This is a genomic window from Pseudomonas sp. BF-RE-22 (assembly GCF_019956155.1).
GTDB classification, from domain to species: domain Bacteria; phylum Pseudomonadota; class Gammaproteobacteria; order Pseudomonadales; family Pseudomonadaceae; genus Aquipseudomonas; species Aquipseudomonas migulae.
In genome coordinates this window covers 1-56,084 of record NZ_JAHBDD010000005.1, presented here as the reverse complement: position 1 = coordinate 56,084, position 56,084 = coordinate 1, and the positions used below count along the sequence as shown (strand labels likewise).

General features: G+C 59.1%; 55 protein-coding genes and 1 pseudogene (1 of these 56 running past the window's edge). 35 read left to right on the top strand and 21 right to left on the bottom strand.

The window, feature by feature from the left end; genetic code table 11:
* Together KGA82_RS03650 and KGA82_RS03645 are read right to left on the bottom strand one after the other, a co-directional pair.
* Positions 1-122, bottom strand: the 5' portion of a protein-coding gene (locus KGA82_RS03650) for an EscU/YscU/HrcU family type III secretion system export apparatus switch protein (RefSeq protein ID WP_008026830.1). Its footprint begins 208 nt before the window's first position; the window shows 122 of its 330 coding nt (coding positions 1-122); the start codon lies at positions 120-122; its stop codon lies off the left edge, out of view.
* On the bottom strand, positions 119-1,693 hold the full coding sequence (locus KGA82_RS03645) for a flagellar hook-length control protein FliK (RefSeq protein WP_223449632.1): 1,575 nt from the start codon (positions 1,691-1,693) through the stop codon (positions 119-121). The genes KGA82_RS03650 and KGA82_RS03645 overlap by 4 nt, the downstream gene beginning before the upstream one ends.
* A 196-nt stretch (positions 1,694-1,889) precedes the next feature.
* Here KGA82_RS03645 and ccmA point away from each other — a divergent pair, with 196 nt between their 5' ends.
* The 10 genes from ccmA to KGA82_RS03595 all read left to right on the top strand — a co-directional run bounded on the left by ccmA (position 1,890) and on the right by KGA82_RS03595 (position 9,258).
* The gene (gene ccmA / locus KGA82_RS03640) at positions 1,890-2,525 is read left to right on the top strand and encodes a cytochrome c biogenesis heme-transporting ATPase CcmA (RefSeq protein WP_008026825.1); all 636 of its coding nucleotides are present in this window, start codon (positions 1,890-1,892) and stop codon (positions 2,523-2,525) included.
* Positions 2,522-3,190, top strand: coding sequence for a heme exporter protein CcmB (gene ccmB, locus KGA82_RS03635; protein ID WP_008026823.1), 669 nt, complete (start codon positions 2,522-2,524; stop codon positions 3,188-3,190). Before ccmA ends, ccmB begins: the two co-directional genes overlap by 4 nt.
* 78 nt (positions 3,191-3,268) lie before the next feature.
* The gene (locus tag KGA82_RS03630; RefSeq protein ID WP_223449631.1) at positions 3,269-4,024 is read left to right on the top strand and encodes a heme ABC transporter permease; all 756 of its coding nucleotides are present in this window, start codon (positions 3,269-3,271) and stop codon (positions 4,022-4,024) included.
* On the top strand, positions 4,021-4,197 hold the full coding sequence (gene ccmD, locus KGA82_RS03625) for a heme exporter protein CcmD (protein ID WP_008026820.1): 177 nt from the start codon (positions 4,021-4,023) through the stop codon (positions 4,195-4,197). The genes KGA82_RS03630 and ccmD overlap by 4 nt, the downstream gene beginning before the upstream one ends.
* The gene (ccmE, locus tag KGA82_RS03620; protein ID WP_008026817.1) at positions 4,194-4,649 is read left to right on the top strand and encodes a cytochrome c maturation protein CcmE; all 456 of its coding nucleotides are present in this window, start codon (positions 4,194-4,196) and stop codon (positions 4,647-4,649) included. Before ccmD ends, ccmE begins: the two co-directional genes overlap by 4 nt.
* 3 nt (positions 4,650-4,652) lie before the next feature.
* Positions 4,653-6,641, top strand: a complete 1,989-nt coding sequence (locus tag KGA82_RS03615) for a heme lyase CcmF/NrfE family subunit (RefSeq protein WP_207285363.1) — start codon at positions 4,653-4,655, stop codon at positions 6,639-6,641.
* On the top strand, positions 6,638-7,174 hold the full coding sequence (locus KGA82_RS03610; protein ID WP_008039840.1) for a DsbE family thiol:disulfide interchange protein: 537 nt from the start codon (positions 6,638-6,640) through the stop codon (positions 7,172-7,174). The genes KGA82_RS03615 and KGA82_RS03610 overlap by 4 nt, the downstream gene beginning before the upstream one ends.
* Complete coding sequence (locus KGA82_RS03605; RefSeq protein WP_192419640.1) at positions 7,171-7,644, top strand: cytochrome c-type biogenesis protein; 474 nt, start codon at positions 7,171-7,173, stop codon at positions 7,642-7,644. Before KGA82_RS03610 ends, KGA82_RS03605 begins: the two co-directional genes overlap by 4 nt.
* Positions 7,637-8,839 carry a c-type cytochrome biogenesis protein CcmI gene (ccmI, locus tag KGA82_RS03600; RefSeq protein WP_223449630.1) on the top strand — a complete coding sequence of 401 codons (1,203 nt, stop codon included), beginning with the start codon at positions 7,637-7,639 and terminating at the stop codon, positions 8,837-8,839. Before KGA82_RS03605 ends, ccmI begins: the two co-directional genes overlap by 8 nt.
* A 14-nt stretch (positions 8,840-8,853) precedes the next feature.
* Positions 8,854-9,258 (top strand): hypothetical protein, encoded by a 405-nt coding sequence (locus KGA82_RS03595; protein WP_008039842.1) that lies wholly within the window; start codon positions 8,854-8,856, stop codon positions 9,256-9,258.
* Between the two features lie 56 nt (positions 9,259-9,314).
* Here KGA82_RS03595 and KGA82_RS03590 read toward each other — a convergent pair whose 3' ends face one another.
* The 4 genes and pseudogenes from KGA82_RS03590 to KGA82_RS03575 form a co-directional block, all read right to left on the bottom strand.
* On the bottom strand, positions 9,315-9,890 hold the full coding sequence (locus tag KGA82_RS03590) for a PIN domain-containing protein (RefSeq protein WP_032832516.1): 576 nt from the start codon (positions 9,888-9,890) through the stop codon (positions 9,315-9,317).
* Complete coding sequence (locus KGA82_RS03585; protein ID WP_223449629.1) at positions 9,887-10,354, bottom strand: helix-turn-helix domain-containing protein; 468 nt, start codon at positions 10,352-10,354, stop codon at positions 9,887-9,889. Before KGA82_RS03585 ends, KGA82_RS03590 begins: the two co-directional genes overlap by 4 nt.
* Before the next feature lie 81 nt (positions 10,355-10,435).
* Positions 10,436-10,705, bottom strand: a pseudogene (locus tag KGA82_RS03580) (LysR substrate-binding domain-containing protein); the annotation flags it as partial.
* Positions 10,706-10,744: 39 nt separating this feature from the next.
* Entirely contained in the window at positions 10,745-11,464 is a 720-nt protein-coding gene (locus KGA82_RS03575; protein WP_223449628.1) for an SDR family oxidoreductase, read from the bottom strand.
* Between the two features lie 281 nt (positions 11,465-11,745).
* Here KGA82_RS03575 and KGA82_RS03570 point away from each other — a divergent pair, with 281 nt between their 5' ends.
* Positions 11,746-11,958 carry a type II toxin-antitoxin system HicA family toxin gene (locus KGA82_RS03570; protein ID WP_081501757.1) on the top strand — a complete coding sequence of 71 codons (213 nt, stop codon included), beginning with the start codon at positions 11,746-11,748 and terminating at the stop codon, positions 11,956-11,958.
* Positions 11,958-12,362 carry a type II toxin-antitoxin system HicB family antitoxin gene (locus tag KGA82_RS03565; RefSeq protein WP_192226071.1) on the top strand — a complete coding sequence of 135 codons (405 nt, stop codon included), beginning with the start codon at positions 11,958-11,960 and terminating at the stop codon, positions 12,360-12,362. The genes KGA82_RS03570 and KGA82_RS03565 overlap by 1 nt, the downstream gene beginning before the upstream one ends.
* A 98-nt stretch (positions 12,363-12,460) precedes the next feature.
* On the opposite strand, the gene KGA82_RS03560 is transcribed toward KGA82_RS03565, so the two are convergent.
* Positions 12,461-13,666 (bottom strand): MFS transporter, encoded by a 1,206-nt coding sequence (locus KGA82_RS03560; protein WP_223449627.1) that lies wholly within the window; start codon positions 13,664-13,666, stop codon positions 12,461-12,463.
* A gap of 214 nt (positions 13,667-13,880) precedes the next feature.
* Between KGA82_RS03560 and KGA82_RS03555 the strand changes: the two genes are divergently transcribed.
* A complete protein-coding gene (locus tag KGA82_RS03555; RefSeq protein ID WP_192226075.1) occupies positions 13,881-14,498 on the top strand; it encodes a hypothetical protein in 618 nt (205 codons plus the stop codon).
* Positions 14,499-14,676: 178 nt separating this feature from the next.
* Here the strand turns inward: KGA82_RS03555 and KGA82_RS03550 are convergent, their stop codons facing one another.
* The 8 genes from KGA82_RS03550 to gcl form a co-directional block, all read right to left on the bottom strand.
* A complete protein-coding gene (locus KGA82_RS03550; RefSeq protein ID WP_008039863.1) occupies positions 14,677-15,672 on the bottom strand; it encodes a sulfate ABC transporter substrate-binding protein in 996 nt (331 codons plus the stop codon).
* A 93-nt stretch (positions 15,673-15,765) separates the two neighbouring features.
* On the bottom strand, positions 15,766-16,590 hold the full coding sequence (locus KGA82_RS03545) for an ion transporter (protein ID WP_008039865.1): 825 nt from the start codon (positions 16,588-16,590) through the stop codon (positions 15,766-15,768).
* A gap of 21 nt (positions 16,591-16,611) precedes the next feature.
* Positions 16,612-17,526, bottom strand: a complete 915-nt coding sequence (locus KGA82_RS03540; protein WP_207285357.1) for an urea transporter — start codon at positions 17,524-17,526, stop codon at positions 16,612-16,614.
* A gap of 152 nt (positions 17,527-17,678) precedes the next feature.
* Positions 17,679-19,094: a pyruvate kinase gene (gene pyk, locus KGA82_RS03535; RefSeq protein ID WP_008026782.1), complete on the bottom strand. Its 1,416-nt coding sequence runs from the start codon at positions 19,092-19,094 to the stop codon at positions 17,679-17,681.
* Complete coding sequence (locus tag KGA82_RS03530) at positions 19,084-20,364, bottom strand: glycerate kinase (RefSeq protein WP_223449626.1); 1,281 nt, start codon at positions 20,362-20,364, stop codon at positions 19,084-19,086. The genes pyk and KGA82_RS03530 overlap by 11 nt, the downstream gene beginning before the upstream one ends.
* Before the next feature lie 149 nt (positions 20,365-20,513).
* Entirely contained in the window at positions 20,514-21,407 is an 894-nt protein-coding gene (locus KGA82_RS03525; protein ID WP_223449625.1) for a 2-hydroxy-3-oxopropionate reductase, read from the bottom strand.
* A 147-nt stretch (positions 21,408-21,554) separates the two neighbouring features.
* On the bottom strand, positions 21,555-22,337 hold the full coding sequence (hyi, locus tag KGA82_RS03520) for a hydroxypyruvate isomerase (RefSeq protein ID WP_008026777.1): 783 nt from the start codon (positions 22,335-22,337) through the stop codon (positions 21,555-21,557).
* A gap of 141 nt (positions 22,338-22,478) precedes the next feature.
* Positions 22,479-24,254 carry a glyoxylate carboligase gene (gcl, locus tag KGA82_RS03515; RefSeq protein WP_008026775.1) on the bottom strand — a complete coding sequence of 592 codons (1,776 nt, stop codon included), beginning with the start codon at positions 24,252-24,254 and terminating at the stop codon, positions 22,479-22,481.
* Between the two features lie 267 nt (positions 24,255-24,521).
* Between gcl and KGA82_RS03510 the strand changes: the two genes are divergently transcribed.
* Positions 24,522-24,962, top strand: a complete 441-nt coding sequence (locus KGA82_RS03510; protein ID WP_008039877.1) for a GlcG/HbpS family heme-binding protein — start codon at positions 24,522-24,524, stop codon at positions 24,960-24,962.
* Positions 24,963-25,159: 197 nt separating this feature from the next.
* Positions 25,160-25,618: an REP-associated tyrosine transposase gene (locus KGA82_RS03505; protein WP_223449624.1), complete on the top strand. Its 459-nt coding sequence runs from the start codon at positions 25,160-25,162 to the stop codon at positions 25,616-25,618.
* A 110-nt stretch (positions 25,619-25,728) separates the two neighbouring features.
* Here KGA82_RS03505 and KGA82_RS03500 read toward each other — a convergent pair whose 3' ends face one another.
* Positions 25,729-26,337: a TetR/AcrR family transcriptional regulator gene (locus tag KGA82_RS03500; RefSeq protein ID WP_223449623.1), complete on the bottom strand. Its 609-nt coding sequence runs from the start codon at positions 26,335-26,337 to the stop codon at positions 25,729-25,731.
* Positions 26,338-26,471: 134 nt separating this feature from the next.
* Between KGA82_RS03500 and KGA82_RS03495 the strand changes: the two genes are divergently transcribed.
* Positions 26,472-27,386, top strand: a complete 915-nt coding sequence (locus KGA82_RS03495; protein WP_223449622.1) for a DUF808 domain-containing protein — start codon at positions 26,472-26,474, stop codon at positions 27,384-27,386.
* Positions 27,387-27,570: 184 nt separating this feature from the next.
* Here KGA82_RS03495 and KGA82_RS03490 read toward each other — a convergent pair whose 3' ends face one another.
* A complete protein-coding gene (locus KGA82_RS03490; protein WP_223449621.1) occupies positions 27,571-28,359 on the bottom strand; it encodes a VacJ family lipoprotein in 789 nt (262 codons plus the stop codon).
* The gene (locus KGA82_RS03485; protein ID WP_223449620.1) at positions 28,352-29,650 is read right to left on the bottom strand and encodes a serine/threonine protein kinase; all 1,299 of its coding nucleotides are present in this window, start codon (positions 29,648-29,650) and stop codon (positions 28,352-28,354) included. The genes KGA82_RS03490 and KGA82_RS03485 overlap by 8 nt, the downstream gene beginning before the upstream one ends.
* A gap of 225 nt (positions 29,651-29,875) precedes the next feature.
* Between KGA82_RS03485 and KGA82_RS03480 the strand changes: the two genes are divergently transcribed.
* Positions 29,876-30,244: a hypothetical protein gene (locus tag KGA82_RS03480; protein WP_223436685.1), complete on the top strand. Its 369-nt coding sequence runs from the start codon at positions 29,876-29,878 to the stop codon at positions 30,242-30,244.
* A 109-nt stretch (positions 30,245-30,353) separates the two neighbouring features.
* Here the strand turns inward: KGA82_RS03480 and KGA82_RS03475 are convergent, their stop codons facing one another.
* Positions 30,354-31,949 (bottom strand): beta (1-6) glucans synthase, encoded by a 1,596-nt coding sequence (locus tag KGA82_RS03475; RefSeq protein ID WP_223449619.1) that lies wholly within the window; start codon positions 31,947-31,949, stop codon positions 30,354-30,356.
* Between the two features lie 301 nt (positions 31,950-32,250).
* Between KGA82_RS03475 and KGA82_RS03470 the strand changes: the two genes are divergently transcribed.
* From KGA82_RS03470 to KGA82_RS03460, 3 genes are all read left to right on the top strand, one after another.
* A complete protein-coding gene (locus KGA82_RS03470; protein WP_008039894.1) occupies positions 32,251-33,102 on the top strand; it encodes a glycine betaine ABC transporter substrate-binding protein in 852 nt (283 codons plus the stop codon).
* Between the two features lie 271 nt (positions 33,103-33,373).
* Entirely contained in the window at positions 33,374-33,685 is a 312-nt protein-coding gene (locus tag KGA82_RS03465; protein ID WP_008026759.1) for a DUF485 domain-containing protein, read from the top strand.
* A complete protein-coding gene (locus tag KGA82_RS03460) occupies positions 33,682-35,340 on the top strand; it encodes a cation acetate symporter (protein ID WP_008026758.1) in 1,659 nt (552 codons plus the stop codon). Before KGA82_RS03465 ends, KGA82_RS03460 begins: the two co-directional genes overlap by 4 nt.
* 1,140 nt (positions 35,341-36,480) lie before the next feature.
* Here the strand turns inward: KGA82_RS03460 and gltA are convergent.
* Positions 36,481-37,770, bottom strand: a complete 1,290-nt coding sequence (gene gltA, locus KGA82_RS03455) for a citrate synthase (RefSeq protein ID WP_008032658.1) — start codon at positions 37,768-37,770, stop codon at positions 36,481-36,483.
* Between the two features lie 364 nt (positions 37,771-38,134).
* Here gltA and sdhC point away from each other — a divergent pair, with 364 nt between their 5' ends.
* The 12 genes from sdhC to KGA82_RS03395 all read left to right on the top strand — a co-directional run bounded on the left by sdhC (position 38,135) and on the right by KGA82_RS03395 (position 52,609).
* Positions 38,135-38,509, top strand: coding sequence for a succinate dehydrogenase, cytochrome b556 subunit (sdhC, locus tag KGA82_RS03450; protein ID WP_017127965.1), 375 nt, complete (start codon positions 38,135-38,137; stop codon positions 38,507-38,509).
* Positions 38,503-38,871 carry a succinate dehydrogenase, hydrophobic membrane anchor protein gene (gene sdhD, locus KGA82_RS03445; protein ID WP_008032661.1) on the top strand — a complete coding sequence of 123 codons (369 nt, stop codon included), beginning with the start codon at positions 38,503-38,505 and terminating at the stop codon, positions 38,869-38,871. The genes sdhC and sdhD overlap by 7 nt, the downstream gene beginning before the upstream one ends.
* Positions 38,872-38,874: 3 nt before the next feature.
* Positions 38,875-40,650, top strand: coding sequence for a succinate dehydrogenase flavoprotein subunit (gene sdhA, locus KGA82_RS03440; protein ID WP_008032662.1), 1,776 nt, complete (start codon positions 38,875-38,877; stop codon positions 40,648-40,650).
* Positions 40,651-40,661: 11 nt separating this feature from the next.
* Positions 40,662-41,366 carry a succinate dehydrogenase iron-sulfur subunit gene (locus KGA82_RS03435; RefSeq protein ID WP_008032664.1) on the top strand — a complete coding sequence of 235 codons (705 nt, stop codon included), beginning with the start codon at positions 40,662-40,664 and terminating at the stop codon, positions 41,364-41,366.
* Positions 41,367-41,625: 259 nt separating this feature from the next.
* Positions 41,626-44,457 (top strand): 2-oxoglutarate dehydrogenase E1 component, encoded by a 2,832-nt coding sequence (locus KGA82_RS03430; protein ID WP_008032666.1) that lies wholly within the window; start codon positions 41,626-41,628, stop codon positions 44,455-44,457.
* Positions 44,458-44,499: 42 nt separating this feature from the next.
* Positions 44,500-45,723, top strand: coding sequence for a 2-oxoglutarate dehydrogenase complex dihydrolipoyllysine-residue succinyltransferase (gene odhB / locus KGA82_RS03425; protein ID WP_192226099.1), 1,224 nt, complete (start codon positions 44,500-44,502; stop codon positions 45,721-45,723).
* A 108-nt stretch (positions 45,724-45,831) separates the two neighbouring features.
* The gene (gene lpdA / locus KGA82_RS03420) at positions 45,832-47,268 is read left to right on the top strand and encodes a dihydrolipoyl dehydrogenase (RefSeq protein ID WP_008032670.1); all 1,437 of its coding nucleotides are present in this window, start codon (positions 45,832-45,834) and stop codon (positions 47,266-47,268) included.
* A gap of 196 nt (positions 47,269-47,464) precedes the next feature.
* Positions 47,465-48,631 carry an ADP-forming succinate--CoA ligase subunit beta gene (gene sucC, locus KGA82_RS03415; RefSeq protein WP_007898980.1) on the top strand — a complete coding sequence of 389 codons (1,167 nt, stop codon included), beginning with the start codon at positions 47,465-47,467 and terminating at the stop codon, positions 48,629-48,631.
* Positions 48,631-49,512 carry a succinate--CoA ligase subunit alpha gene (gene sucD, locus KGA82_RS03410; protein WP_008032672.1) on the top strand — a complete coding sequence of 294 codons (882 nt, stop codon included), beginning with the start codon at positions 48,631-48,633 and terminating at the stop codon, positions 49,510-49,512. The genes sucC and sucD overlap by 1 nt, the downstream gene beginning before the upstream one ends.
* A 395-nt stretch (positions 49,513-49,907) precedes the next feature.
* Positions 49,908-51,221 (top strand): branched-chain amino acid transport system II carrier protein, encoded by a 1,314-nt coding sequence (gene brnQ / locus KGA82_RS03405; RefSeq protein WP_008032674.1) that lies wholly within the window; start codon positions 49,908-49,910, stop codon positions 51,219-51,221.
* 249 nt (positions 51,222-51,470) lie between these two features.
* Complete coding sequence (locus tag KGA82_RS03400; protein ID WP_008032675.1) at positions 51,471-52,208, top strand: DUF599 domain-containing protein; 738 nt, start codon at positions 51,471-51,473, stop codon at positions 52,206-52,208.
* On the top strand, positions 52,208-52,609 hold the full coding sequence (locus KGA82_RS03395; protein ID WP_008039237.1) for an MAPEG family protein: 402 nt from the start codon (positions 52,208-52,210) through the stop codon (positions 52,607-52,609). Before KGA82_RS03400 ends, KGA82_RS03395 begins: the two co-directional genes overlap by 1 nt.
* 67 nt (positions 52,610-52,676) lie before the next feature.
* Here the strand turns inward: KGA82_RS03395 and KGA82_RS03390 are convergent, their stop codons facing one another.
* Positions 52,677-52,910, bottom strand: a complete 234-nt coding sequence (locus KGA82_RS03390; protein ID WP_008039236.1) for a hypothetical protein — start codon at positions 52,908-52,910, stop codon at positions 52,677-52,679.
* A gap of 158 nt (positions 52,911-53,068) precedes the next feature.
* Here KGA82_RS03390 and KGA82_RS03385 point away from each other — a divergent pair, with 158 nt between their 5' ends.
* From KGA82_RS03385 to htpG, 3 genes are all read left to right on the top strand, one after another.
* On the top strand, positions 53,069-53,545 hold the full coding sequence (locus tag KGA82_RS03385; RefSeq protein ID WP_008032683.1) for a PaaI family thioesterase: 477 nt from the start codon (positions 53,069-53,071) through the stop codon (positions 53,543-53,545).
* Positions 53,542-53,994 (top strand): PaaI family thioesterase, encoded by a 453-nt coding sequence (locus KGA82_RS03380; RefSeq protein ID WP_008032685.1) that lies wholly within the window; start codon positions 53,542-53,544, stop codon positions 53,992-53,994. Before KGA82_RS03385 ends, KGA82_RS03380 begins: the two co-directional genes overlap by 4 nt.
* An 81-nt stretch (positions 53,995-54,075) precedes the next feature.
* The gene (gene htpG / locus KGA82_RS03375) at positions 54,076-55,980 is read left to right on the top strand and encodes a molecular chaperone HtpG (RefSeq protein ID WP_223449618.1); all 1,905 of its coding nucleotides are present in this window, start codon (positions 54,076-54,078) and stop codon (positions 55,978-55,980) included.
* Positions 55,981-56,084: the final 104 nt, after the last annotated feature.

Sequence of the window (56,084 nt, the reverse complement as noted above, 5' to 3'; positions counted from 1 at the left end):
TCGCGGGCAATCTTGAGGATTTCTTCCGCCAGTTCTTCGTCGCCCTTGGCCGTGAGGGTAGGGGCGTGGGTGCCGTCGTATTTGAGGGCGATGGCCTGGCGTGGAGTATCGGGATTTCTCATGCGGTTTCGTCGACCCAGCGTTGTTCCAGACGGGTTTGAGGGCCTTGCGGCGGTGTGCCAAGGTGGCAATCGAGATCGCCGACATTCAGGCCAGATGCCAGCAAGCGTTCGCGCAGCCCGACAAGATTGCTCTCGATCAGACTCGCGGTGTACGGCCGCTCGGCCCACAGCTGGCTGGACAGACTGCCGTTGATCAACTGCGCCTGAATCTGCAGCGGCCCCAACGGCTCCATGTCGAACGCCAACTCGACGCGCCACAGTTGTTGCTTGGGCTCGCGTTCGTCACGGCGTTCATTGGGTTGTTCTTTCTCCGGTGCTTCCTCGCGCTGGAACTTGACCTGCAACGGCACGATGTCCTGCATATTGCGCATCGGGATTTCCAGCTGCCAGGTGCTCATCAGTCGACCGTCGTCTGTGATGCCGGTTTGCTCCAGGCTCGACAGTTGATGGCTTTGCAGGCGTGAAACCGCCGCTGCCGCCAGACGCAGCAAGTGCTCCAGATCACCTTCGCCGTCTGCGCTCTGCAGGAAGCGTTCCGGCAAAGGAAAGCTGGTCGGCTGCGGTTTGGCGCTGACCTGGCCGAGCATGCCCAGGGCGCTACGCACAAAGCTAGGCATGGTCTGGGCCAGCGTGTTGGCAGCGATGATCGCATTGAGATTGGTGTTGGCCGGCAACCCCGGTGTCAGTTGCGCGATCAACTTCAGCAAATCACCTTTCATGTCCGGTGCCAGCGTCGGATTCGTCCCGGCGAGCAGTTTCGCCTCAAGGAACAGCCCGCTATTGGCCAGCGCCTGGGCCAGGCCTTTTGGCGTGCTGAGTTGCTGCACGTCCGGCAGGCCGGCGAGCAACTTGTCCACGGCGGCCCGCAGGTCGCTGGACGTCTGATTCGAGGCTGGCAGGTTTTGCAGCAGTTTCAGTAATCCGTCCAGCGAGCCCTGGCGGCTCTGTTGGCTGACCAGTTGTTGGGTGACGGCTAGTTGTTCCTGGCGGCTGCTCAACGGGACGAATTTCAGGGTCTGGGTGTCTTGCACCAGCGCGCTCAGCAAGGTGCCGATGCGCAGCGGCGTCGGGCTGTCGATGTTCAGGGTGCTGCCGCTCAACGCCGTGTTGAGCAGGCTCACCATCGAACGAAACACCGTCGGCTGGCCCGGCACTTGCGGCAGCACCTGGGAGGTCAGCACTTTGCCTTGCAGCAGGGTGCCCACCGGCAGTTGTGTGGTGTCGATGCGGGTGAGGGTGGCGACGCTGGAGGCAATGGCTTGTTGCACCGTCACGGCGAGGTTGCCGGCCGATGGCTGGGTAATTGCCAGGTTCGTGCCCTGTGGCAACGGTTGGCTGCTGGTGGCCTGAACCGTGGTCTGGCGGCCGCTTTCAAGGGTGACCTTGAGCAGCAGTTGAAAGGACTGATCCGCCTGCTTCAGCGACAGCACTTCGGCTTTGGCAGTCTGCCCGACGGTAATCAGGCCCTCCATCGGCGTCAGCAGCTTGAGCAGTTCGCCACTCACCACCTGCGGTCGCGACGTCGCGGGCGTGGTCGGTGGTAGCGGGAGGATGTTCATTTCGCCTGTCATACGCGGTCACAACCTGAGGAAATTGCCCTCTTTAGAGTGGGGCATGGCATGTATAATGCCGCCCGTCTTTCACAGAGTGGCGAAAACATTGCATTTGTTTGACGCAGCTCTCTAGAACAGGCCGCCAATGCATCTATGCTGCATCTCTTTAGCGGCCGTTCCGCCGCCGACTTGAACCGTAAAGGCCCGTGATCTCTTGACCAGTCCTGTCCTGCAAACCGTTGCCCTTGCTTGTGAGCGAGACCTTCGACTGCTCTTCGAAAATCTCGAATTGAGACTGGCCAGTGGCGAAATGTTGCAAATCAGCGGCCCCAACGGCAGTGGAAAAACCAGCCTTTTGCGTTTGCTTTCGGGGCTGATGCAACCGACCGCCGGTCAAGTGCTGCTCAATGGCCAGCCGCTGAACGAACAACGCAGCGAACTGGCGCGCAATCTGCTGTGGATCGGTCATGCCGCGGGCATCAAGGATCTGCTGACCCCCGAAGAAAACCTCAGCTGGCTCTGCGCGCTGCATCAACCGGCCTCCCATGAAGCCATTTGGGCAGCGCTTGCTGCTGTCGGACTGCGCGGTTTCGAAGATGTTCCGTGCCACACCCTGTCCGCCGGTCAGCAGCGCCGCGTGGCCCTGGCGCGGTTGTATCTGGACAGCCCGCCGCTGTGGATCCTCGACGAGCCGTTCACCGCGCTCGACAAGCAAGGCGTGGCGCAACTCGAAGAACACCTGGCCGCGCACTGTGAACGCGGCGGCATGGTGGTACTGACCACGCACCACACGCTGAGTCGAATGCCGACCGGCTATCGCGACATTGATCTGGGGAATTGGGCCGTATGAGTGTTTTCGGCCTGTTGGTCGCCCGTGAGGCTCGCTTGTTGTTCCGTCGTCCGGCGGAGTTGGCCAATCCGTTGGTGTTCTTCGCGATCGTGGTTTCGCTGTTCCCGTTGGCGGTCGGTCCCGAGTCTCAATTGTTGCAAACCTTGTCTCCGGGACTGGTCTGGGTGGCAGCCCTTTTATCGGTTTTGCTCTCGCTGGACGGGCTTTTCCGCAGTGATTTCGAAGACGGTTCCCTTGAGCAGTGGGTCCTTTCGCCGCACCCCCTGCCTCTTCTGGTTTTGGCCAAGGTACTGGCACACTGGGCCTTCTCTGGTCTGGCACTGGTTTTGCTCGCTCCACTGCTGGCGTTGATGCTCGGTTTACCCACCGCCTGTCTGCCCGTGTTGCTGCTTTCCCTGTTGCTGGGTACACCGGTGCTGAGCCTGCTCGGTGCGGTGGGCGCGGCCCTGACGGTAGGCTTGAAGCGGGGCGGCTTGTTGCTGGCGCTGCTGATTCTGCCGTTGTACATCCCGGTATTGATTCTCGGCAGTGGCGCCTTGCAGGCGGCATTGCAGGGCATGCCGGCGATCGGTTATCTCCTGTGGCTTGGTAGCCTGACCGCCCTGGCGATAACCCTGACACCTTTTGCAATAGCTGCTGGCCTGAAGATCAGCGTCGGCGAATAATGAGGTCTGGTTAAATTTTAACCAGTAAAGACCCTAGGCTGCTCGTGATGGCGAGCAGCAACCGTGATGGAAACAGTAATGAACTGGACCTGGTTTCATAAGCTCGGCTCACCCAAATGGTTTTATGGCATCAGCGGCAAACTGCTGCCGTGGCTGAGCATCGGAGCGTTGCTGCTGATCAGCATTGGTGTCGTTTGGGGCCTGGCCTTCGCGCCGCCGGACTACCAGCAAGGCAACAGCTTTCGCATCATCTATATCCACGTTCCCGCCGCCATGCTGGCGCAGTCGGTCTACGTGATGCTGGCGGTGTGCGGCATCGTCGGGCTGGTGTGGAAAATGAAACTGGCCGACGTCGCCCTGCAATGCTCGGCGCCCATCGGTGCCTGGATGACCGCCGTGGCGCTGGTCACCGGCGCGATCTGGGGCAAGCCGACCTGGGGTTCGTGGTGGGTCTGGGATGCACGACTTACGTCCATGTTGATTCTGCTGTTTCTGTACTTCGGTCTCATTGCGCTGGGCAACGCCATCAGCAATCGTGACAGCGCGGCCAAGGCCTGCGCGGTGCTGGCGATTGTCGGCGTGATCAACATCCCGATCATCAAATACTCGGTGGAGTGGTGGAACACCCTGCACCAGGGCGCGACCTTCACCCTCACCGAAAAACCGGCGATGCCGGTCGAAATGTGGCTGCCATTGCTGCTGACGGTGCTGGGTTTCTACTGTTTCTTCGGCGCGGTTTTACTGCTGCGCATGCGCCTTGAAGTGCTCAAGCGCGAGGCCCGCGCCAGTTGGGTGAAAGCCGAAGTGCAGAACAGCCTGGAGGCCGCTCGATGACTTTTGCTTCATTCGGCGACTTCCTCGCCATGGGCCATCACGGCCTGTATGTCTGGTCAGCCTACGGCATCAGCCTGGCAGTGCTGGCCCTCAACGTGGCGGCGCCGATCCTGGCCCGCAAGCGGTATCTGCAACAAGAGGCGCGTCGTCTGCGCCGGGAGAACGGCAAGTGAATCCGCTGCGCAAAAAGCGTCTTATCATCATTCTCGCGATCCTGGTCGGTGTCGGCGCTGCCGTCGGTCTGGCCCTGAGCGCCCTGCAGCAGAACATCAATCTGTTTTACACCCCGACGCAAATCGCCAACGGCGAAGCGCCGCAAGACACGCGTATCCGTGCGGGCGGCATGGTCGAGAAGGGGTCGCTGCAACGCTCCGGCGATTCGCTGGACGTGAAATTCATCGTTACCGACTTCAACAAGTCCGTGACCATCAGTTACCGCGGCATCCTCCCGGACCTGTTCCGCGAAGGGCAGGGCATCGTTGCGCTGGGCAAACTGAACGCCGACGGCGTGGTGGTGGCTGACGAAGTGCTGGCCAAGCACGATGAGAAGTACATGCCGCCAGAAGTGACCAAGGCTTTGAAAGACAGTGGTCAATCTGCTCCAACGCCCGCGAAGGAGGGTTGATCGATGACGTCTGGAATCTTTATTCCTGAACTCGGCCATCTGGCCATGATTCTGGCGCTGTGTTTCGCGCTGGTTCAGGCCGTGGTGCCGTTGCTCGGTGCCTGGCGCGGTGATCGTTTGTGGATGAGCCTGGCCCAGCCGGCCGCCTGGGGGCAGTTCGCGTTTCTGCTGTTCGCTTTCGGTTGCCTGACCTACGCATTCATGGCCGACGACTTCTCCGTCGCCTACGTCGCCAGCAACTCCAACAGCGCCTTGCCGTGGTACTACAAGTTCAGTGCAGTGTGGGGCGCGCATGAAGGTTCGTTGCTGTTGTGGGCATTGATCCTCGGCGGCTGGACCTTCGCCGTGTCGGTGTTCTCCCGGCAGTTGCCGCAAGTCATGCTGGCGCGGGTGCTGGCGGTGATGGGCATGATCAGCACCGGTTTCCTGATGTTCCTGATCCTTACCTCCAACCCGTTCGCACGGATCCTGCCGCAGATTCCGGCGGACGGTCGTGACCTCAACCCGCTGCTGCAAGACATCGGCCTGATCGTTCACCCGCCGATGCTGTACATGGGCTATGTCGGTTTCTCCGTGGCCTTCGCGTTCGCCATCGCGGCATTGCTCGGCGGTCGACTCGATGCGGCGTGGGCGCGTTGGTCGCGTCCATGGACCATCGTCGCCTGGGCCTTCCTCGGCATCGGCATCACCCTCGGTTCGTGGTGGGCTTACTACGAACTCGGCTGGGGCGGCTGGTGGTTCTGGGACCCGGTGGAAAACGCCTCCTTCATGCCTTGGCTGGTGGGCACTGCGCTGATCCACTCGTTGGCGGTCACAGAAAAACGTGGCGTGTTCAAGAGCTGGACCGTGTTGCTGGCCATCGCTGCGTTCTCGTTGAGCTTGCTGGGTACGTTCCTGGTGCGTTCCGGCGTGCTGACCTCGGTTCACGCCTTTGCCTCCGATCCGGAGCGCGGCGTGTTCATCCTGATTTTCCTGCTGTTCGTGGTGGGCGGTTCGCTGACGCTGTTTGCCCTGCGCGCGCCGGTGGTGAAGAGCCATGTCGGCTTCAACCTCTGGTCTCGCGAAACCTTGCTGCTGGGCAACAACCTGGTGCTGGTGGTAGCGGCGTCGATGATCCTGCTGGGCACCTTGTACCCGCTGATTCTCGATGCAATGACCGGCGCCAAGCTGTCGGTCGGCCCGCCGTATTTCAACGCGCTGTTCATTCCGTTGATGGCGTTGCTGATGGTGGTGATGGCGGTTGGCATGCTGGTGCGCTGGAAAGACACTCCGGTCAAATGGCTGATGAGCATGTTGACCCCGGTGTTGCTCGGCAGCGCCGCGCTGGCCGTGGTGGCTGGCGTCGCTTATGGCGATTTCAACTGGGCAGTGATCGCGACGTTCATGCTGGCCGCCTGGGTGTTGCTGGCCGGTATCCGCGACATCTTCGACAAGACCCGCCACAAAGGCCTGATCAAAGGCCTGCCGACCCTGACTCGCAGCTATTGGGGCATGCAGCTTGCGCATTTGGGTATCGCCGTGTGCGCGCTCGGTGTCGTGCTGTCGAGCCAGAACAGCGCCGAACGTGACCTGCGCCTGGCACCGGGCGAGTCCATGGACCTGGGCGGCTATCAGTTCGTGTTCGAAGGCGCCAAGCACTTTGAAGGCCCGAACTTCACCTCCGACAAAGGCACCGTACGGGTGATCCGCGACGGCAAGGAAATCAGTGTGTTGCACCCGGAAAAACGCCTGTACACCGTGCAGAACTCGGTGATGACCGAAGCCGGGATCGACGCCGGGTTCACCCGCGACCTCTATGTCGCACTCGGCGAACCGCTGGGTGATGGCGCCTGGGCCGTGCGCGTGCACGTCAAACCGTTCGTGCGCTGGATCTGGTTCGGCGGTCTGCTGACCGGTTTGGGCGGGCTGCTGGCGGCGCTGGATCGTCGTTATCGGGTCAAGGTGAAAAGCCGCGTGCGTGAAGCATTGGGCATGACGGGAGCGACTGCATGAGACGTTGGTTGATGCTGTTGCCGCTGGCGGTTTTTCTGGTGGTGGCTGTTTTCCTTTATCGCGGGCTCTATCTGGACCCGGCCGAGCTGCCTTCGGCAATGATCGGCAAGCCGTTCCCGGAGTTTTCCCTGCCCGCGGTGCAGGGTGACAAGACCCTGACCAAGGCAGATATTCTCGGTAAACCGGCGCTGGTCAACGTGTGGGGCACCTGGTGCATTTCCTGCCGGGTCGAGCACCCGGTGTTGAACAAACTGGCCGAGAAGGGCGTGGTGATCTACGGCATCAACTACAAGGACATCAATGCGGATGCCTTGAAGTGGCTGGTGGAGTTCCACAACCCGTATCAACTGGACATCCGTGACGACGAAGGCACGCTGGGCTTGAACCTCGGCGTATACGGCGCTCCGGAAACCTTCTTCATCGACGCCAAGGGCATCATCCGCGACAAATTCGTCGGCGTGATCGACGAGCAGGTCTGGCGCGAAAAACTGGCGGCCAAGTATCAGGCGCTGGTGGACGAGGCCAAGCCATGAAGCGCTGGATAGCTGCCGCTGTATTGGGTTTGAGCATGGCCGGCGTGGCGCACGCGGCCATCGACACCTATGAGTTCGCCAAAGAAGCTGATCGCGAGCGTTTTCGCGAGCTGACCAAAGAGCTGCGTTGCCCCAAGTGCCAGAATCAGGACATCGCCGATTCCAACGCACCGATCGCCGCCGACCTGCGCAAAGAGATTTTCCGCATGCTGGGCGAGGGCAAGGACAATCAGCAGATCATCGATTTCATGGTCGATCGCTATGGTGATTTCGTCCGCTACAAACCCGCACTCAACGCCAAGACTGCCTTGCTCTGGTTCGGCCCCGCCGGCCTGCTGCTGGGTGGTTTTGTGATCATCGCCGTGATCGTCCGCCGCCGTCGCGTCCAACGCGCTGATGCCAAGGATGAGCTTTCTGCCGAGGAGCGCGAGCGCCTCGATCAACTGTTGGATAAAACCAAGAATGATTGATTTCTGGCTCGCTGCAGGTCTGCTGCTTCTGGTTGCCCTGAGTTTTCTGCTGATCCCCGTTCTGCGTGGCCGTCGCGCCCAGCTGGAAGAGGATCGTACTGCCCTGAACGTCGCGCTGTATCAAGAGCGCGTGGCTGAGTTGCAAACCGAGCAGGAAGAGGGCGTGCTCAACGCTGCGCAACTGGAAACCGGTCGCGCCGAAGCTGCTCGTGAGTTGCTCGCCGACACCGAAGGCGCCGATGCACCGCGCGCGGCACGTCTGGGCAAACCGTTGCCATTGCTGGCGGCGATTCTGGTGCCGGTGTTGGGGCTTGGGCTCTACCTGCATTTCGGCGCCAGCGACAAGGTCGAACTGACCCGCGAATTCTCCCAGGCACCGCAGTCGATGGAAGAGATGACCCGCCGTCTGGAACGCGCCGTCGCCGCTCAACCGGATTCGGCCGAAGGCCTGTACTTCCTGGGTCGTACCTATATGGCGCAGGATCGTCCCGCCGACGCGGCGAAGATCTTCGAGCGCACGGTGAACCTGGCCGGTCGTCAGCCGGAACTGCTCGGCCAATGGGCGCAAGCCCAGTACTTCGCCGATGGCAAGAAGTGGTCGGACAAGGTTCAGGCCCTCACCGACGAAGCGCTGAAAGCCGATCCGAAGGAAGTCACCAGCCTTGGCCTGCTCGGTATCGCCGCGTTTGAAAGCGCGCATTATCAGGACGCCATCGATTACTGGAATCGCCTGTTGGTGCAACTGCCACCGGAAGACGGCTCCCGCGCCGCGCTGCAAGGCGGTATTGCCCGGGCTACCGAGAAACTCGAAGCCAGCGGCGGCAAGGTTGCCCAGGCGCCTGCGCCCAAGGTTGCAGCGCTGCTCAAGGTCAGCGTCGATCTGGCGCCAGAGCTCAAGGCCAAGGTTCAGCCGGGTGACAGCGTGTTCATTTTCGCCCGCGCCACCTCGGGGCCTCCCGCACCATTGGCCGCCAAACGCCTGACCGTGGCCGACTTGCCGGCGACCGTCGAACTGGGCGATGCCGACGCAATGATGCCGCAGTTGAAACTGTCGAACTTTCCTGAAGTCCAACTGGTTGCGCGCATCTCACGGGCTGGCCAGCCGACTGCCGGCGAATGGATCGGTCGTAGCCAGCCTATGGCCAGCAGCACTACCGCGGCGCAAAAACTGACCATCGACAGCCCAGATAAATAACAGGAACCACCGCCATGACCGCCATTGCTCGTATTACCCTGCTCAGTCTGGTTTTGGGGTTAAGCGCGTGTGCGGTCCAGCGCCCAGAGCCGACGTCGCTGCCCCCGATCCCGCCGTCGCAGCCCCGCCCGACGCCGTCAACGACACCGACGCCAGGCAAGCCAAGTATTCCGGCCAAGCCCGCCAAACCGATGCCACGCACCTCGGCCAGCTTCGCACCGCCACCGGGCGGTAACAGCCATTGGGATCAGAAGCTCGGCGTATATGTGCTCGATGACCAGACCAACACCTTCTACCGCCAGCGCACGTACTATCGCTGGAACAACGGCTGGAGCCGCTCGATCAGCCCGAACGGGCCATGGGAAGACACGGACATCCATGGCGTACCCGGTGGGTTGGGACGGCAATTCGGGCAGTAAATGGAAACGGCGATCTACGGATCGCCGTTTTGCTGTCTGGAGTCTGTGAAGGACGTTCAGAGAATGGCGCGGTACTCGGTCAATGCCTTGCTCGATTGAACCAGGCCCTGACGCAGCAGAAGTTCAAGGTAACTACTGACATCCATTGGCGGCAGCTTCAGCTGCTTGCGCTGCCGTTGTGCCGCCTCGATCACTGCCGCTGGATCGAGATCAAAAAGGTTATCGACGAACTCGTCAGGGTGTTGAGCCTCAATACCGAAGGGGCTCAGGGCGGTGCAGGGGAAATCTTTCTGGTTGAAGGTGACGATGACGCTGGCATTACAGTGAATGGCAACAGCCAGGACATGTCGATCATCGACGTCGGGTAGCGTCAGTCCTTCAATAAGCTCTTCGTAACCGGACACGCAAGCGTCGGGTAATGCCTGATCCATCAGTTCGGAGGTGCGGTTCAGTTGTCCTGTGGTCAGATCCGGACGGTTTTTGAGCAAATTGCGTTTCCATTCGTTGTGTATCTCCATTGTCCATTTCGCTCTAAAACGTCCGGAGAGTGCAAGCCACATCAAAAAATCTCTCAGGGGCGCGGGGTACAGCACACATGCGTCATATACAGCGGTAAAAGAGGAGTGCCTCACTCGTATCCTGTCCTTAACGCTTGTGCCTGCTCGGCGAGCAGCATCATTGCTTGCTCGCTGGCGGTATCGCGCCGGTTTTTATAGTCCATCAAATCGGCAAAGCGCACACGTCGGTGCTTGCCGGTTTTGTGGTAGGACAAGTCGCCGGATTCGAGCAGTTTGATCAGGTGCGGGCGTGAGACGTTAAGCAGATCAGCCGCTTCCTGCGTCGTCAGTTCAGCGTGAACCGGGACTACTTTGACAGCATTGCCCGCAGCGAGCGCTTCCAGGATATCGACTAGCAAACGAAGAGCCGAAGTGGGTAATTCGACGCTGTGAGCCTCATTCCGGTCGTCGAAAATCTGGATGCGCTGTGTTTCGAATTGAGTGGCAAGGTAGGCCGCCAATGCGCGCTGACCCTCAATAGCAGCCTGCACTTCGCGCTCCAGCGGGAGGTTTATCGTCGGATGGAGGGTGGGTGACATGATGGTTCCAGCCTTCTGAGTAAGCGAAGCTGGCAGGCTATTCGAAATAATCGAAAATCGCAATAAACGAAACGGGTGCTGTCAGACCCTTTTTACCAACAACCCCTGCACATACTCTACAAACGCCCGAGCCTTGGCGCTGGCCATCCGCCCGGTTGGAAACACCGCCCAGAGTTCCTGAATCGGCAGCGTCCACTTCGTCATCACCTCCCTGACCACTCCGCTGGCCAGCTCCGGCGCAAACATCCACGCCGACGCCATGGTCAGCCCTTGATGGGCCAGCACCGCTTCACGCAGACCTTGCGCGGCGCTGACACGAATCCTGCCGCTGACGGTGACGGTTTGTTCTTCAAGCAGCCGGACCGCTCCTACAGGGATCTGTGTTGTGGGTCAGAACGCCGCTTTGCCTATTGAAGAACCACCGTCTACAAACAGCGTCTGGCCGGTGATGAACCCGCTCTGTTCTGACAGCAAAAATGCAATCGCGGCGGCAATTTCTTGCGGTTGTCCCAGACGCCCCATCGGCACACCGGCCAGATAACGCGCCTCGCCCTTGCTTCCCGGCGGGTTGTTGGCGCGGAACAGTTCCGTTTCCGTCGGTCCCGGTGCCACGGCGTTCACCGTCACGCCGGTTTGCGCCAGTTCCAGCGCCCAGGAGCGCGTGAAGCTGATCAACGCCGCTTTTGCCGCGGCATACGCCGTGCGCTGGGTAATCCCGAGCACCGTCAGGCTGGAAATGTTCACCACCCGACCCCAACCCTTGGCGCGCATGTTCGGCAGCAGCGCCTGGGTGGCCTGCAACGCCGAATGCAGGTTGACCCGCATTACGTCATCGAACGTATCGAGGTCGATTTCTCCCAACACTTGCGGGCGTACCAGGCCGACGTTGTTGACCAGCCCATCGAACTCGTAAGTCCCGGCCAGGTCCGCCAGCACTTCCTGAGTGAGTGCCCTGTCGCTCAAATCCAGCGGAAACAGGATGCCGGGAAAACTCAGGTCAGGCGTGCGGGCAATGCCGACCACCCGGTGTCCGGCGCGGTCCAGGTGTTCGGCCACCGCGCGGCCAATGCCTTTGCTGGCGCCGGTGATGAGAAAAGTACGTCGGGTCATTGCACACTCCTTGAACAAAACATGCCGCAGGTCAGGCGGCATTTGAACCGGTCAACCGCGAACCACATCCCGCATCGCTTCAGGCTCCGGACGCTGAGTGTAAACCGGGAATACCTCGGGGGGACTGCTGACGCAGAGCGAAAGCATTCATTCTCGGGAAGGAAGCGCGGGGCCGCAATCACAAATCGTAAAACAACCGAACGTCGTGATCAGGGTTTTTGTGCTTGAGTAAAGATAACTCTAGAGTTATTTTTGTCTGGGCCGGAGCAAGGAGGCTGTTGGTGCAAAGCAGGTTATTGATCAAGGAACTGCAGGAGGCGGGCTGGACGCTGGACCGGATTACCGGCAGCCATCATCTCTTCACCCACCGATACAACCCGTACACGATTCCCGTCCCTCACCCGAAAAAGGATTTACCGACCGGGACGGTTAAAAGCATCAGGAGGCGAGCCGGGCTGTACTGCCCGCCAGCCAGTCACGCAGGAGATCCATAATGCAATATCCAATCTGTATCGAGTGGGGCGACGAGAACACCGCCATCGGTATTCAGATCCCCGATATTCCGGGCGCCGTAACAGCCGGGGATACGTTTGAAGACGCCTATAACGCCGCCATCGAGATTGCCCACATCATGCTTCAGGAACTGGCGGCTGACGGGGAGTCGATCCCGATGCCGACTTCGGCTGCCGCCCATCGTGGCAACCCGGACTTCGCCGACATGGGATGGGGAATGCTGGAGCTGGACATCTCGCCGTATATGGGCAAGACCGAGAAGGTCAATGTGACGTTGCCCGGCTATGTGATTCAGCGTATTGACCGGTATGTGCGCGAGCACAATGTCAAAAGCCGCTCTTCTTTCCTGGCCGATGCGGCGATGGAGAAGCTGGTTCGGCACTGAGTGATATCAGGTATACCGCTTTCGCGGGCAAGCCTCGCTCCTACTTGTCCAGCGCAAACCCTGTAGGAGCGAGGCTTGCCCGCGAAGCTTTTGGCATCTTAAGCGGTAGCCAGCGAACGCTTCTCTGAAACACTCAAAAACCGCAACAACGCCAGAAGTGGAAACGCGCTACCCACAATCACGATCCACAACCAGCCGCCGTGTTCGTACACCGCACTGGCTACCGAGGAGCCAAACGCGCCGCCGATGAAGATGCTGGTCATGTACAACGCATTCAGGCGACTGCGGCTTTTGGCGTCGAGGGCGTAGACCGCACGTTGGCCGAGGACCATGTTCATCTGTACGCAGAAGTCGAGCACCACGCCGGTGACGGCGAGGCCGATGACGCTGTAGACCGGATGGATAAATGCTGGCAGGAAGCTCAGGCTGGCGAACAGCAGCGCCAACAGCGAAGCGATGCGGGTGTGGCCAGCATCGGCGAGTCGACCGGCGATGGGCGCGGCGATGGCTCCGATGGCGCCGACCAGGGCGAAAATCGCGATCTGGGTTTGCGACAAGCCATGATTGCGCGCCAACTCCAGCGGCACGGCGGTCCAGAACAGGCTGAACGTGGCGAACATGCAGCCCTGATAAAACGCGCGCTGGCGCAATACCGGTTGCTGGCGCAGCAGCGTCCACAGCGAACCGAGTAACTGACCGTAGGAAGCGCTGTGATCAGGCTGGCGCTTGGGAATGGTCACGGCCAGCACGATGCTGATGGCCGCCATCAACACTGCCGCAATCACAAACATCGCCCGCCAGCCGAAGTGGTCAGCCACGACGCTGGACACCGGTCGCGCCAGCAGGATCCCCAGCAGCAAACCACCCATGATCCCGCCGACCACTCGACCGCGAGATTCCTCCGGTGCCAGGTGCGCGGCCAGTGGAATCAGGATCTGTACCGACACCGAGCTGAAACCCACCAGCAACGAGATCAGCAGAAACACATTCGGTTGATCGGTGAACGCGGCGCCCAACAGACTGGCAATCGCCACCACGGTGGTGATGATCATCAGTCGGCGGTTTTCCAGCAGGTCACCCAGCGGCACCAGGAAGAACAGGCCCAGAGCGTAGCCAATCTGGGTAAGCGAAACGATCAGGCTGGCCATGGTGCTGGTCAGGCCGATGTCGGGCGCGATCAGGCCGATGATCGGTTGCGCGTAGTAAATGTTGGCAACGATGGCGCCGCAGCAGAAGGCAAACAGCAGCACCATGCCTTTGGTCATTGTCGCGGCGCCGTGGGGCGCCAGAGTCGCTGAGTTCATAACGTGTCTCGCTGAACTGAAAGGAATGCGTGAAGGCTAAGTGGCAGGCCGAGTCGGCGGAAGAGGGATTGGAGTGATAGCAATCATTCCTTTGCGGAATGAGTGGCGCTGGAACCTGCGCCTGAATTTCAAGATCCGATGATACATTCACTTACATCTTGTTCGATAGCGTGCTTATGTTCTCTCTTACGACCCATCACCGGAAGGCACTTTCATGAACGCGATGTTCCGTTACCTGATTCGCGGCACTTTGATCGGATTGTTCATGGCAAGCCTCGCCCAGGCTGCGGACGCACCGGGCATGCGCATCGGCGTACGCGGCGAGATCACCGGGGTCAGCCCCGACGTGTTGAAAGTCCACGTCAACAGTGGCGAAAACGTGGTCATCAACCTGACCAAGGACACCAAGATTCGCGCCGTCACCCTGGCCAATATCGAAGACATCAAACCGGGCAGCTACATCGGCTCGGCGGCCATTGCGCAGGAAGATGGCTCCCTCAAAGCGCTGGAAGTCCACGTCTTTCCGCCGGAGCTGGCCGGCAGTGGCGACGGCCATCGACCCTTCGACCTGGTCAAGGGCAGCAGCATGACCAACGGCAGCGTCGGTGATCTGGTGGTCAGTAATGGTCGGGTGTTGACCGTCAACTACAAGGGCGGACAGCAGAAGATTCTGGTGCCGGAAGATGTGCCGATCGTTAACCTGGTGCCGGGGGATCGCAGCTTGCTGAAGGTGGGTGTGAAGGTCGTGACGTTTGTAACTCAGAGTGCGGATGGAACGCTGACCGCTCAATCCATCTCGGCTGGCAAGGACGGCGTCACACCGCCGATGTGATGACAGGTGAAGTTCCCTGTGGGAGTGAGCCTGCTCGCGATGGCGGTGTATCAGTCACCATCAATGTGATTGACCCACCGCCATCGCGAGCAGGCTCACTCCCACAGGGAACTTCAGTGAACACAAAAACAAAAAAGGCGACCGTCTAAGGTCGCCTTTTTCATTGGGCTATCAGCGTTTACTGAGCGTAAATCTGATCAAAGATCCCACCATCATTGAAGTGCGTCTTCTGCACGGTGCGCCAGTCACCGAAGGTTTTCTCTACCGACAGGAAATCCACTTTCGGGAAGCGGTCGGTGTACTTGGCCAGTACCGCCGGGTCACGCGGACGCAGGTAGTTTGCCGCAGCAATTTCCTGGCCTTCCGGCGACCACAGGTACTTCAGGTATTCCTCGGCCGCCGCGCGGGTGCCTTTCTTCTCGACCACTTTGTCGACCACGGCCACTGGCGGCTCGGCTTCAGCGGAGACGCTCGGGTAGATCACTTCGAACTGATCACGGCCAAACTCGCGGGCAATCATTTCCGCTTCGTTTTCGAAGGTCACCAGCACGTCGCCGAGCTGGTTGGTCATGAAGGTAGTGGTAGCCGCACGACCACCGGTATCCAGCACCGGTGCTTGCTTGAACAGCTTGCCGACGAAGGCCTTGGCCTTGTTCTCGTCACCGCCGTTCTTCAGCACATAACCCCAGGCCGAAAGGTAGGTGTAGCGGCCGTTGCCCGAGGTTTTCGGGTTCGGCACGATCACTTGCACACCGTCCTTGAGCAGATCCGGCCAGTCTTTCAGGGCTTTCGGGTTGCCTTTGCGGACGATGAACACCGTGGCCGAGGTGAACGGCGCGCTGTGGTTCGGCAGCAGGGTGACCCAGTTGTCCGGCACCAGTTTGCCGTTGTCCGCCAGGGCGTTGATGTCGGTGGCCATGTTCATGGTGATGACGTCAGCCGGCAGGCCGTCGATCACGGAACGCGCCTGTTTGCTCGAACCGCCGAAAGACATCTGCAGGGTGATGTTTTCGTTGTGCTCGGCTTGCCAGTGTTTCTGGAAGGCAGCGTTGTAGTCCTTGTAGAAATCGCGCATCACGTCGTAGGAAACGTTGAGCAGGGTCGGTGCAGCCTGAGCCACGCTGGTCAATGCCAGGCCAGCGGCCAGAAGTGAGGCGCCAAAGAGTTTTTTCACTGCGCATTCCTTGTTCTAATTTAAATGTGAGGCAATTTGCCAGCGACTATAACCGGGCTCGTATAGTCCTTTAAAGATTAAAAAGCACTTTGCTTATTCCAGTTTTTTGAACAACACATTGCCGCACCGCGAGCAAAATGCAGCGCCGTGCTCGTGGCTGTTTTTCTTGCACACCGGGCAGTCGTGTTGCAACTGTTCGCCGCGCATGGCGTTGGCCAGTTCGGCGGTGAAAATCCCGGTGGGCACGGCGATGATCGAGTAACCGGTGATCATCACCAGCGACGAAATCACCTGGCCCAGGGGCGTCTTCGGCACGATGTCGCCGAAGCCGACGGTGGTCAGCGTCACGATAGCCCAGTAGATGCCTTTGGGAATGCTGGTGAAGCCATGCTCCGGGCCTTCGATCACATACATCAGCGTGCCGAACACCGTGACGAGCGTGCAGACGCTGACCAGAAACACCACGATCTTCTGCTTGCTGCCACGCAGCGCCAACATCAGGTAATTGGCTTGCTTGAGGTACGGACTGAGCTTGAGCACGCGGAAAATCCGCAGCATCCGGATGATCCGGATAATCAGCAGGTACTGCGCATCGGCGTAATACAGCGCGAGGATGCCGGGCACGATCGCCAGCAAATCCACCAGCCCGTAGAAGCTGAACGCATAACGCAGCGGCTTGGGCGAACAGTACAGGCGCAGGCCATATTCGATGGCGAAAATGACCGTGAAGCCCCACTCGATGTACGCCAACACGTTGGCGTAGTTCTGATGAATCGTGTCGATGCTGTCGAGCATCACGATGACGATGCTGGCGAGGATGATCAACAGCAGAATGCCGTCGAAGCGCCGCCCGGCCTTGGTGTCGCTCTGGAAAACCATGACGTAAAGGTCTTCACGCCAGTTTTTGCTGCTGTCCATGGATAACGCCTGAATCGAGAATCAGCGCAGCCTAGGGTGATTCTCCTCCAGAGTGCAAGGCGTACCGGCGACGGTGGTTTTGCCGAACATTTGCATAACCGTGCGGATCAGCCAGCAGGCGAGGATAAACGGCGCGGTCAGCGTTGGCAGGCCGATGGCGGCAAACACCGGCGTCAGCAACAGCGCCGCTGCGATGCCGATGAGCGGCAGCCACGGTTGCTGGCGCAGCGAGCTGAGGGCGAGGGCGGCGAGTACGGCGTTATAGCCACCGAGGCCGATCAATGCGCTATAGAAGTCTTGATGCAGCAGGCTCCAGCCCATGCCCGCGGCAGACGCCAGCATCGCCCAGCAGAATGCGCGGCGATCAGCGATCAGCAAACCCACGGCAATCATCGCACCGGCCAGCGGATGACCGAGGAACATCACCTGGCCGAGGCCTTTCAGGGGGGCGAGGAGCATGTTCAACGCACTGACTTCGATCAAATGGGCTTCGGTCGAGGGGGTGGCGAAGCACAGCAGCAACCAGCCCAATCCCACGAAGGGCGCCGTATAGGCCGGCAGGTATTGGCTGACCCGGATGCGTTTGAGCCACTGCTGAGTGAGCATCGCGCTCAATCCACCCGCAGCAATGATCAGCGGCGGCAACAGCGCGGACCAGGGGAAATACAGGCTCAGCAGCAAACCGAGCAGGACACCGTTGTAACTGAACAGCCCGGCCTGACGATCGGCCTTGGCGTAGTGGCGACGTTGCGCGGTGAGCAAACCGGCGACACCGCCCAGCAACGCACCGCCGAGCAGGGCCGGTGCGGTGAATAGAATGGCGAGCAGGCACAACAGACCAAACAGCGGATGGCGCTGGAGGAAAATCTGGCTGAAGCCGTTGAGCAGGGCAGTCGCCCAATCGGGGCAGTGGGTGTTGAAGTGGTTGGCAGGCATGATGAAGTCTGTGGGTGTTTCAGTGAAACCGAGTCGCCAGCATCGCCAGCAGGCTGGCTCCCACACTGAATCTGCGTTCAGTCTTGATTTCGTTATCGACACAAAACCAATGTGGGAGCCAGCCTGCTGGCGATGAGGCCGGTATGGGCGCTCTAGATCAACGTCTCGATACGCAAAGAGTTAGTCGACCCAGGCTGCCCAAACGGCACACCCGCCGTGATCAATAAAGTGTCCCCGCGCTGCGCCATCCCTTGCGCCTGTGCAATCTCCAGCGCCGTCGAACACACTTCATCCACCTGGCGCAGACGATCATTGACCACCGAGTGCACCCCCCACGCCACCGTCAAGCGGCGAGCGGTCTGCAGATTCGGTGTCAGGTTCAGAATCGGCACCGTCGGCCGTTCCCGCGCCGCCCGCAGACTCGACGTGCCGGATTCGCTGTAGTTCACCAGCACCGCCACCGGCAACACGTTACTGATGCGACGAATCGCACAGCTGATCGCATCGGAAACGGTCGCCTCGGCTTTCGGCCGGCTGACATCCAGTTGCGTCTGATAGTCCGGACCATTTTCCACCTGGCGGATGATCTTGCTCATCATCTGCACAGCTTCTATTGGGTATTCGCCGGACGCGGTTTCCGCCGACAGCATCACGGCGTCTGCACCTTCGGCTACGGCGTTGGCCACATCGGTGACTTCGGCGCGGGTCGGGGCCGGGGAGAAGCGCATCGATTCGAGCATCTGCGTCGCCACCACCACCGGTTTGCCGAGTTGGCGGCAGATGCTGATGATGTTCTTCTGAATCTGCGGCACGCTTTCGGCGGGCACTTCGACACCGAGGTCGCCACGGGCAACCATGATCGCGTCGCTCAATTCGGCGATTTCCCGCAGTTGCGTGACCGCCGACGGCTTCTCGATCTTGGCCATCAAAAACGCTTTGTCGCCGATCAGTTCACGCGCCTCGCGAATGTCTTCCGGGCGCTGCACGAACGACAGCGCGACCCAATCCACGCCCAACTCCAGACCGAAACTCAAATCGCGACGATCCTTGGCCGTCAGCGGGCTCAACTCCAGCACCGCTTGCGGCACGTTCACGCCTTTGCGGTCCGAGAGTTCGCCGCCATTGAGCACCGTGGTGTCGATTGCGTCAGCGTATTTGGTGACCACGCGCAGTCGCAGTTTGCCGTCGTCGAGCAGCAAATCCATGCCCGGCTCCAGCGCGGCGATGATTTCCGGGTGCGGCAGGTTGACCCGGCGTTGATCGCCCGGCGTCGGGTCCAGGTCCAGGCGCAGGGCCTGACCGCGATGCAACTGCACCTTGCCTTCGGCGAACTTGCCGACCCGCAGTTTCGGGCCTTGCAGGTCCATCAGGATACCGAGCGGATAATTCAGTTGGCGCTCGACTTCTCGAATCCATTGATAGCGTTGAGCATGGTCGGCGTGATCGCCGTGGCTGAAGTTCAGGCGGAAGATGTTGACCCCGGCCTGCACCAGTTCGCGGATGTCTTCGATCCCGTCGGTGGCGGGGCCGAGGGTGGCGAGGATTTTGACCTTTTTATCAGGCGTCATTTTTTGTGCTCTCGAGAATCAGGATGGCGCGGAAGTCGTTGACGTTGGTGCGGGTCGGCTCGGTGACGATCAACGCGTCGAGCGCCGCGAAATAGCCGTAGCCATTGTTGTTGTCGAGTTCATCGCTGGCGCTCAAACCGAGGGCGGCGGCGCGGGCGTAGCTGTCCGGGGTCATGATCGCCCCGGCATTGTCTTCGGAGCCGTCGATGCCATCGGTATCGCCGGCCAGCGCGTAGACGCCGGGCAAGCCTTTGAGGCTGTCGGTCAGGCTCAGGAGGAATTCGGCGTTGCGTCCGCCGCGACCATTGCCGCGCACGGTGACCGTGGTTTCACCGCCCGAAAGGATCACGCACGGCGCCGCCAATGGCTGGCCATGCAAGACCACTTGCCGCGCGATGCCGGCGTGAACCTTGGCCACTTCGCGGGATTCGCCTTCCAGATCGCCGAGGATCAGCGGACTGAAACCGGCCTGACGGGCTTTCACAGCAGCGGCTTCAAGCGACTGTTGTGGACGGGCGATCAATTGGAAATGACTGCGCGCCAGGCTTGGGTCGCCGGGTTTGACCGTCTCCGATTCCGGGCTTTGCAGCCAGTTGCGCACCGACGCCGGGACTTCAATGTCGTAGCGCTTGAGGATTGCCAGCGCTTCGGCGGAGGTGCTCGGGTCGGCCACGGTGGGGCCGGAAGCGATGACCGTGGCGAGGTCGCCCGGTACATCGGAAATCGCATAGGTATAAACAGTGGCGGGCCAGCAGGCTTTGCCGAGACGGCCGCCCTTGATCGCCGAGAGGTGCTTGCGCACGCAGTTCATCTCGCCGATGGTCGCGCCGGATTTGAGCAGGGCTTTGTTGATCGATTGCTTGTCGGCGAGCGTGATGCCTTGGGCCGGAAGGGCGAGCAACGCAGAACCGCCACCGGAGAGCAGAAAGATGACGCGGTCGTCTTCGCTCAGGTTGCTGACCAGTTCCAGCACGCGCTTGGCGACGGCCAGGCCGGCGGCGTCCGGCACCGGGTGAGCGGCTTCGACGACTTCGATTTTTTCGCACGGGGCGCCGTGACCGTAACGCGTCACCACCAGGCCGGACACTTCACCCTGCCAGCAGCGCTCGACCACTTGGGCCATGGCGGCGGCGGCTTTGCCGGCGCCGATGACGATCACGCGACCGCTGCGGTCAGTGGGCAAATGAGCTTCGAGGACTTGCTGCGGATGGGCCGCGTCAATGGCTGTGGCAAACAGCTCACGCAGGAATTGTTGCGGATCGACCGACATGGCGGGCTCCCGGATTTTCTTGTTATTTGAAGGGCAACTCGGCCCCTTGTGGGAGCTAGCCTGCTAGCGATTCAGGCGCTGAGGTCTACCAGACACACCGCGTCGATTTCATCGCTAGCAGGCTAGCTCCCACAGGGTCAGACAGAGACTTAGTTCTTATCGCGAATCGAGAAATTCGCCATGTGCTCCAGGCCTTTGATCAACGCCGAGTGGTCCCAGTTGCTGCCACCGATGGCCGCGCAGGTGCTGAACACTTGCTGGGCGTTGGCGGTGTTTGGCAGGTTGATGTTCAGCTCCTTGGCACCTTGCAGGGCCAGGTTCAGGTCCTTCTGGTGCAGGCTGATGCGGAAGCCTGGATCGAAGGTGCCTTTGATCATGCGCTCGCCATGCACTTCGAGGATTTTCGACGAAGCGAAACCGCCCATCAGCGCTTCACGCACCTTGGCTGGATCGGCACCGTTTTTCGAAGCGAACAGCAGGGCTTCGGCCACGGCCTGAATGTTCAGCGCGACGATGATCTGGTTCGCCACTTTCGCGGTTTGCCCGTCGCCGTTACCGCCCACCAGGGTGATGTTCTTGCCCATTGCCTGGAACAGCGGCAAGGCGCGTTCGAAGGCATCGGCATCGCCGCCGACCATGATGCTCAGGGTCGCAGCCTTGGCACCGACTTCACCGCCGGACACCGGCGCGTCGAGGTACTGCGCGCCTTTTTCGTTGATCTTGGCCGCGAAGGCTTTGGTGGCGGTGGGCGAGATCGAGCTCATGTCGATGACGACTTTGCCCTTGCCGACACCGGCCGCAATACCGTCGGCACGGAACAGCACGTCATCGACCTGCGGGGTATCCGGCACCATGACGATGATGAATTCAGCTTCTTGCGCAACTTCTTTCGGGTTCGCCAGGGCGACAGCGCCACCGGCGATCAGGTCGGCAGGCGCGGCATCGTGGTGCGCCGACAGGAACAGGCTGTGACCGGCTTTCTGCAGGTTCAACGCCATTGGGTGGCCCATGATGCCGGTGCCGATAAATCCGATTTTAGCCATGAGAAATTCCTCTTGTTTTTATTGCTCTGTTCGCAAAATTCGTGGGTGTCAGCGAGGGCGCCTTCGCGGGCAAGCCTCGCTCCTACAGGGGCAGGGTTGTTCGTAGGAGCGAGGCTTGCCCGCGAAGAACGATGACGCGGTTTTCGATCAGATCGCGTTGTGGGTTTTCAGCCAGCCCAGGCCTGCTTCGGTGGTGGTCAGCGGCTTGTATTCGCAACCGACCCAGCCCTGATAACCAATCCGGTCCAGGTGTTCGAACAGGAAGCGGTAGTTGATTTCACCGGTGCCCGGTTCGTTGCGCCCCGGGTTGTCCGCCAATTGCACGTGATTGATTTCACCCAGGTGCGATTGCAGGGTGCGGGCCAGGTCGCCTTCCATGATTTGCATGTGATAGATGTCGTATTGCAGGAACAGATTGGCGCTGCCGACCTGCTCGCGAATCGACAGGGCTTGCGCCGTGTTGTTCAGGTAGAAACCCGGGATGTCGCGGGTGTTGATCGCTTCCATCACCAGTTTGATGCCCGCCGCTTGCAGCTTGTCGGCCGCGTACTTGAGGTTGGCGACAAAGGTTTTTTCCACGGTGGCATCGTCGACGCCTTGTGGACGAATACCGGCCAGGCAGTTGACCTGGGTGTTGCCCAGTACTTGCGCGTAGGCAATGGCCAGATCGACCCCGGCGCGGAATTCTTCAACCCGGTCCGGCAGGCACGCGATACCGCGTTCGCCCTTGGCCCAGTCACCGGCCGGCAGGTTGAACAACACCTGGGTCAGACCGTTGGCGTCGAGCTTGGCCTTGATCTCGGCGGAGCTGAAATCGTAAGGGAACAGGTATTCGACACCACTGAAGCCGGCCTTGGCGGCCGCTTCGAAACGGGCGAGAAAGTCCTGTTCGGTGAACAGCATGGACAGGTTGGCTGCGAAACGCGGCATGGTGGTCTCCCGTAAATGTGTGAGCTCCCTCTGTAGGAGCGAGGCTTGCCCGCGAAGGCGTTGTGTCAGTCGGCATCAATGTTGAATGGCACGACGCCTTCGCGGGCAAGCCTCGCTCCTACAGGGGGGAGCGGTCAGCTGTTAATCGAGCAGCGAAATCGCGGTCGGCGCATCGTTGCCGACCAGCGCCAGGTCTTCGAATTCGTTGACGGCGTTGATCTCGGTGCCCATGGAAATGTTGGTCACGCGCTCCAGAATAATCTCGACGATCACCGGCACCTTGAACTCTTCGATCAGCTCCTGGGCCCTGCGCAGTGCAGGCTGGATCTGAGCCGGTTCGAACACACGCAGCGCCTTGCAACCGAGGCCTTCGGCAACCGCGACGTGATCGACACCGTAACCGTTGAGTTCCGGAGCGTTCAGGTTATCGAAGGACAGCTGCACGCAATAGTCCATGTCGAAACCGCGCTGGGCCTGACGAATCAGCCCCAGGTACGAATTGTTTACCACAACGTGGATGTACGGCAGCTTGAACTGCGCGCCCACCGCCAATTCTTCGATCATGAACTGGAAATCATAGTCGCCCGACAGCGCCACAACCTTGCGGTTCGGATCGGCCTTGACCACGCCCAGTGCTGCCGGAATCGTCCAGCCCAGCGGGCCGGCCTGACCGCAGTTGATCCAGTGACGCGGCTTGTAGACGTGCAGGAACTGCGCGCCGGCAATCTGCGACAGACCGATGGTGCTGACGTAGCAGGTGTCTTTGCCGAACACCTGGTTCATCTCTTCGTAAACGCGCTGCGGTTTGACCGGCACGTTGTCGAAGTGCGTCTTGCGTTGCAGGCTGGCTTTGCGCTGCTGGCAGTCTTGCAGCCAGGCGCTGCGGTTTTTCAGCTTGCCGGCGGCTTGCCATTCGCGAGCGACTTCGATGAACACGGTCAGCGCGGCAGCGGCGTCGGAGACGATGCCCAGGTCCGGGTTGAACACGCGGCCGATTTGCGTCGGCTCGATGTCAACGTGAATGAACTTGCGGCCTTCGGTGTACACGTCGATCGAGCCGGTGTGGCGGTTGGCCCAACGGTTACCGACGCCCAGTACCACGTCGGACTTCAGCAGGGTGGCGTTGCCGTAACGGTGCGAAGTCTGCAAACCCACCATGCCGACCATCAACGGGTGATCGTCCGGGATCGTGCCCCAGCCCATCAGGGTAGGGATGACCGGAATGCCGGTCAGCTCGGCGAATTCCACCAGCAACTCGCTGGCATCGGCATTGATGATGCCGCCACCGGCGACCAGCAATGGACGCTCGGCCTGATCGAGCATGGCCAGGGCCTTCTCGATTTGCACGCGGTTAGCGGTTGGCTTGGCCAGTGGCAGCGGTTCGTAGGCGTCGATGTCGAATTCGATTTCGGCCATCTGCACGTCGAACGGCAGGTCGATCAGCACTGGGCCTGGACGGCCGGAGCGCATTTCGTAGAAGGCTTTCTGGAACGCATACGGCACCTGGCCCGGTTCCATGACAGTGGTCGCCCACTTGGTCACTGGCTTGACGATGGTGGTGATGTCGACAGCCTGGAAGTCTTCCTTGTGCATACGGGCGCGGGGTGCTTGCCCGGTGATGCACAGAATCGGGATCGAGTCGGCCGAGGCGCTGTAGAGCCCGGTGACCATGTCAGTACCGGCCGGGCCGGAAGTGCCGATGCACACGCCGATGTTGCCGGCCTTGGTGCGGGTGTAGCCCTCGGCCATGTGCGACGCGCCTTCAACGTGTCGAGCGAGGACGTGATCGATGCCGCCGACCTTTTGCAGGGCGGAGTACAACGGGTTGATGGCGGCACCGGGGATGCCAAAAGCGGTATCAACCCCTTCGCGGCGCATCACCAGAACGGCGGCTTCGATTGCTCTCATTTTGCTCATGGTTTTGTGCCTCTTACGTTTTGTAATTGTATACAAGTGGCTTTGCGCAGAGTGTATTCACGGCGGACGGCGCAGGTCAATCCATTTTCTCAAGCGACTGTTTCATTCGTCGGAAGCCTGTTCTGCTGTGGCTTTTCGTCGCATGTGGCGCTTTTCGATAATTATTGTATACAAAAAAATAACTCATTGTGTTCTATTTGTTGCATCGGGCTGCGGTGCAAGCGCGCAGTCCTTCCGCTTTCCCTATAACAAAATGAGGACGGCACCATGAGCGCTTTAACCTTGAAAGTGGCAGTCAACCTGACCAGTCAGGCCATCTCCGCCGCGCGTGCAATCAACGCGGCCCCTTTGACCATCGCCGTGCTGGATGCCGGCGGACACCTGGTTTCCCTGCAACGCGAAGACGGCGCCAGCCTGCTGCGTCCGCAGATCGCCATCGGCAAAGCCTGGGGCGCCATTGCGCTGGGCAAAGGCTCACGCCTGCTGGCGCTGGACGCCCAGCAACGCCCGGCGTTTATCGCGGCGTTGAACAGCCTGGGGCAGGGCAGCGTGGTGCCGGCACCGGGCGGTGTGTTGATTCGGGATCAGGACGGGAATGTGCTGGGAGCTGTGGGCATCAGCGGGGATCTGTCGGATGTTGATGAGCAGTGTGCGATCAATGCGATCGAGGCGTTGGGGTTGAAGGCGGATGCGGGGGTAGCAGCTTGAATCATGGGTGACTGATCCACCGCTATCGCCAGCAGGCTGGCTCCCACAGGGAACATCTGAGTGTCAGAGATCAACTGTGGGAGCCAGCCTGCTGGCGATGACAAACCGTCAGACACATCCATCTAAATGACTGCCCCACCCTTGGGTAATATCAGGACTAGCCTTCTTCATGAATTAATCATGCAAGGGGCAAAGGAATGCCTGATTTACCCGCTTCAAACCGTTTACGCATCGGCCGCTATGCCGAGCCAAACCGCATCTATCTGTTGACCACCAATACACTCGCCAGAAAACCTGTTTTCAAGAATTTCATCTTGGGCAGATTGGTCGTCGCACAGTTTCGCGCCGCGCAGGACCAAGGCTGCGTTAATTCATTGGCTTGGGTCATCATGCCCGATCATTTCCATTGGCTGGTCGAGTTACAGCAGGGATCGTTGGGTGACCTGATGCAAAAGACTAAATCACTGAGCACCAAGGCGGTGAATCAGTTCACTGGCCGCAAGATCACCCTCTGGCAGAAAGGCTTTCACGACCGGGCTCTGCGGCGGGAAGAGGATTTGGTAAAGGTGGCGCGGTATGTCGTGGCCAACCCGTTGCGGGCTGGACTGGTGGAAAAGCTTGGCGACTATTCTCTGTGGGATGCCATTTGGCTTTGAGCTGAAACCGAGTCGTCTTCATCGCTAGCAGGCTAGCTCCCACACTAGCGCTATGACGTTCACAAATCCCATGTGGGAGCTAGCCTGCTAGCGATAAAGTCACCGCAATCTTAATGATCCGGTTCACACCCCTTCAGCACCAACCGGATAATCGTCTGTGCCGCCGCTTCATAATCCTCTTCATCCAGCTTGGCCTTGCCGGTGATGGCAGTGATCTGCCAGTCAAAGTCGGCATAGGTCTGGGTCGCGGCCCAGATGCTGAACATCAGGTGGTTGGGGTCGATGGGGGCGATCTGCCCGCGGTCGATCCAGGTCTGGATGCAGTCGATGTTGTGTTTCGCCTGGCTGTTCAGTTGTTCGACCAGGTCGGCGCTCAGGTGCGGGGCGCCATGCATGATTTCGCTGGCGAACACCTTGGAGGCGAAGGGCAAATCGCGGGAGATGCGGACTTTCGAGCGAATGTAGCCGCTCAGCACTTCGCTGGGCACGCCGTCGGCGTTGAACGGCGTCGAGGCCTGCAGAATCGGCTCGATGATGCTTTCCAGAACCTCGCGGTAGAGGTTTTCCTTGGATTTGAAGTAGTAGTAGACGTTGGGCTTGGGCAATCCCGCCTTGGCTGCGATGTCACTGGTTTTGGTCGCAGCGAAGCCCTTGTCGGCAAATTCTTCACTGGCGGCACGCAGGATCAGTTCTTTGTTGCGCTCGCGGATAGTGCTCATAAACCAGGTGGTTCCTTGCCTGTTCTGGCGGTTGCGCATGGTAGCACCGGCCTCGCGCGGCGCTCAAGAATGCCCCATGTGGCGCTCGGCCGCGCTATGCTGCGCAGCATTCATTCCAGAAGGACACCTGATTCATGGCAGGAAGCAGTTTACTGTTGCTGATCGACGACATTGCCGCGGTACTCGACGATGTGGCGTTGATGACCAAAATGGCCGCCAAGAAAACCGCCGGCGTGCTCGGTGACGACCTGGCGCTCAATGCCCAGCAGGTCAGCGGCGTACGTGCCGAACGGGAAATCCCGGTCGTTTGGGCCGTGGCGAAGGGCTCGTTTCTCAACAAACTGATTCTGGTGCCGTCAGCGCTGGCGATCAGTGCATTCATTCCGTGGCTGGTGACGCCGTTGCTGATGGTCGGCGGCGCCTACCTGTGTTTCGAAGGTTTCGAAAAACTCGCGCACAAATTCCTGCACAGCAAGGCTGAAGACCAGGCCGAGCATGCGGAGCTTGTCGAGGCTGTGGCCGACCCGGCGGTGGATCTGGTGGCGTTCGAAAAGGACAAGATCAAGGGCGCCATCCGTACCGACTTCATTCTTTCGGCGGAAATCATCGCCATCACCCTTGGCACCGTGGCCGATGCGTCGCTGACCCAGCAAGTCATCGTGCTCTCGGGCATTGCCATCGTCATGACCATCGGCGTCTATGGGCTGGTGGCGGGCATCGTCAAGCTCGATGACCTCGGTCTGTGGCTGACCCAGAAGCCCGGCCAGATGGCTAAAAGCATTGGCGGCGGGATTCTGCGTGCGGCGCCGTACATGATGAAAAGCCTGTCGGTGATCGGGACGGCGGCGATGTTCCTGGTGGGTGGCGGGATTCTCACTCACGGCGTGCCGGTGGTGCATCACTGGATTGAAGGTGTCAGCGCAGGGGCGGGCGGTGCCGGGTTTATCGTGCCGACGCTGCTGAATGCCGTGGCGGGGATTGTGGCGGGGGCGGTGGTGTTGGCGGGTGTGATGGTTGTCAGCAAGCTTTGGCAGGTAATCAAACGCTGAACCTGTAGGAGCCGGCTTGCTGGCGATGGTCGTTAACGATAACGCGGGGGTACTGGTTAAGCGCGGCGCACTTGAGACCATCGCCAGCAAGCCGGCTCCTACACCGTGGGCCCTGCACCCCAGTGAAAGCTGCAAAAAAGGCCATTCGATTCACATCGAATGGCCTTTTTTTGTTGCCGATAAATTACTCGGCGATCTGCAACTTGCGCGACTCGGTGTACACGTAGCGCACCTTTTCGTATTCGAACGGCGAGTTCAGTTGGCCGTAGCGGAAGCTGGTCTGGTGGCGCTTGTCGATGCTGCGCAGGGCCCACACTTCAGGGTGGTTGGAACTGACTTCGGAGACGTTCAGGAAGTTGATCGCCGATTCGGCGGTGAAGTCCACGGCCAGGCCGCCGGTGTCGCGGATGTTGGACGGGCCGAGGATCGGCAGCACGAAGTAGGCGCCGCCCGGTACGCCGTAGAAACCGAGCGTCTGGCCGAAGTCTTCGCTCTGGCGCGGCAGGCCCATGGCGGTGGCCGGGTCCCACAGGCCGGCGATGCCGATGGTGGTGTTGAGCAGCAGGCGCGCAGTGGTTTCCATCGAACGCTGGCCCTTTAACTGCAGCAGGCTGTTCATCAGGTTCGGCACGTCGCCGAGGTTGTTGAAGAAGTTGCTGACCCCGGTGCGCAGGAAGCTTGGCGTGATGTAGCGATACCCGTCGACCACCGGCAGGAACACCCATTGGTCGAAGCGGTAGTTGAAGTGATACACCCGGCGGTTCCACTCTTCCAGCGGGTCGTACACGTTCAGGGCGTTGAGGGAGGAGCGTTCGAATTCGCGCTGATCCAGCCCCGGGTTGAACTTGAGTTTGCTCAGTGGCTCCTTGAAGCCGTCACTGTCGACGACCACCGGGGCGTTGGCTTTGCTGTTGTCGGCATTGGCGACGCCTGCACAGAGTAACGCTGCGATAAGCAGGAGGTATTTAGCCACGGAAGAACTCCAGCATGGCGTCGCTGTTGACGCGATAGTTAAGGTTGCCGCAGTGGCCACCCAGTGGATAAACCGTCAAGCGGTCGCCGAAGGTCTTGCGCAGGAAACCGAGGTCACCCGGGCCGAGGATCACGTCGTCGGCATTGTGCATGACCGCGATTTTCGGGCTGTCGTGCAGGTAATCCTTCAGGGCATACAGGCTGACCTGGTCGATCAGTTGCAGCAGGCTGCCGCCGTCAGTGCGCGCGCGCCACATCGGGATCACTTGTTCGGTGATGTAGCAGTCGAAGTCGCACTGCAGCGCACGCTTGAGGTATGGCGTGAGGCTGGTGCCTTCGGTGATGGGCGTTTTCGGCGGAGTGATCAGGCCGCGACGGTTGATCAGGTCCGAGGTGAAAGCGATGTCGGCCGCCGAGAAGCGGAACGACGTGCCGATCAGCATGGCCATCTGTTCGTTGGACAGGTGCTGCTTGGACTGCTGGAAGTCGTAGAGCAGGGCGTCGTTGAGGTCGATGTAGCCTTTTTGCTGGAAGTATCGGGTCAGTTTGTCCAGCACCAGTTCATAGAACGTGGTGGTGTTGTTGATGCCCTTGACCTCGGTCTGGACGAGTCTGTCCAGGTTGGTGATCGAGGTGTAGAGGTTCACCGGCGGGTTCAGCAGCAAGACTTTCTTGAAGTTGAAGCTGCGGCGGGTTTCATCCAGATGCGCGACAAATGCCGCATCCAGCGCCCCCAGGCTGTAGCCGGTCAGGTAGTAATCGGTGACGGCCACTTTCGGGTTTTGTGCCCGCACGGCCTGCATCACCCGGTACATGTCTTCGGCGTCATCCTTGGTGATGCCGGGTGTGGCAAAGCGTGAAGCGGCGCTCATGAAGTCGAAGCTGGTGGGCGACGACAGTTGCACCACGTGGTAACCCGCCTTGTAGTAGAGCTTTTTCAGGTATTCGTTAAGGCTGCTGTCATAGCGCGCACCGGTGCCGGCGATCAGGAAGATCAGTGGGGCGGCTTTATCCTGGGTGGCGATGCGGTAGGTCAGCTTCTTCACCGGCCAGAAATTGTCCGGCAGTTCGAACTCGCGCTCCGGGCGCAGTGTGACGGTGCGGGTTTCCTGGTCGATGTCATCGTCAAGCGGCAACTCCGGACGCAGGTCCGGTGGCGTCGTGGCGATGGTCGCCTCGAACGGGTTGGTCAAGGGATAGCCATAACTGGCGGCGTCGATATCGACCGCCAGTGCGGACGCACTCAAGATAAGGCCGCTAAACAGGGCGGCGAAGCGCAAGGAACGGAGCATGACTGGATCCCTTATAGAAAGGTGCCGAATGAAGTTCGCAGGCTATGACCACGGGGGTTGCGCCAAAGTGCCATGTATCGACACCAATCAGGCCAAATTTCAGAGTAATAGTAGCTGGACGATACACTTTGCAGTGATTGAGTGCCCAGTTAACTGTTGTTAAGGCTTGCGTCAGGCTGCCGGGGGATTAAGCTGGCCGCCGTTTTTCGCTGATTGGAGTGCTTCATGTCCCGCCGTTTACCGGTAATTCTGCTGCTTGTTTTGCTGCCTTTATGGCTGGCCGCCAGTTATGGCGCGCGGTATGGCTTCATGGAGGATGCGCAATGGGTCGGCCTCTGCGTGGACGAGGCGAGCCGCTGGGAATGCCTGGTCCGTTCGAACCTGGGCCTGATGATTCATTTCCAGGTGTTGGGTTGGGCGGCAGTGGCCGCCGCCGTGATCGGCTTCGTGTTGCCGGGGCGGGCAGGGTGGTGGTTGGCGGTGTTGGCGTTGGTGTTCGGGTTTCCGGCGTTGGCGTTGTACAACACGACGATGGCTGTGTTTGCGGTGGTGATTGCGGGGTTGCGGTTGGTCCGGGCGTCTCGCGGCGCCTGACAGATCGCCATCGCGAGCAGGCTCGCTCCCACAGTAGATCTTCAGTGAACACATATTATGTGAACGATGGAGATCAAATGTGGGAGCGAGCCTGCTCGCGATGGGGCCATCAGCCCTTGCGAACCCGCAAACAGCGCCACAACGCCGCCACCATCAACACACTCACCAGCGCCCAGCCCCAGGCCTGCTGATTCTGCAAACCTTCGCGATACAGCTGCGGCGCAATCCCGGCACCGATGATGAAGGTCAGAAGCGCGATTTCACGACGTGGCACACTCACCGGCCGGCACAGATAAACCAGCGCGGGCAGGATGAAAGCTACGCTCGGAAAGCTGCGATAACGCGGATCGAACACCAGTTCGAGCATCATCACCGCCGCTGCAAAACCTGCTGCTGCCAGCAACCAGCCGGCCCGACGCTCCAGCACATTGAAGGCCCGTAGACGCCAGCCGCTACGGTCACTCAGTGTCAGCGCTGCATGCACCAGTACCAACAGGTTCAAAGCCGTCAGCAACGCAACCCACAACCATTCACTGGTAAACCGGGTGGTGACGCGTGCCAGATCGCCCCAGGCGCCAATCGAACAGGCCGCCAAAGCGCCGAGCAGCGGTAGCACCAACGCAGAGCGGGTACTGCGTACACGACCGCCAAGGATCAGCGTGCCAAGGAAAATCATCCCGCCCACCGCCAGCCATTGCGACCAGTACGGTACGTTGGACACCGGACCGGCCAGCACGCCCTTGTCCTGACGGTCGGCGTCAAACAGGCCCCAGTAACCACCAACGGCCCCTTCGCTGGCGCGTTTCCAGGGTTGGTCGAACGCCTCGATCAGGTTGTAGTGCCAGCCTTCCTGCTCGGCCATGATCACAAAGCTGCGAATGAACTTGGCCTCATTGACCCGGCTCGGCAGCGCGGTTTCGCGCTGGCGGCCTTCGCTTGGCCAGCCGGTTTCACCAATCATCACGTCCTTGGGTGCGAATTTGTTGCCGAACACCTGGCGCACTTCGCGAACATGTTGCAGCGCGGCGTCGATGTTCGACGGATCGTCTTCCCAATACGGCAGCAGGTGAATGGTCAGGAAGTCCACCGCCGGGGCAATTTCCGGGTGTTTGAGCCAGAACTCCCAGACGTCGGCATAAGTGACAGGCTGCTTGACCTGGCTTTTGACCTTGTTGATCAGCCTGGCCAATTGCGCACCGGTGACTTCCTTGCGCAACAGGGCTTCGTTGCCGACGATCACCGACGTGACCACATCCGGGTTGGCGTTGGCCGAGGCGATCAGCAGGTCGACTTCTTTCTCGGTGTCCACCGGGTTGCTGTTCACCCACGCACCGATCATCAACTTCAGACCATGTTTGCGCGCCAGGTCGGGCAAGGCTTCAAGGCCGGTCATGGAATAGGTGCGAATGCATTCGAAGCGGGTGGCCAGCAGCGCGAGGTCGGCGTCCATGCGCTCGGGGCGCAACTTGAACGGCTGATCGAACGGCGATTGGTCCTTGTCGAACGGGGTGTAGGAGGCGCATTGCAGTTTGTGCGTCGCGCTGGCCACGTCCGGCAGAATCACCGGTTTGCCGAGTCCGTACCAAAAACCGCCGAGAGCAAAGAGCCCCAGCAGGCAGGCGAAAAGGTAAGCGAAAAAAGGAAAGCGTGATGTCGCGGGCATGGTCAGGCCGTCTGGGAGCAAAGCCGCGCATGTTACCCGCATTTGTCCCGCGCTTGGTGGCCCGCATAATTTTGACATGCAAAGTTCGGGCGGATCGCCCGAGGCCTTTCAGGTGCTCGTAATTAATGGCGTTCTGATGTCGTTTCTCGATGCCTTGAGGTCGCTGACAGCACAGGTTCAGGTTGGCGTCAGGTTGATTATCGAGGCGTCAGTGTTCTCATTAATAAAACGCGCTGATGATCGTACGAGTTTGCGGTGAGGCGTGATGGGCGCGCAGTGCACCATAACAATACGTTGACGCGACTCGGCATCCGTCGAGCGCAGCACTTTCGGGGAAGTAACGATGAAGATGCGACGACTTTTAGGCGCGGGTGCCGCACTGGTACTTGCGATTGGCTCCACGATGGCCAATGCCGAGAGCAAAACCCTGAGCATCGGTTACGTTGACGGCTGGTCCGACAGCGTCGCGACCACCCACGTGGCGGCCGAAGTGATCAAGCAGAAACTGGGTTATGACGTGAAGCTGCAAGCCGTCGCCACCGGGATCATGTGGCAGGGTGTGGCCACAGGCAAACTCGACGCCATGCTGTCCGCCTGGCTGCCGGTGACTCACGGCGAATACTGGACCAAGAACAAGGATCAGGTCGTCGATTACGGCCCGAACTTCAAGGATGCAAAAATCGGCTTGATCGTGCCGGAGTACGTGAAAGCTAAAACCCTCGATGACCTGAAAACCGACGACAGCTTCAAAAAACGTATTGTCGGCATCGACGCCGGTTCAGGTGTGATGCTCAAGACCGAGCAGGCAATCAAGGACTACGACCTGACCGGTTACCAACTCAAGGCCAGTTCCGGCGCCGGCATGATTGCCGAGCTGACCCGTGCCGAGAAGAAAAACGAATCCATTGCCGTCACCGGTTGGGTGCCGCACTGGATGTTCGCCAAGTGGAAACTGCGCTTCCTGGAAGACCCGAAAGGCGTTTATGGCGCGGCTGAAACCGTGAACAGCATCGGCAGCAAAGAACTGGCAACCAAAGCGCCGGAAGTGGCCAAGTTCCTGAAAAACTTCCAGTGGGCGTCGAAAGACGAAATCGGCGAAGTCATGCTGGCGATTCAGGACGGTGCCAAGCCTGAAGCCGCTGCGAAGGATTGGGTTGCCAAGCACCCTGAGCGCGTTGCGGACTGGACCAAATGATTTGAGCTGACGTTTCTGGTCGGCACTTCTCAAGGCCTCTTGGCATAACAGCCAAGGGGCTTTTTGTTTTTCTGTAGGATCCAGGCTTGCCGGCGATGGCGTCCTCACAATCGCCATCGCCGGCAAGCCGGGCTCCTACAGAAGTTGCGCCATGCTGGAAAATGGCGATTCTGTCATGTCGCTCTAATACTAAGGTCGTCTGGAACCTGCCCCGCAGCCGCATAGAGTGGATACCGTTCCAACAATAATCTGTGCTGCGAGGATAAAAACAATGAACGACAGCATTTACCTCTCGATTCAAAACAGCCCGCGCTTCAAGGAGCTGGTTAGTAAGCGAGAAAGGTTCGCCTGGATTCTTTCGGCGATCATGCTTGGTCTCTACTCCGGATTCATCCTGTTGATCGCTTACGGGCCGCATATTCTGGGCGCGAAAATCAGCCCTGAGTCATCGATTACCTGGGGCATACCGATCGGTGTCGGGCTGATTGTCTCGGCCTTCATCCTGACCGGGATTTACGTTCGACGCGCCAATGGCGAATTCGACGACCTGAACAATGCGATTCTCAAGGAGGCTCAGCAATGATCCGGCGTCTAATGGCTCTATTGAGCATCGCAGCTTTCGCACCTGGCGCCTGGGCGGCTGACGCCCTGACCGGCGCCGTACAGAAACAACCCCTGAACATGGCCGCGATCCTGATGTTCGTGGCGTTCGTCGGCGCAACGTTGTACATCACTTACTGGGCCTCCAAGAAAAACAACTCGGCGGCCGACTACTATGCGGCGGGCGGCAAGATCACCGGTTTCCAGAACGGTCTGGCGATTGCCGGCGACTACATGTCCGCGGCGTCCTTCCTGGGTATTTCCGCGCTGGTGTTCACCTCCGGCTACGACGGCCTGATCTACTCGATCGGCTTCCTGGTGGGTTGGCCGATCATTCTGTTCCTGATCGCCGAGCGTCTGCGTAACCTGGGTAAATACACCTTTGCCGACGTGGCGTCCTACCGCCTCGGGCAAACCCAGATCCGTTCGCTGTCCGCTTGCGGTTCGCTGGTGGTAGTGGCGTTCTACCTGATCGCGCAAATGGTTGGTGCCGGCAAGCTGATCCAGCTGCTGTTCGGTCTCGACTATCACGTTGCGGTGATCCTGGTTGGTATCCTGATGTGCATGTACGTGCTGTTCGGCGGCATGCTGGCGACCACTTGGGTGCAAATCATCAAGGCTGTGCTGTTGCTGTCCGGTGCCTCGTTCATGGCGCTGATGGTGATGAAGCACGTCAACTTCGACTTCAGCGCACTGTTCTCCGAGGCGATCAAGGTTCACCCTAAAGGTGAGGCGATCATGAGCCCGGGCGGTCTGGTGAAAGACCCGATCTCCGCGTTCTCCCTGGGTCTGGCTCTGATGTTCGGTACTGCTGGCCTGCCACACATCCTGATGCGCTTCTTCACCGTGAGTGACGCAAAAGAAGCCCGTAAGAGCGTGCTGTATGCAACCGGCTTCATTGGTTACTTCTATATCCTGACCTTCATCATCGGCTTCGGCGCGATCCTGCTGGTCAGCACCAACCCGGCCTTCAAAGATGCGGCTGGCGCGCTGTTGGGCGGCAACAACATGGCGGCGGTGCACCTGGCCAACGCGGTCGGTGGCAGTATCTTCCTGGGCTTCATCTCGGCGGTAGCGTTCGCGACCATTCTGGCAGTGGTTGCCGGACTGACCCTGGCCGGTGCTTCGGCGGTGTCTCACGACCTGTATGCCAGCGTGATCAAGAAAGGCAAGGCCAACGAAAAAGACGAGATTCGCGTCTCGAAAATCACCACCATCGCCCTGGCGGTGCTGGCGATCGGTCTGGGTATTCTGTTCGAGAAGCAGAACATTGCGTTCATGGTGGGCCTGGCGTTCTCCATCGCGGCGAGCTGTAACTTCCCGGTGCTGCTGCTTTCGATGTACTGGAAGAAGCTGACGACTCGCGGTGCGATGATCGGCGGCTGGCTGGGTCTGGTCAGTGCTGTTGGTTTGATGGTGCTGGGGCCAACCATCTGGGTGCAGATCCTGGGTCACGAGAAGGCGGTCTTCCCGTATGAATACCCGGCGCTGTTCTCCATGGCCATTGCGTTTGTGGGGATCTGGTTCTTCTCGATTACTGACAAGTCGACTGCTGCGGATAATGAGCGGGCGCTGTTCTTCCCGCAGTTTGTTCGTTCGCAGACTGGGTTGGGGGCGAGTGGGGCGGTTTCGCACTAAGGCTTTGAGTTTGTCTGTGTAATTTGTGTTGAACAGAAATGCCCCGGTCGAGAGATCGGGGCATTTCTTTTGCTGCATTGCTTTTTGTAGGAGCGAGGCTTGCCCGCGAAGACGGCCTGACAGCCGACCATTTTCTTACAGATGTACATATCCATTTCTGCGGTAACGGCTGCTGACGGTTTCGCCCTTACGGCGACTCACTTTTTTTCAAACGCCAAAAAAAGTAAGCAAAAAAGGCTCGCCCCGAGCGTCCGGCCCCTCGCTAAGGCTCGGCGTTCCTTCGCTCCGGCATTCATCCGGGGGCATCGCCCTCCGGTTGGCTTCGCTGGCACCTACATGCGATGAGTTCGACTTCGTCGAACGGCGCTGCGCGCCAATCCCCGGATGAACACCTCCACTCAGCCTTCCGAAGGGGCGGGTGGATCAAGGTCAAAAGCCAAAGCAACAGCAAAATCAACGACCGGAGTGAGTTCCCTCTGTAGGAGCGAGCTTGCTCGCGAAAAACGCCCGGACAGCGCGCTCATCCAGACAATCCGCGCCATCATTGACGTCCATCGCTGGCAAGCCAGCTCCTACAATTTTGACCGTGTGAACCCAATCCCTTGTAGGAGCCGGCTTGCTGGCGATGGCGGTGTGTCATCCAACATATTTATTGGCTGAACGGACGCTATCGCCAGCAAGCCGGCTCCTACACGGGATTGGTGTACGTATCCTGAATGAGTGAGCGCAGCTGAGAAGGGCAGCGCGGTCGACCAAAGAGCCAGGTCGGCTACCAGGCCGCCTCGGCGGCTGTGGCGGTACACGCCCCCTCGAGAGGCCGAGTGGAGGTTCTGCGCAGTGGGCAACCCGGCATGGATGCCGGGTTAGCCGCCCCCGGCCATGGATGGCCGATGGCGGCGGGCCCACGGAGCAGGACCGGAGCGAGGGCATGGCGAGCCTTAGCGAGCCACCGAACGAAAGGGGCAAGAGCCCTTGATTACTTGGGGCTCTTCCAAGTGACTCGCCGTAAGGGCGAAACCATTAGTGGCCATTACCGCAGTAACGGATATGTACACAACCCAAAGCGCACAAACAAAAACGGCCTCTATATAAATAGAGGCCGTTCCCGGTACAACTCAACACGCTATCGCAAGAAAGATCTTACTTGCGGTCTTCCAGCTTGGTGATGTCACGCGACTCGTAGCCGGTGTACAACTGGCGTGGACGGCCAATCTTGTACGGGCTGGAGAGCATTTCTTTCCAGTGGGAGATCCAGCCGACAGTCCGCGCCAGAGCGAAGATCACGGTGAACATGCTGGTTGGAATGCCGATCGCCTTGAGGATGATCCCCGAGTAGAAGTCGACGTTCGGGTACAGCGAGCGCTCGATGAAGTACGGGTCGGTCAGGGCGATCTCTTCCAGGCGCATGGCCAGTTCGAGTTGCGGATCGTTCTGGATGCCCAGTTCCTTCAGCACTTCGTCGCAGGTCTTCTTCATCACGGTGGCGCGTGGGTCGCGGTTTTTGTAAACCCGGTGACCGAAGCCCATCAACTTGAACGGATCGTTCTTGTCCTTGGCCTTGGCGATGAACTTGTCGATGTTCGACACATCGCCAATCTCGTCAAGCATGGTCAGGACAGCCTCGTTCGCGCCGCCGTGGGCAGGGCCCCACAGTGCAGCGATGCCGGCGGCGATACAGGCGAACGGGTTGGCACCCGAAGAGCCGGCCAGGCGTACGGTGGAGGTCGATGCGTTCTGCTCGTGGTCGGCATGGAGGATGAAAATCCGGTCCATGGCCTTGGCGAGTACCGGGCTGATCGGTTTGATCTCGCACGGGGTGTTGAACATCATGTGCAGGAAGTTTTCCGCGTACGTCAGGTCGTTGCGCGGGTACATCATGGGTTGGCCCATGGAGTACTTGTAAACCATCGCTGCCAGGGTCGGCATCTTGGCAACCAGGCGGATCGCGGAAATTTCGCGATGCTGCGGGTTATTGATGTCCAGGGAGTCGTGGTAGAAGGCCGAGAGAGCGCCGACTACGCCGCACATGACGGCCATCGGGTGGGCGTCGCGACGGAAGCCGTTGAAGAAGGTCTTCAACTGCTCGTGAACCATGGTGTGGTTCTTCACGGTGCTGACGAACTGGGCCTTCTGTTCTGCGGTCGGCAGTTCGCCGTTGAGCAGCAGATAGCAGGTTTCCAGGTAGTCCGACTTTTCAGCCAGCTGTTCGATCGGGTAGCCGCGGTGCAGCAGAATGCCGTTGTCGCCGTCGATATAGGTGATCTTCGACTCGCAGGAAGCGGTCGACATGAAACCAGGGTCAAAGGTGAAACGGCCCGTGGCCGTCAGGCCCCGAACATCGATAACATCGGGACCAACGGTGCCGGTTAAAATGGGCAGCTCGACGGGGGCTGCGCCCTCGATGATCAACTGCGCTTTTTTGTCAGCCATGTGGCCTCCTATTTATGCTTGAAATCATCAGACAGACCCCCCACGCAGGGCCCGCACCACTATAGTGAGATAAATTCGAATGTCAATTTGCCTAAAGTCTTGCTCCAGAAGGCTTTAACCGGACTTTTTCCTCGAAATTGACTGCCATTTACGCCTTTTATCCAACTTGTGCAATGCGCTATTAGGGGAAGGTGAACGCGTTGTCATTAGTAGCCTAACTGTCTATACTCGGCCACCGACCGCCAAGGGCTTTTGGGCTTGCTTTCATTGGGGGTCGCATCCCTGGGTGGTGGTTACCTGACCAGTGCACTCCCCAACAACTTTGCCCTGATTGTTAGGGGCTCTTCAGTGTGAAAAAAAAGCCGTGAAAAGCCAACGACCTGTAAACCTAGACCTAAGGACCATCAAACTCCCAGTCACTGCTTACACGTCCATTCTTCACCGTATCTCCGGTGTCATCCTCTTTGTCAGCCTGGCCATCATGCTTTACGCATTGGACAAGTCGCTGAGCTCCGAGGAAGGCTTCGGTCAGGTGAAAGCGTGTCTGACCAGTCCGCTAGCCAAGCTAGTGATTTGGGGCATCCTGTCCGCTCTGCTGTATCACTTGGTAGCCGGTGTGCGCCATTTGATCATGGACATGGGCATCGGTGAGACGCTGGAAGGCGGCAAGCTGGGCTCGAAAATCGTTATCGCCGTTTCCGTGGTGGTAATCGTTCTGGCAGGAGTTTGGATATGGTAACTAACGTCACGAACCTGTCGCGTTCGGGCCTCTATGACTGGATGGCGCAACGTGTGTCTGCGGTCGTTCTCGCGGCTTACTTCATCTTCCTGATCGGATACGTCGTTGCCAACCCAGGCATCGGCTACGCCCAATGGCATGAACTGTTCGCCAATAACTGGATGCGTATCTTCAGTCTCCTGGCCCTCGTTGCCCTCGGCGCTCACGCCTGGGTCGGCATGTGGACCATCGCGACCGACTACCTGACGCCAATGGCGTTCGGCAAGTCCGCGACCACTGTACGTTTCCTCTTCCAGGCAGTATGCGGCGTTGCGATGTTCGCTTACTTCGTCTGGGGTGTGCAGATTCTTTGGGGTATCTGATTCATGTCTACTACAGTTAATACGCTTTCGTTCGACGCCATCATCATTGGCGGCGGCGGTGCTGGCATGCGCGCTGCTCTGCAGCTGGCACAGGGCGGTCACAAGACTGCCGTTGTCACCAAGGTTTTCCCGACTCGTTCGCACACCGTATCCGCCCAGGGTGGCATCACCTGCGCTATCGCGTCTGCTGATCCGAACGATGACTGGCGCTGGCACATGTACGATACCGTCAAGGGTTCCGACTACATCGGTGACCAGGACGCTATCGAATACATGTGTTCCGTAGGCCCGGAAGCGGTCTTCGAGCTCGAGCACATGGGCTTGCCGTTCTCCCGCACCGAACAAGGCCGCATCTACCAGCGTCCGTTCGGCGGTCAGTCGAAAGACTTCGGTAAAGGTGGCCAGGCTGCACGTACGTGCGCCGCTGCCGACCGTACCGGTCACGCACTGCTGCACACCCTGTACCAGGCCAACCTGAAGGCCGGCACCGTATTCCTCAACGAATACTACGGCGTCGACCTGGTCAAGAACGAAGACGGTGCCTTTGTCGGCATGATCGTCATCTGCATCGAAACCGGTGAAACCTCCTACGTTCGCGCTAACGCGACCGTATTGGCGACTGGCGGTGCAGGTCGTATCTACTCGTCCACCACCAATGCCCTGATCAACACCGGTGACGGCGTCGGCATGGCTCTGCGTGCTGGCGTGCCGGTACAAGACATTGAAATGTGGCAGTTCCACCCGACCGGCATCGCCGGCGCCGGTGTACTGGTTACAGAAGGTTGCCGCGGTGAAGGCGGTTACCTGATCAACAAGCACGGCGAGCGTTTCATGGAGCGTTATGCTCCGAACGCCAAAGACCTTGCTGGTCGTGACGTTGTTGCTCGTTCGATGGTTAAAGAAATCATCGCCGGCAACGGTTGCGGTCCGGATGGCGACCACGTAATGCTGAAACTCGATCACCTCGGTGAAGAAGTTCTGCACAGCCGTCTGCCGGGCATCATGGAACTGTCCAAGACCTTCGCCCACGTCGATCCAGCCGTGGCGCCGATTCCGGTCGTTCCAACCTGCCACTATATGATGGGCGGCGTTGCCACCAACATTCATGGCCAGGCAATCACTCAGGACGCTGACGGCGTTGACCAGATCATTCCTGGTCTGTTCGCAGTAGGCGAAGTGGCGTGCGTATCGGTTCACGGTGCCAACCGTCTGGGCGGCAACTCGCTGCTCGACCTGGTGGTATTCGGCCGTGCGGCCGGTCTGTTCCTGGAGCAGACCCTGAAAGAAGGCGTTGATTACGCCCGTCCACGCCAGTCCGACATCGACGCTGCCCTGGCACGTCTCGATGGCCTGAACTCGCGTACCGAAGGCGAAGACGTCGCTACCCTGCGTAAAGAACTGCAAAGCTGCATGCAGAACTACTTCGGTGTGTTCCGTACCGGCGAATACATGCAGAAGGGTATCGCTCAGCTGGCTGATCTGCGTGGCCGTATCGCCAACGTCAAGATCAACGACAAGAGCCAGGCGTTCAACACTGCTCGAATCGAAGCCCTGGAACTGCAGAACCTGCTGGAAGTGGCCGAAGCCACCGCCATCGCTGCAGAGATCCGCAAAGAGTCCCGCGGCGCTCACGCCCGTGAAGACTACGAAGATCGCGACGACGAAAACTGGCTGTGCCACACCCTGTACTTCCCGGGTGACAAGCGCGTGACCAAGCGTGCTGTGAACTTCTCGCCGAAGACTGTTCCGACTTTTGAACCTAAGATTCGGACTTATTAAGGGTGGCCGCCATGTTGCAAGTCAGTGTTTATCGCTACAACCCTGATCAGGACGCCGCGCCGTTCATGCAGGAATTCCAGGTCGATACCGGTGGTAAAGACCTGATGGTCCTGGACGTGCTGGCCCTGATCAAAGAGCAGGACGAAGGTTTCTCCTATCGTCGCTCTTGCCGTGAAGGCGTTTGCGGTTCCGACGGCATGAACATCAACGGCAAAAACGCTCTGGCATGCGTCACGCCGCTGTCTTCTGTCGTAAAAGGTAACAAGCTGATCGTTCGTCCGCTGCCAGGTTTGCCGGTTATCCGTGACCTGGTCGTCGATATGAGCATCTTCTACAAGCAATACGAAAAGGTTAAGCCATACCTGCAGAACGACACGCCGGCTCCGGCCATCGAGCGTCTGCAGTCCCCTGAAGAGCGTGAAAAGCTCGACGGTCTGTACGAGTGCATCCTGTGCGCTTGCTGCTCGACCTCTTGCCCGTCCTTCTGGTGGAACCCGGACAAGTTCCTGGGTCCAGCTGCCCTGCTGCAAGCGTATCGCTTCCTGGCAGACAGTCGCGACACCAAGACATCCGAGCGTCTGGCTGCGCTGGATGACCCGTTCAGCGTATTCCGCTGCCGCGGGATCATGAACTGTGTAAACGTTTGTCCGAAAGGCCTGAACCCGACTAAGGCCATCGGTCACGTACGTCACATGTTGCTGCAAAGCGGCGTGTGATTCAGCAGTACCCGTAGGACCGCTGTACCCGTAGATGCTACGGCGCAGGCTTCAACCGGCGCCGTAGTTTTAACCTGAGCAGCAGCTCACAAAGCTGCCGCTCTTATTTTGAAGAAATGAGACAAGCAGGGGCATCCGGGCTGGTACCCGGACTATCAGCGTGATCCTAAGTGGCTTGTTTTGGTCGCTGCATTCGGACTTCTGCAAGTTTGCTCGGTGTCGACGCCGATGGTGTTCCCCTAACCGAGGGTGACCAAGCATGCAAGAAAGCGTGATGCAGCGCATGTGGAACAGCGCCTACCTTTCCGGAGGTAACGCTGCCTATGTGGAAGAGCTTTATGAGCTCTACCTGCACGACCCTAACGCTGTGCCAGAAGAGTGGCGCACCTACTTTCAGAAGTTGCCGACCGAAGGCAACTCTGCCACCGATGTTTCGCACTCCACAATTCGCGATCATTTCGTCTTGCTGGCAAAGAACCAGCGCCGCGCCCAACCGGTTTCCGCCGGCAGCGTGAGCAGTGAGCACGAGAAGAAGCAAGTTGAAGTGCTGCGATTGATCCAGGCCTACCGTATGCGTGGCCACCAGGCAGCTCAGCTTGACCCGCTGGGACTGTGGCAGCGTCCTGCACCTGCAGACCTGTCAATCAATCATTACGGCTTGACCAATGCCGATCTTGATACGACCTTCCGTGCCGGCGACCTGTTCATCGGCAAAGAGGAGGCGAGCCTACGCGAAATTCACGAAGCGTTGCAGCAGACATATTGCCGCACCATCGGCGCTGAATTCACGCATATCACCGATTCCGAGCAGCGCCAGTGGTTCCAGCAGCGTCTGGAAAGCGTGCGTGGTCGTCCGACGTACTCCGCCGACATCAAGAGCCACCTGCTCGAGCGCGTCACTGCCGGTGAAGGCCTGGAAAAATACCTGGGCACCAAATACCCGGGCACCAAGCGTTTCGGTCTGGAAGGCGGCGAAAGCCTGATTCCGATGCTCGACGAGTTGATCCAGCGTTCCGGTTCCTACGGCACCAAGGAAATCGTGATCGGCATGGCCCACCGTGGTCGTCTGAACGTGCTGGTCAACACCTTCGGCAAGAACCCGCGTGAGCTGTTCGACGAGTTCGAAGGCAAGAAGAAGGTCGAGCTGGGTTCCGGTGACGTTAAATACCACCAGGGCTTCTCGTCCAACGTGATGACCGCCGGCGGTGAAGTTCACCTGGCCATGGCGTTCAACCCGTCCCACCTGGAAATCGTATCTCCAGTGGTCGAAGGTTCGGTTCGCGCCCGTCAGGATCGTCGTAACGACCCTACCGGTGAGAAGGTTCTGCCGATCTCCATCCACGGTGACGCGGCATTCGCCGGTCAGGGCGTGGTGATGGAAACCTTCCAGATGTCGCAGACCCGCGGTTTCAAGACCGGCGGCACCGTGCACATCGTGATCAACAACCAGGTCGGTTTCACCATCAGCAACCCGCTGGACTCGCGTTCCACCGAGTACGCGACCGACGTTGCGAAGATGATCCAGGCGCCGATCCTCCATGTGAATGGTGATGATCCGGAAGCCGTGTTGTTCGTGACCCAGCTGGCCATCGACTACCGCATGCAATTCAAGCGTGACGTGGTGATCGACCTGGTCTGCTACCGTCGTCGCGGCCACAACGAGGCCGACGAGCCTAGCGGCACCCAGCCTCTGATGTACCAGCAGATCACCAAACAGCGCACCACCCGTGAACTGTATGCCGATCGCCTGACTCAGAGCGGTGTGCTGGACGTTGAGCGTGTTCAGTCGAAAGTCGACGAATACCGCAACGCGCTGGACAACGGTCTGCATGTTGTAAAAAGCCTGGTCAAAGAGCCGAACAAAGAGTTGTTCGTGGACTGGCGTCCGTACCTGGGCCACGCCTGGACTGCACGTCACGACACGCGTTTCGATCTGAAGACCTTGCAGGAACTGTCCGCCAAGCTGCTGGAAATTCCAGAAGGCTTCGTGGTTCAGCGCCAGGTTTCGAAAATCTACGAAGACCGTCAGAAGATGCAAGCCGGCGGCCTGCCGATCAACTGGGGTTACGCCGAAACCATGGCGTACGCGACCCTGGCGTTCGAAGGTCACCCGATTCGCATGACGGGTCAGGACATCGGTCGCGGTACGTTCTCGCACCGTCACGCTGTCTTGCACAACCAGAAAGACGCGGGTACCTACATCCCGTTGCAGAACCTGTACAACGGCCAGCCACGTTTCGACCTGTACGATTCGTTCCTGTCCGAAGAAGCGGTTCTGGCGTTCGAGTACGGTTATTCGACCACCACGCCTGAAGCGCTGGTGATCTGGGAAGCCCAGTTCGGCGACTTCGCCAACGGTGCCCAGGTGGTTATCGACCAGTTCATCACCAGTGGCGAGCACAAGTGGGGCCGTCTCTGCGGTCTGACCATGCTGCTGCCGCACGGTTATGAAGGTCAGGGTCCGGAGCACTCGTCGGCTCGTCTGGAGCGTTACCTGCAACTGTGCGCCGAGCACAACATTCAGGTAGCCGTACCGACTACGCCGGCTCAGATCTACCACTTGCTGCGTCGTCAGGTGATTCGCCCGCTGCGCAAGCCATTGATCGTTCTGACTCCGAAGTCGCTGCTGCGTCACAAGCTGGCCATCTCGACTCTGGAGGATCTGGCCGAAGGTTCGTTCCAGACCGTTATCCCGGAAATCGATGCACTGGACCCGAAAAAGGTCGAGCGCGTTGTTCTGTGTAGCGGCAAGGTCTACTACGACCTGCTGGAAAAACGCCGTGCCGAAGGTCGTGATGACATCGCCATCGTGCGTATCGAGCAACTGTACCCATTCCCTGAGGACGACTTGAAAGAAGTCCTGGCTCCTTACACCAACGTCAAAAATGCCGTGTGGTGCCAGGAAGAGCCGATGAACCAGGGTGCGTGGTACTGCAGCCAACACCACATGCGTCGTAGCATCAGCAATCTCAACAAGTCTCTCGTACTTGAGTACGCGGGCCGTGAGGCTTCTGCTGCACCTGCATGCGGTTACGCATCGATGCACGCTGAGCAGCAGGAAAAACTGCTGCAAGACGCCTTTACTGTTTAACGCCTTCGCGCACCTGAAACCGAATTTAAGGACTCACAGATAATGGCTATCGAAATCAAAGCCCCCACTTTCCCGGAATCGGTTGCCGATGGCACCGTTGCCACCTGGCACAAGCAACCGGGCGACGCTGTAAAGCGTGACGACCTGATCGTCGATATCGAAACCGACAAGGTTGTGCTGGAAGTGTTGGCCACTGCTGACGGCGTGCTGGGCGCTATCGTCAAGAACGAAGGCGACACCGTTCTGTCCGACGAAGTCCTGGGCTCCATCGTTGAAGGCGGCGCTGCTGCCGCTGCTCCGGCTGCCGCTGCTGCTCCGGCCGCTGCACAGGCTGCTGCTCCAGCCGCCGAAGGCGAAGACGATCCTGTTGCTGCACCGGCTGCTCGCAAGCTGGCTGAAGAAAACGGCATCAACATCGCTTCCGTTGCCGGCACCGGCAAAGGCGGTCGTGTGACCAAGGAAGACGTGGTTGCAGCCGTTGCTGCCAAGAAAGCCGCTCCGGCTGCCGCGCCTGCCAAGGCTGCCGCTCCAGCTGGCGCTGCTCCTGTGTTCGCCGCTGGCGACCGCATCGAGAAGCGCGTACCGATGACCCGCGTTCGCGCTACCGTGGCCAAGCGCCTGGTAGAAGCTCAGTCGAACATGGCGATGCTGACCACCTTCAACGAAGTCGACATGACCGAAGTCATGGCCCTGCGTTCGAAGTACAAGGACCTGTTCGAGAAGTCCCACAACGGCGTACGCCTGGGCTTCATGTCGTTCTTCGTCAAGGCTGCCACCGAAGCGCTGAAACGCTTCCCGGCTGTCAACGCATCGATCGACGGTGGCGACATCGTTTACCACGGCTACGCTGACGTCGGCGTTGCTGTTTCCAGCGACCGCGGCCTGGTTGTACCGGTTCTGCGTAACGCCGAACTGATGAGCCTGGCTGAAATCGAAGGCGGCATCGCCACCTTCGGCAAGAAGGCTCGCGACGGCAAACTGTCGATGGACGAAATGACCGGCGGCACGTTCACCATCACCAACGGTGGTACCTTCGGTTCGATGATGTCGACTCCGATCGTCAACCCGCCGCAAGCGGCCATCCTGGGCATGCACAACATTCTGCAGCGTCCTATGGCGATCAACGGTCAGGTCGTAATCCGTCCGATGATGTACCTGGCTCTGTCCTACGATCACCGTCTGATCGATGGCAAAGAAGCTGTGACCTTCCTGGTTACCATCAAGAACCTGCTGGAAGACCCGGCTCGTTTGCTGCTGGATATCTGATTTCGTTGCATGGGCCGTGCAGGATGGCGGCCCGTCTGTAATGACCAGCTTCGTCCCACGACGGTCCCCATAAGGGGCCGTCCGGTTTGATTCGAGAAGGAATGACACATGACTCAGAAATTCGACGTGGTAGTGATTGGCGCGGGCCCTGGCGGTTACGTGGCTGCCATTAAAGCAGCGCAACTGGGCCTCACCACTGCCTGCATCGAGAAATACACCGACAAGGAAGGCAAACTGGCCCTCGGCGGTACTTGCCTGAACGTCGGTTGCATTCCATCCAAGGCGCTGCTGGACAGCTCCTGGAAATACAAGGAAGCCAAAGAAGGCTTCGCGATCCACGGTATCAATCACGCTGGCGTGACCATGGACGTGTCGGCAATGGTTGGCCGTAAAGCCAACATCGTCAAAGGCCTGACCTCTGGCGTTGCCACCCTGTTCAAGGCGAACGGCGTCACTTCCCTGCAAGGCCACGGCAAACTGCTGGCCGGCAAGAAAGTCGAACTGACCAAGCCAGACGGCAGCGTTGAAATCATCGAAGCCGAGAACGTGATTCTGGCTTCGGGTTCGCGCCCGATCGACATTCCACCGGCTCCTGTTGACCAGAAAGTGATCGTCGATTCGACCGGCGCACTGGAATTCCAATCCGTACCCAAGCGTCTGGGCGTTATCGGCGCTGGCGTAATCGGTCTGGAACTGGGTTCGGTATGGTCGCGCCTGGGCGCTGAAGTGGTTGTTCTGGAAGCGCTGGAGAAGTTCCTGCCGGCTGCTGACGACGCCGTTTCCAAAGAAGCCTACAAAACCCTGACCAAACAAGGTCTGGACATCAAGCTGGGCGCTCGCGTCACCGGTTCCAAAGTGAACGGCGACGAAGTCGTTGTGAACTACACCGACGCCAACGGCGAACAGAGCATCACCTTTGACAAGCTGATCGTTGCCGTTGGTCGCCGTCCAGTGACCACCGAACTGTTGGCTGCCGACAGCGGTGTGACCATCGACGAGCGCGGTTTCGTATTCGTTGACGACCAGTGCGCTACCAGCGTACCGGGCGTTTACGCGATCGGTGACGTGGTTCGCGGCATGATGCTGGCGCACAAGGCGTCCGAAGAAGGCATCATGGTTGTTGAGCGCATCAAGGGCCACAAAGCGCAAATCAACTATGACCTGATCCCTTCGGTTATTTATACTCACCCGGAAATCGCATGGGTCGGCAAAACCGAGCAGACCTTGAAGGCTGAAGGCGTTGAAGTTAACGTTGGCACCTTCCCGTTCGCAGCCAGTGGCCGTGCCATGGCAGCCAACGACACCGGCGGTTTCGTGAAAGTCATTGCCGATGCCAAGACTGACCGCGTATTGGGCGTCCACGTGATTGGCCCGAGCGCTGCAGAACTGGTTCAGCAGGGCGCGATCGGCATGGAATTCGGCACCAGCGCTGAAGACCTGGGCATGATGGTTTTCTCCCATCCGACCCTGTCTGAAGCCTTGCACGAAGCAGCTCTGGCTGTGAATGGCGGCGCCATCCACATCGCCAACCGCAAGAAGCGTTAAGACAATAAGAAACCACGGCGGTATGGCCCGTCGTGAGCCTTGCATGCAAGACTCACCGCGGAATATCCGCTGGACGCAGTCTTGCGTGGCTGCACCGGGTATCCGGAAAGGCTACGCAAGCAGCAGTCACAGGTGGTGCGGCACTTGAACAAGTGCAGCACCGAATGCGCAGTACCTAACGAAGACGGTAATAAGCATGAATCTTCACGAGTATCAGGGTAAGCAGCTGTTCGCTGAATACGGCCTGCCAGTTTCCACCGGTTATGCGGTAGACACCCCGGAAGCAGCAGCAGAAGCTTGCGACAAAATCGGCGGCACCGAGTGGGTTGTCAAAGCCCAGGTCCACGCTGGTGGTCGCGGTAAAGCGGGCGGCGTTAAGCTGGTTCGCAGCAAAGAAGACGCCAAAGCCTTCGCACAGCAGTGGCTGGGCAAGCGTCTGGTGACTTACCAGACTGACGCCAATGGTCAGCCAGTCACCAAGATCCTGGTTGAATCGTGCACTGATATCGCTAAAGAGCTGTACCTGGGCGCTGTCGTTGACCGTTCGAGCCGTCGTATCGTGTTCATGGCTTCCACCGAAGGTGGCGTGGACATCGAGAAAATCGCTCACGACACTCCAGAAAAAATTCTGAAAGCCACTATCGATCCACTGGTTGGCGCTCAGCCATTCCAGGGTCGCGAGCTGGCATTCCAGCTGGGTCTGGAAGGCAAGCAGGTTGCTCAGTTCGCCAAGATCTTCGTAGGTCTGGCCAAGCTGTTCAAGGATCACGACCTGGCTCTGCTGGAAGTGAACCCGCTGGTGATCAAGGCTGACGGCGATCTGCATTGCCTCGACGCCAAGATCAACATCGACGCCAACGCCATGTACCGTCAGCCTAAGCTGAAGACTTTCCACGATCCGTCGCAAGACGATCCGCGCGAAGCGCACGCTGCCAAGTTCGAACTGAACTACGTAGCACTGGAAGGCAACATCGGTTGCATGGTCAACGGTGCTGGCCTGGCCATGGGTACCATGGACATCGTCAACCTGCATGGCGGCAAACCAGCCAACTTCCTCGACGTGGGCGGCGGTGCTACCAAAGAACGCGTTACCGAAGCGTTCAAGATCATCCTGTCCGACACTAACGTCGCTGCAGTACTGGTCAACATCTTCGGCGGCATCGTTCGTTGCGACATGATTGCCGAAGGCATCATCGGCGCTGTGAAAGAAGTCGGCGTGAAAATCCCGGTTGTTGTTCGCCTTGAAGGCAACAACGCTGAGCTGGGCGCTAAAGTACTGGCAGAAAGCGGTTTGAACATCATCGCTGCTACCAGCCTGACCGACGCTGCTCAACAAGTCGTTAAAGCTGCGGAGGGCAAATAATGAGCGTCCTGATCAATAAAGACACCAAAGTTATCTGCCAGGGTATTACCGGTTCGCAAGGTAGTTTCCACACCCAGCAAGCCATCGAGTACGGCACCAAGATGGTTGGTGGTGTAACTCCTGGTAAAGGCGGCACCGAGCACCTGGGTCTGCCAGTGTTCAACACCGTGAAAGACGCTGTAGCTGCCACTGGCGCCACCGCCAGCGTGATCTACGTTCCAGCTCCTTTCTGCAAGGACTCCATCCTGGAAGCAGCATTCGGCGGCATCAAGCTGATCGTTTGCATCACCGAAGGCATTCCTACCCTGGACATGCTGGACGCTAAAGTTAAGTGCGACGAGCTGGGTATCACCCTGATCGGCCCTAACTGCCCAGGCGTGATCACTCCAGGCGAATGCAAGATCGGCATCATGCCAGGTCACATTCACTTGCCAGGCAAGGTCGGTATCGTTTCCCGTTCCGGCACCCTGACCTACGAAGCTGTGAAGCAAACTACTGACGCCGGTTTCGGTCAGTCGACTTGCGTCGGCATCGGCGGTGACCCGATCCCGGGTTCGAACTTCATCGACATCCTGAAGCTGTTCCAGGAAGACCCGAAGACCGAAGCGATCGTGATGATCGGTGAGATCGGCGGTTCGGCTGAAGAAGAAGCGGCTGCCTACATCAAGGCACACGTGACCAAGCCGGTTGTTTCCTACATCGCTGGTGTGACTGCTCCTCCGGGCAAGCGCATGGGCCATGCTGGCGCAATCATCTCTGGCGGCAAAGGCACTGCAGACGAGAAGTTCGCTGCACTGCAAGACGCAGGCGTTAAAACCGTGCGTTCGCTGGCAGACATCGGCAAGGCCCTGGCCGAGCTGACTGGTTGGGCTGTCAAGTAAGCCTCGCGCTTAACTGACGCTTCACCAAACAAAGGCCACCTTCGGGTGGCCTTTGTCGTTTCTGGATGAATCAAACATCTGTAGGAGCCGGCTTGCTGGCGATTCCCGCGACGCGGTGTATCAGGCACACCGCCAATCGCCAGCAAGCCGGCTCCTACACAGACCGTGAACATTACGTATGAAAACGCGACACGAAAATGTCGCAGATCGGATAGTTCGCCCTCTAACAGTGCGTTTGTCGCTCAAATTCGTTAGGCTAGCCGCCATTTTTGCGTCCGCATCCCACAAGGAAGCTTCGCGCTAAAGGGTCGGTCCTATACGGGTCGACAGCATTTCCCTCACCCATAAGGGAAATCCCTCTCTAAATTCCGATTCAGTAGTGTGGTATTTCCTTAATGAAAGTGTTGAAAGGCCAGGACATCCTGGCACTTGGTTTTATGACGTTTGCCCTGTTCGTCGGGGCTGGCAACATCATCTTCCCGCCTATCGTCGGTTTGCAGTCCGGACCTCATGTCTGGATGGCGGCGCTGGGCTTTCTGATCACCGCGGTCGGTCTGCCGGTGATCACCGTTGTTGCCCTGGCCAAGGTCGGTGGCGCGATGGATGCCTTGAGCAGCCCGATCGGCAAAATCGCCGGTGGCTTGCTGGCCGCTGCGTGCTACCTCGCCGTTGGCCCGCTGTTCGCGACGCCGCGCACCGCGACTGTATCGTTCGAAGTGGGCCTGGCGCCGCTGACCGGCGAAAGCCCGCTGGCGCTGTTCCTCTATAGCTCGGTGTACTTCCTGCTGGTGTTCTTCATCTCGCTCTACCCGGGTCGTTTGCTGGACACCGTAGGACGTTTCCTCGCACCGCTGAAGATTATCGCCCTGGCCGCCCTCGGCATCGCCGCGTTCGCGTTGCCGGCCGGTGATATCGGCGTGGCGACGCCCGAGTATGTCGCGGCGCCATTCTCCCAGGGCTTCATCAATGGTTACCTGACCATGGATACCCTGGGCGCGCTGGTATTCGGCATCGTTATCGTCAACGCAATCCGCTCCCGTGGCGTGGATTCTCCGGCGCTGATCACCCGTTACGCGATCATTGCCGGGCTGATTGCCGGCGTCGGTCTGGCGCTGGTGTACGTCAGCCTGTTTCGCCTCGGTTCGGGCAGCCATGAAGTGGCCGCCGGTGCGACCAACGGCGCGGCGGTGTTGCACGCCTACGTTCAACACACCTTTGGCTCCTTGGGCAGTGGTTTCCTCGCCGTGCTGATTTCGTTGGCCTGTCTGGTTACAGCGGTCGGTCTGACGTGTGCCTGTGCCGAATACTTCAGTCGTGTGCTGCCACTGTCCTACAAGACCTTGGTCATCATCCTCGCTGCGTTCTCCCTGCTGGTGTCCAACCTGGGCCTCACCAAGCTGATCGCATTCTCGATCCCGGTCCTCACCGCGATCTACCCGCCGTGCATCGCGCTGGTCGCCCTGAGCTTCTGCAAAGACTTCTGGCATGAGCAGGGCCGCATCGTCGGTCCGGTGATGCTGGTGTCGTTCATCTTCGGCCTGATCGACGCGCTCAAGGGCGCAGGTCTGGCGGACTGGATGCCGACGCAATTGGCGCATTTGCCGCTGAGTGAGCAGGGCCTGGCGTGGCTGGTGCCGTCGGTCATGACCCTGGTGGTCGCGGTGGTTTGCGACCGCATGCTGGGCAAGCGCGAAGAAGCGCTGGCTTAAGGCGTATCACGGCCCGCCATAAGCGGGTCTTGAGCGAACATGGAAATGCCCCGTATCAATCGATACGGGGCATTTTTTATGCGCGTGAGGCAGTGTCTTTTTTTGTCAGCTAACGTCGAAGCACTACCTGTAGGAGCGAGGCTTGCCCGCGAAGAGGGGGTAACATTCGACCTAATCTTCGACAGGTACACCGCCTTCGCGGGCAAGCCACGCTCCTACAGATTCAACCAACGTCTCACAAGGACCTGCATGTCGTTCATCCACGCCAACCTGATCCACATCCTCGCCGCCATCTGGTTTGTCATCTGCTGGGGCGGCTACACCCGTTATGCGACTTGGAAGGGCCGCGACACCGCGTGCCTGGCCAGTGTGTTGCACCTGTACCGCGAAGACTGGATGCGGCGCATGCTGATGCGTGACAACCGCATCGCCGATGCCAGTGTGATCGGCAATCTGGAGCGCAACGCTTCGTTCTTCGCCTCCAGCACACTGATTATCCTGGCCGGTATTCTCACCGTGCTCGGTGCGTCGGAACGGGCGGTGTCATTGCTGGCGGACATCCCGATGGTGCAACAGGCCTCCCAGGGCATGTCGGAGATCAAGTTGCTGTGCCTGGCGCTGGTGTTTGTGTATGCGTTCTTCACGTTCAGCTGGTGCATGCGTCAGTACAACTTCGCTGCGATTCTGGTGGGGTCGGCCCCCATGGTCGGCGAGCGGCATGTTTCCGAGCTGGAGCGTAAAGCCTTTGCCGCACGGGCGGCGCGTGTCATCTCCATGGCCGCCAACCAGTTCAACTTCGGCCTGCGTTCCTATTACTTCGGCATGACCATGTTGGCGTGGTTCGTCAGCCCCTGGTTGTTCATGCTGATGAGCGCTGGCGTGGTGCTGGTGCTGTATCGCCGGGAGTTTCATTCCGACGTTCTCGACGTGATGGTCTATACCCCTACAGAGGCGCCATTGCCCGAGGCGAACCGAGAGGCCGCTTGATGAGTATTCCGTTCTGGTGTGTGTTTATCAGTGCCTTGCTGATCTATGTGGCCCGCATGCCGGTGGCCAGGGCCATGAAAGAGCAGGGCGGTTACGACAATCATCTGCCGCGCCAGCAACAGGCACAACTCACTGGGTTTGGCGCCCGCGCAGTGGCAGCTCATCAGAACTGTTTTGAGGCGTTTATATTGTTTGCCGTGGGGGTGTTGATGGCGCACACCACGCAAACGGCGGGGTGGCTGATTGATACGCTGGCAATCATCTTTGTGATTACGCGGGTCATTTACTTAGTGTGCTATTGGAGTGATCTGGCCTGGCAGCGGAGTCTGGTGTGGTTTGTCGGGTTAGTGTGTTCGCTGCTATTGATGATTAGTCCGACTTTTAGAACTATTTTGCTCTAACAAGGCAAATGACAGACAAAAGAAAACCCGCACTTGGCGGGTTTTCTTTATCACGCTAAAAACTGTTTTAGTTTTTAGGTGCTTCTTTTGCTGCAGCTGCATCCGATTCAGCCTGAGCTTTGGCAGCTTCGGCGTTTTCTTTCGCAGCGTCGTTCACTTTATCCTGAGCTTTGCTCATGTCTTGCTGAGCTTGCTCAGCATGTTTATCGGCTTCTTGAGCTTTGTCCTCGGATTTTTTATCGCAGGCAGCGAGACCGAGGGAAGCGGTCAACATCAAGGCAATAGCTAAAGTCTTACGCATGGGGTGTTTCTCCTTATGGAAAATATCTATCTGGCCTTTCGAGCGTGGACATCAGGGTTAAGTTCCTCAATTCGTTCAGATATATAAGATTATTCCTGCGGGAACTTTTACGAATACACCTAATACAATCTCCGAGTACTAAGAAGAGTGTTTACCACATGGCCGAAAACCCCGTTTTTGAGCGCGCGACGCGATTCCTTTCGGCGCTCAGGCATTGCCAGGTACTTGGTTTGCGCGTTCACAGCGCCAGCAGCGATGGACTGACGGTCATCCTGCCGTACAGCCCGCAAATTGTCGGCAATCCGCAAACCGGCGTGATCCATGGCGGGGCATTGACCTCCCTGATGGACACCGCGTGCGGCATGGCCACACTCTGCGTGTTGCCCGAATTCGAAGTCTGCCCGACCCTCGACCTGCGCATCGACTACATGCATGCCGCCGAACCGCATAAGGACGTCTATGGTTTTGCCCAGTGCTACCGGGTCACTACCGACGTGATCTTCGCCCGTGGCTTTGCTTATCAGGACGATCCCGAGCAGCCCATCGCCCATGTCGTCGGTACGTTCATGCGCATGGGCAAGGGCGTCAAAGGCACCAAAGGGTTTGGTGGCGCCATCGCCGGAGGTGCGAAATGACCGACAACTTCAAGGAACAACTGCAACAGGCCCATGAGCAGGGCGACTATGCCTCGCTGCTGCATCTGATTCCCTACGCCAAACTGATCGGTATTGAGTGTTCGCGGGTGGGGGATGACCTGCTGTTTCGCCTGCCGGCGAACAAGGACAACATTGGTAACCCTTTACTGCCGGCGATTCACGGCGGCGTCATTGCTGGCTTCATGGAGCTGTCCGCGGCCTTGCACCTGCTGATTTTTACCGGCTCGCCGGGTGTGCCGAAGATCATCGATTTTTCCCTCGACTACCTGCGCGCCGGGCAGTTTCGCGATACGTGGGCGCGCTGCCAGGTGTGCCGTCAGGGGCGGCGTGTCGCAAACGTGGCAGTGACCGCCTGGCAAAGCACCGAATCCGAACCCATCGCCACGGCCCGCGCCCACTTCAAAATCGATGAGCCCTTGAAATCCTGATCCGAGCCCCCAACTTTGATGACAACCCGCCGCCGACCCTCTAGGTCGCGGCCACTGCCATCTGATTGGAGTTTGATGACCATGAGTGTGGAAACTCAAAAGGAAACCCTGGGCTTCCAGACCGAGGTGAAGCAGCTGCTGCACCTCATGATCCATTCGCTGTATTCCAACAAGGAAATCTTCCTTCGCGAATTGATCTCGAACGCCTCTGACGCTGTCGACAAATTACGTTTCGAAGCCCTGTCCAAGCCTGAGTTGCTGGAAGGTGGCGCCGAACTGAAAATCCGTGTGAGCTTCGACAAGGACGCTAAAACCGTCACCCTCGAAGACAACGGCATCGGCATGAGCCGTGAAGATGCGATCACCCACCTGGGCACCATCGCCAAATCCGGCACCGCCGATTTCATGAAACACCTGACGGGCGATCAGAAAAAGGATTCGCACCTGATCGGTCAGTTCGGCGTGGGTTTCTACTCTGCCTTCATCGTCGCCGACAAAGTCGACGTGTTCAGCCGTCGTGCCGGTGCTGCCGCCAGCGAAGGCGTGCACTGGTCGTCGAAGGGCGAAGGTGATTTTGAAGTTGCCACCGTCGAGAAAGCCGATCGTGGTACTCGCATCGTCCTGCACCTGAAGTCCGGTGAAGACGAGTTCGCCGATGGCTGGCGTCTGCGCAACATCATCAAGAAGTACTCCGACCACATCGCTTTGCCGATCGAGTTGCCGAAAGAAGTGGCAGCCGCCGAAGGCGAAGAGAAGCCAGCTGTTGAGTGGGAAACTGTCAACCGCGCCAGCGCCCTGTGGACCCGTCCTCGTACCGAGATCAAGGACGAGGAATACCAGGAGTTCTACAAGCACATCGCTCACGACTTCGAGAACCCGCTGAGCTGGAGCCACAACAAGGTCGAAGGCAAGCTCGAATACAGCTCGCTGCTCTACGTACCGACCCGCGCTCCTTTCGACCTGTACCAGCGTGAAGCGCCGAAAGGCCTGAAGCTGTACGTGCAGCGTGTGTTCGTCATGGACCAGGCCGAGTCGTTCCTGCCGCTGTACCTGCGCTTCATCAAGGGCGTGGTCGATTCCAATGACCTGTCGCTGAACGTGTCGCGGGAAATCCTGCAGAAAGACCCGATCATCGACTCCATGAAGTCGGCGCTGACCAAGCGCGTGCTGGACATGCTGGAAAAACTGGCGAAGAACGAGCCTGAGCAATACAAAGGCTTCTGGAAGAACTTCGGTCAGGTCATGAAAGAAGGCCCGGCAGAAGACTTCGCCAACAAAGAGAAAATCGCCGGCCTGCTGCGTTTTGCGTCCACTCAGGGCGAAGAAGGCGAGCAGGTTGTGGGTCTGGCCGACTACCTGGCTCGCGCCAAGGAAGGTCAGGACAAGATTTACTACCTGACCGGCGAAACCTACGCGCAAGTCAAAAACAGCCCGCACCTGGAAGTCTTCCGCAAGAAAGGCATCGAAGTGCTGCTGCTGACCGACCGCATCGACGAGTGGCTGATGAGCTACCTCAACGACTTCGACGGCAAGAGCTTTGTCGACGTGGCGCGCGGTGACCTCGACCTGGGCAACCTGGATTCGGAAGAAGACAAGAAAGCCGCGGAAGAAGTCGCCAAGTCCAAAGAAGGTCTGGTTGAGCGTCTGAAAACTGCGCTGGGCGAATCCGTGGCTGAAGTGCGGGTTTCCCATCGTCTGACCGACTCCCCGGCGATTCTCGCCATCGGCGAGCAGGACCTGGGCATGCAGATGCGTCAGATCCTGGAAGCCAGCGGTCAGAAGGTTCCGGATTCGAAGCCGATCTTCGAATTCAACCCGGCGCACCCGCTGATCGAGAAGCTCGACAACGAGCAGAGCGACGAGCGCTTCGGCGACCTGTCGCACATTCTCTTCGATCAGGCGGCCCTGGCGGCCGGCGACAGCTTGAAAGACCCGGCCGCGTATGTGCGCCGTCTCAACAAGCTGCTGGTTGAACTGTCGGTTTAACGACGTTGTAAAAAAACCCGCTTCGGCGGGTTTTTTTATGACCTGAAATTTTTTGGCTGTGAACCCGATCCTGTAGGAGCCGGCTTGCTGGCGATGGCGATTTC

Bases quoted from the DNA above. Each gene is read 5' to 3' on its own strand.
- KGA82_RS03645 (WP_223449632.1), bottom strand. From the start codon at position 1,693: ATGACAGGCGAAATGAACATCCTCCCGCTACCACCGACCACGCCCGCG.
- ccmB (WP_008026823.1), top strand. From the start codon at position 2,522: ATGAGTGTTTTCGGCCTGTTGGTCGCCCGTGAGGCTCGCTTGTTGTTC.
- KGA82_RS03630 (WP_223449631.1), top strand. From the start codon at position 3,269: ATGAACTGGACCTGGTTTCATAAGCTCGGCTCACCCAAATGGTTTTAT.
- ccmD (WP_008026820.1), top strand. From the start codon at position 4,021: ATGACTTTTGCTTCATTCGGCGACTTCCTCGCCATGGGCCATCACGGC.
- KGA82_RS03615 (WP_207285363.1), top strand. From the start codon at position 4,653: ATGACGTCTGGAATCTTTATTCCTGAACTCGGCCATCTGGCCATGATT.
- KGA82_RS03610 (WP_008039840.1), top strand. From the start codon at position 6,638: ATGAGACGTTGGTTGATGCTGTTGCCGCTGGCGGTTTTTCTGGTGGTG.
- KGA82_RS03605 (WP_192419640.1), top strand. From the start codon at position 7,171: ATGAAGCGCTGGATAGCTGCCGCTGTATTGGGTTTGAGCATGGCCGGC.
- ccmI (WP_223449630.1), top strand. From the start codon at position 7,637: ATGATTGATTTCTGGCTCGCTGCAGGTCTGCTGCTTCTGGTTGCCCTG.
- KGA82_RS03595 (WP_008039842.1), top strand. From the start codon at position 8,854: ATGACCGCCATTGCTCGTATTACCCTGCTCAGTCTGGTTTTGGGGTTA.
- KGA82_RS03585 (WP_223449629.1), bottom strand. From the start codon at position 10,354: ATGTCACCCACCCTCCATCCGACGATAAACCTCCCGCTGGAGCGCGAA.
- KGA82_RS03575 (WP_223449628.1), bottom strand. From the start codon at position 11,464: ATGACCCGACGTACTTTTCTCATCACCGGCGCCAGCAAAGGCATTGGC.
- KGA82_RS03565 (WP_192226071.1), top strand. From the start codon at position 11,958: ATGCAATATCCAATCTGTATCGAGTGGGGCGACGAGAACACCGCCATC.
- KGA82_RS03560 (WP_223449627.1), bottom strand. From the start codon at position 13,666: ATGAACTCAGCGACTCTGGCGCCCCACGGCGCCGCGACAATGACCAAA.
- KGA82_RS03555 (WP_192226075.1), top strand. From the start codon at position 13,881: ATGAACGCGATGTTCCGTTACCTGATTCGCGGCACTTTGATCGGATTG.
- KGA82_RS03545 (WP_008039865.1), bottom strand. From the start codon at position 16,590: ATGGACAGCAGCAAAAACTGGCGTGAAGACCTTTACGTCATGGTTTTC.
- KGA82_RS03540 (WP_207285357.1), bottom strand. From the start codon at position 17,526: ATGCCTGCCAACCACTTCAACACCCACTGCCCCGATTGGGCGACTGCC.
- pyk (WP_008026782.1), bottom strand. From the start codon at position 19,094: ATGACGCCTGATAAAAAGGTCAAAATCCTCGCCACCCTCGGCCCCGCC.
- KGA82_RS03530 (WP_223449626.1), bottom strand. From the start codon at position 20,364: ATGTCGGTCGATCCGCAACAATTCCTGCGTGAGCTGTTTGCCACAGCC.
- KGA82_RS03525 (WP_223449625.1), bottom strand. From the start codon at position 21,407: ATGGCTAAAATCGGATTTATCGGCACCGGCATCATGGGCCACCCAATG.
- hyi (WP_008026777.1), bottom strand. From the start codon at position 22,337: ATGCCGCGTTTCGCAGCCAACCTGTCCATGCTGTTCACCGAACAGGAC.
- gcl (WP_008026775.1), bottom strand. From the start codon at position 24,254: ATGAGCAAAATGAGAGCAATCGAAGCCGCCGTTCTGGTGATGCGCCGC.
- KGA82_RS03510 (WP_008039877.1), top strand. From the start codon at position 24,522: ATGAGCGCTTTAACCTTGAAAGTGGCAGTCAACCTGACCAGTCAGGCC.
- KGA82_RS03505 (WP_223449624.1), top strand. From the start codon at position 25,160: ATGCCTGATTTACCCGCTTCAAACCGTTTACGCATCGGCCGCTATGCC.
- KGA82_RS03500 (WP_223449623.1), bottom strand. From the start codon at position 26,337: ATGAGCACTATCCGCGAGCGCAACAAAGAACTGATCCTGCGTGCCGCC.
- KGA82_RS03495 (WP_223449622.1), top strand. From the start codon at position 26,472: ATGGCAGGAAGCAGTTTACTGTTGCTGATCGACGACATTGCCGCGGTA.
- KGA82_RS03485 (WP_223449620.1), bottom strand. From the start codon at position 29,650: ATGCTCCGTTCCTTGCGCTTCGCCGCCCTGTTTAGCGGCCTTATCTTG.
- KGA82_RS03480 (WP_223436685.1), top strand. From the start codon at position 29,876: ATGTCCCGCCGTTTACCGGTAATTCTGCTGCTTGTTTTGCTGCCTTTA.
- KGA82_RS03475 (WP_223449619.1), bottom strand. From the start codon at position 31,949: ATGCGGGTAACATGCGCGGCTTTGCTCCCAGACGGCCTGACCATGCCC.
- KGA82_RS03470 (WP_008039894.1), top strand. From the start codon at position 32,251: ATGAAGATGCGACGACTTTTAGGCGCGGGTGCCGCACTGGTACTTGCG.
- KGA82_RS03465 (WP_008026759.1), top strand. From the start codon at position 33,374: ATGAACGACAGCATTTACCTCTCGATTCAAAACAGCCCGCGCTTCAAG.
- KGA82_RS03460 (WP_008026758.1), top strand. From the start codon at position 33,682: ATGATCCGGCGTCTAATGGCTCTATTGAGCATCGCAGCTTTCGCACCT.
- gltA (WP_008032658.1), bottom strand. From the start codon at position 37,770: ATGGCTGACAAAAAAGCGCAGTTGATCATCGAGGGCGCAGCCCCCGTC.
- sdhD (WP_008032661.1), top strand. From the start codon at position 38,503: ATGGTAACTAACGTCACGAACCTGTCGCGTTCGGGCCTCTATGACTGG.
- sdhA (WP_008032662.1), top strand. From the start codon at position 38,875: ATGTCTACTACAGTTAATACGCTTTCGTTCGACGCCATCATCATTGGC.
- KGA82_RS03435 (WP_008032664.1), top strand. From the start codon at position 40,662: ATGTTGCAAGTCAGTGTTTATCGCTACAACCCTGATCAGGACGCCGCG.
- KGA82_RS03430 (WP_008032666.1), top strand. From the start codon at position 41,626: ATGCAAGAAAGCGTGATGCAGCGCATGTGGAACAGCGCCTACCTTTCC.
- odhB (WP_192226099.1), top strand. From the start codon at position 44,500: ATGGCTATCGAAATCAAAGCCCCCACTTTCCCGGAATCGGTTGCCGAT.
- lpdA (WP_008032670.1), top strand. From the start codon at position 45,832: ATGACTCAGAAATTCGACGTGGTAGTGATTGGCGCGGGCCCTGGCGGT.
- sucC (WP_007898980.1), top strand. From the start codon at position 47,465: ATGAATCTTCACGAGTATCAGGGTAAGCAGCTGTTCGCTGAATACGGC.
- sucD (WP_008032672.1), top strand. From the start codon at position 48,631: ATGAGCGTCCTGATCAATAAAGACACCAAAGTTATCTGCCAGGGTATT.
- brnQ (WP_008032674.1), top strand. From the start codon at position 49,908: ATGAAAGTGTTGAAAGGCCAGGACATCCTGGCACTTGGTTTTATGACG.
- KGA82_RS03400 (WP_008032675.1), top strand. From the start codon at position 51,471: ATGTCGTTCATCCACGCCAACCTGATCCACATCCTCGCCGCCATCTGG.
- KGA82_RS03395 (WP_008039237.1), top strand. From the start codon at position 52,208: ATGAGTATTCCGTTCTGGTGTGTGTTTATCAGTGCCTTGCTGATCTAT.
- KGA82_RS03390 (WP_008039236.1), bottom strand. From the start codon at position 52,910: ATGCGTAAGACTTTAGCTATTGCCTTGATGTTGACCGCTTCCCTCGGT.
- KGA82_RS03385 (WP_008032683.1), top strand. From the start codon at position 53,069: ATGGCCGAAAACCCCGTTTTTGAGCGCGCGACGCGATTCCTTTCGGCG.
- KGA82_RS03380 (WP_008032685.1), top strand. From the start codon at position 53,542: ATGACCGACAACTTCAAGGAACAACTGCAACAGGCCCATGAGCAGGGC.
- htpG (WP_223449618.1), top strand. From the start codon at position 54,076: ATGAGTGTGGAAACTCAAAAGGAAACCCTGGGCTTCCAGACCGAGGTG.